52 protein-coding genes and 1 pseudogene (1 of these 53 cut by a window edge) are annotated in these 56,932 nt (G+C 72.8%); 37 read left to right on the top strand and 16 right to left on the bottom strand.

Annotated features, from left to right (window positions below):
• The 6 genes from KUM03_RS33485 to KUM03_RS33460 all read left to right on the top strand — a co-directional run.
• Nucleotides 1–63: the final stretch of a hypothetical protein gene (locus tag KUM03_RS33485; RefSeq protein WP_217254335.1), read on the top strand. Its footprint begins 234 nt before the window's first position; 63 of the gene's 297 nt are visible here — the last part of the coding sequence; the start codon falls outside the window, past its left edge; it ends in the stop codon at nucleotides 61–63.
• Nucleotides 64–70: 7 nt separating this feature from the next.
• Nucleotides 71–886 carry a hemolysin gene (locus KUM03_RS33480; RefSeq protein ID WP_217254334.1) on the top strand — a complete coding sequence of 272 codons (816 nt, stop codon included), beginning with the start codon at nucleotides 71–73 and terminating at the stop codon, nucleotides 884–886.
• Nucleotides 883–1,788, top strand: coding sequence for an NAD kinase (locus KUM03_RS33475; protein WP_217254333.1), 906 nt, complete (start codon nucleotides 883–885; stop codon nucleotides 1,786–1,788). Before KUM03_RS33480 ends, KUM03_RS33475 begins: the two co-directional genes overlap by 4 nt.
• A gap of 140 nt (nucleotides 1,789–1,928) precedes the next feature.
• Entirely contained in the window at nucleotides 1,929–3,671 is a 1,743-nt protein-coding gene (gene recN / locus KUM03_RS33470; protein ID WP_217254332.1) for a DNA repair protein RecN, read from the top strand.
• A gap of 328 nt (nucleotides 3,672–3,999) precedes the next feature.
• Nucleotides 4,000–4,761, top strand: coding sequence for a hypothetical protein (locus KUM03_RS33465; protein WP_217254331.1), 762 nt, complete (start codon nucleotides 4,000–4,002; stop codon nucleotides 4,759–4,761).
• A 186-nt stretch (nucleotides 4,762–4,947) separates the two neighbouring features.
• Entirely contained in the window at nucleotides 4,948–6,093 is a 1,146-nt protein-coding gene (locus KUM03_RS33460; protein ID WP_217254330.1) for a glycosyltransferase family 4 protein, read from the top strand.
• 12 nt (nucleotides 6,094–6,105) lie between these two features.
• Here the strand turns inward: KUM03_RS33460 and KUM03_RS33455 are convergent, their stop codons facing one another.
• Together KUM03_RS33455 and KUM03_RS33450 are read right to left on the bottom strand one after the other, a co-directional pair.
• The gene (locus tag KUM03_RS33455; RefSeq protein WP_217254329.1) at nucleotides 6,106–7,779 is read right to left on the bottom strand and encodes a PucR family transcriptional regulator; all 1,674 of its coding nucleotides are present in this window, start codon (nucleotides 7,777–7,779) and stop codon (nucleotides 6,106–6,108) included.
• A gap of 165 nt (nucleotides 7,780–7,944) precedes the next feature.
• Nucleotides 7,945–9,216 (bottom strand): multidrug effflux MFS transporter, encoded by a 1,272-nt coding sequence (locus KUM03_RS33450; protein ID WP_217254328.1) that lies wholly within the window; start codon nucleotides 9,214–9,216, stop codon nucleotides 7,945–7,947.
• 77 nt (nucleotides 9,217–9,293) lie between these two features.
• On the opposite strand from KUM03_RS33450, the gene KUM03_RS33445 reads away from it, so the two are divergent.
• The gene (locus KUM03_RS33445; protein WP_217254327.1) at nucleotides 9,294–9,785 is read left to right on the top strand and encodes a MarR family winged helix-turn-helix transcriptional regulator; all 492 of its coding nucleotides are present in this window, start codon (nucleotides 9,294–9,296) and stop codon (nucleotides 9,783–9,785) included.
• Nucleotides 9,786–9,891: 106 nt separating this feature from the next.
• On the opposite strand, the gene KUM03_RS33440 is transcribed toward KUM03_RS33445, so the two are convergent.
• Nucleotides 9,892–11,694, bottom strand: coding sequence for a glycoside hydrolase family 15 protein (locus tag KUM03_RS33440; protein WP_217254344.1), 1,803 nt, complete (start codon nucleotides 11,692–11,694; stop codon nucleotides 9,892–9,894).
• A gap of 554 nt (nucleotides 11,695–12,248) precedes the next feature.
• Between KUM03_RS33440 and KUM03_RS33435 the strand changes: the two genes are divergently transcribed.
• The 12 genes and pseudogenes from KUM03_RS33435 to KUM03_RS33380 all read left to right on the top strand — a co-directional run.
• Nucleotides 12,249–13,898: a CTP synthase gene (locus KUM03_RS33435; protein ID WP_073731055.1), complete on the top strand. Its 1,650-nt coding sequence runs from the start codon at nucleotides 12,249–12,251 to the stop codon at nucleotides 13,896–13,898.
• Between the two features lie 86 nt (nucleotides 13,899–13,984).
• A complete protein-coding gene (locus tag KUM03_RS33430) occupies nucleotides 13,985–14,620 on the top strand; it encodes an NUDIX hydrolase (protein WP_217254326.1) in 636 nt (211 codons plus the stop codon).
• A 164-nt stretch (nucleotides 14,621–14,784) separates the two neighbouring features.
• Nucleotides 14,785–16,812, top strand: a complete 2,028-nt coding sequence (locus KUM03_RS33425; protein WP_217254325.1) for a tetratricopeptide repeat protein — start codon at nucleotides 14,785–14,787, stop codon at nucleotides 16,810–16,812.
• A gap of 141 nt (nucleotides 16,813–16,953) precedes the next feature.
• Nucleotides 16,954–18,069, top strand: a complete 1,116-nt coding sequence (gene ald, locus KUM03_RS33420; RefSeq protein WP_217254343.1) for an alanine dehydrogenase — start codon at nucleotides 16,954–16,956, stop codon at nucleotides 18,067–18,069.
• A 399-nt stretch (nucleotides 18,070–18,468) separates the two neighbouring features.
• A complete protein-coding gene (locus KUM03_RS33415) occupies nucleotides 18,469–19,599 on the top strand; it encodes a ParA family protein (RefSeq protein WP_198941482.1) in 1,131 nt (376 codons plus the stop codon).
• Complete coding sequence (locus KUM03_RS33410) at nucleotides 19,584–20,162, top strand: hypothetical protein (protein ID WP_217254324.1); 579 nt, start codon at nucleotides 19,584–19,586, stop codon at nucleotides 20,160–20,162. Before KUM03_RS33415 ends, KUM03_RS33410 begins: the two co-directional genes overlap by 16 nt.
• A gap of 648 nt (nucleotides 20,163–20,810) precedes the next feature.
• Nucleotides 20,811–21,893, top strand: a complete 1,083-nt coding sequence (locus KUM03_RS33405) for a segregation/condensation protein A (RefSeq protein ID WP_374225412.1) — start codon at nucleotides 20,811–20,813, stop codon at nucleotides 21,891–21,893.
• On the top strand, nucleotides 21,890–22,588 hold the full coding sequence (gene scpB, locus KUM03_RS33400) for an SMC-Scp complex subunit ScpB (RefSeq protein ID WP_308406471.1): 699 nt from the start codon (nucleotides 21,890–21,892) through the stop codon (nucleotides 22,586–22,588). The genes KUM03_RS33405 and scpB overlap by 4 nt, the downstream gene beginning before the upstream one ends.
• Nucleotides 22,588–23,703 (top strand): pseudouridine synthase, encoded by a 1,116-nt coding sequence (locus tag KUM03_RS33395; protein ID WP_217254322.1) that lies wholly within the window; start codon nucleotides 22,588–22,590, stop codon nucleotides 23,701–23,703. Before scpB ends, KUM03_RS33395 begins: the two co-directional genes overlap by 1 nt.
• Nucleotides 23,704–23,785: 82 nt before the next feature.
• Entirely contained in the window at nucleotides 23,786–24,505 is a 720-nt protein-coding gene (locus tag KUM03_RS33390; RefSeq protein WP_217254321.1) for an NUDIX domain-containing protein, read from the top strand.
• A complete protein-coding gene (locus KUM03_RS33385) occupies nucleotides 24,502–25,524 on the top strand; it encodes an ADP-ribosylglycohydrolase family protein (protein WP_217254320.1) in 1,023 nt (340 codons plus the stop codon). The genes KUM03_RS33390 and KUM03_RS33385 overlap by 4 nt, the downstream gene beginning before the upstream one ends.
• Nucleotides 25,517–25,699: pseudogene (locus KUM03_RS33380) on the top strand (nucleotidyltransferase domain-containing protein); the annotation flags it as partial. The gene KUM03_RS33385 and the pseudogene KUM03_RS33380, both read left to right, overlap by 8 nt.
• On the opposite strand, the gene KUM03_RS33375 reads toward KUM03_RS33380, so the two are convergent.
• Both KUM03_RS33375 and KUM03_RS33370 read right to left on the bottom strand, forming a co-directional pair.
• Entirely contained in the window at nucleotides 25,625–26,368 is a 744-nt protein-coding gene (locus tag KUM03_RS33375; protein ID WP_217254319.1) for a DNA polymerase beta superfamily protein, read from the bottom strand. The pseudogene KUM03_RS33380 and the gene KUM03_RS33375 sit on opposite strands and share 75 nt — an antisense overlap.
• 22 nt (nucleotides 26,369–26,390) lie before the next feature.
• Entirely contained in the window at nucleotides 26,391–26,792 is a 402-nt protein-coding gene (locus tag KUM03_RS33370) for a Rieske (2Fe-2S) protein (RefSeq protein ID WP_217254318.1), read from the bottom strand.
• 135 nt (nucleotides 26,793–26,927) lie between these two features.
• On the opposite strand from KUM03_RS33370, the gene aroH reads away from it, so the two are divergent.
• The 5 genes from aroH (at nucleotide 26,928) to der (ending at nucleotide 31,552) form a co-directional block, all read left to right on the top strand.
• Entirely contained in the window at nucleotides 26,928–27,290 is a 363-nt protein-coding gene (aroH, locus tag KUM03_RS33365) for a chorismate mutase (protein ID WP_217254317.1), read from the top strand.
• Nucleotides 27,287–28,372, top strand: coding sequence for a prephenate dehydrogenase (locus KUM03_RS33360; protein WP_217254316.1), 1,086 nt, complete (start codon nucleotides 27,287–27,289; stop codon nucleotides 28,370–28,372). The genes aroH and KUM03_RS33360 overlap by 4 nt, the downstream gene beginning before the upstream one ends.
• A gap of 287 nt (nucleotides 28,373–28,659) precedes the next feature.
• Nucleotides 28,660–29,355: a (d)CMP kinase gene (cmk, locus tag KUM03_RS33355; protein ID WP_217254315.1), complete on the top strand. Its 696-nt coding sequence runs from the start codon at nucleotides 28,660–28,662 to the stop codon at nucleotides 29,353–29,355.
• Nucleotides 29,352–29,999 (top strand): 1-acyl-sn-glycerol-3-phosphate acyltransferase, encoded by a 648-nt coding sequence (locus tag KUM03_RS33350; RefSeq protein ID WP_217254314.1) that lies wholly within the window; start codon nucleotides 29,352–29,354, stop codon nucleotides 29,997–29,999. The genes cmk and KUM03_RS33350 overlap by 4 nt, the downstream gene beginning before the upstream one ends.
• A gap of 74 nt (nucleotides 30,000–30,073) precedes the next feature.
• Nucleotides 30,074–31,552 (top strand): ribosome biogenesis GTPase Der, encoded by a 1,479-nt coding sequence (der, locus tag KUM03_RS33345; protein WP_217254313.1) that lies wholly within the window; start codon nucleotides 30,074–30,076, stop codon nucleotides 31,550–31,552.
• Between the two features lie 77 nt (nucleotides 31,553–31,629).
• On the opposite strand, the gene KUM03_RS33340 is transcribed toward der, so the two are convergent.
• On the bottom strand, nucleotides 31,630–31,920 hold the full coding sequence (locus KUM03_RS33340) for a hypothetical protein (RefSeq protein ID WP_217254312.1): 291 nt from the start codon (nucleotides 31,918–31,920) through the stop codon (nucleotides 31,630–31,632).
• 75 nt (nucleotides 31,921–31,995) lie between these two features.
• Nucleotides 31,996–32,814: a hypothetical protein gene (locus tag KUM03_RS33335; RefSeq protein WP_217254311.1), complete on the bottom strand. Its 819-nt coding sequence runs from the start codon at nucleotides 32,812–32,814 to the stop codon at nucleotides 31,996–31,998.
• 391 nt (nucleotides 32,815–33,205) lie between these two features.
• Here KUM03_RS33335 and KUM03_RS33330 point away from each other — a divergent pair, with 391 nt between their 5' ends.
• Nucleotides 33,206–34,024 carry a hypothetical protein gene (locus KUM03_RS33330; protein WP_217254310.1) on the top strand — a complete coding sequence of 273 codons (819 nt, stop codon included), beginning with the start codon at nucleotides 33,206–33,208 and terminating at the stop codon, nucleotides 34,022–34,024.
• 321 nt (nucleotides 34,025–34,345) lie between these two features.
• A complete protein-coding gene (locus KUM03_RS33325; protein ID WP_217254309.1) occupies nucleotides 34,346–34,561 on the top strand; it encodes an I78 family peptidase inhibitor in 216 nt (71 codons plus the stop codon).
• 6 nt (nucleotides 34,562–34,567) lie between these two features.
• On the opposite strand, the gene KUM03_RS33320 is transcribed toward KUM03_RS33325, so the two are convergent.
• Together KUM03_RS33320 and KUM03_RS33315 are read right to left on the bottom strand one after the other, a co-directional pair.
• On the bottom strand, nucleotides 34,568–35,584 hold the full coding sequence (locus KUM03_RS33320) for a phosphatase PAP2 family protein (protein ID WP_217254308.1): 1,017 nt from the start codon (nucleotides 35,582–35,584) through the stop codon (nucleotides 34,568–34,570).
• Between the two features lie 237 nt (nucleotides 35,585–35,821).
• Nucleotides 35,822–37,009, bottom strand: coding sequence for a glycosyltransferase family 39 protein (locus tag KUM03_RS33315; RefSeq protein WP_217254307.1), 1,188 nt, complete (start codon nucleotides 37,007–37,009; stop codon nucleotides 35,822–35,824).
• Between the two features lie 258 nt (nucleotides 37,010–37,267).
• Between KUM03_RS33315 and KUM03_RS33310 the strand changes: the two genes are divergently transcribed.
• Nucleotides 37,268–38,866, top strand: coding sequence for an MFS transporter (locus KUM03_RS33310; RefSeq protein WP_217254306.1), 1,599 nt, complete (start codon nucleotides 37,268–37,270; stop codon nucleotides 38,864–38,866).
• Between the two features lie 489 nt (nucleotides 38,867–39,355).
• A complete protein-coding gene (locus tag KUM03_RS33305; RefSeq protein ID WP_217254305.1) occupies nucleotides 39,356–40,549 on the top strand; it encodes an acyl-CoA dehydrogenase family protein in 1,194 nt (397 codons plus the stop codon).
• A 40-nt stretch (nucleotides 40,550–40,589) separates the two neighbouring features.
• Here KUM03_RS33305 and KUM03_RS33300 read toward each other — a convergent pair whose 3' ends face one another.
• Nucleotides 40,590–41,027: a cell division protein SepF gene (locus tag KUM03_RS33300; protein ID WP_043374667.1), complete on the bottom strand. Its 438-nt coding sequence runs from the start codon at nucleotides 41,025–41,027 to the stop codon at nucleotides 40,590–40,592.
• Nucleotides 41,028–41,316: 289 nt separating this feature from the next.
• Between KUM03_RS33300 and KUM03_RS33295 the strand changes: the two genes are divergently transcribed.
• The 3 genes from KUM03_RS33295 to KUM03_RS33285 all read left to right on the top strand — a co-directional run bounded on the left by KUM03_RS33295 (nucleotide 41,317) and on the right by KUM03_RS33285 (nucleotide 45,060).
• Nucleotides 41,317–42,507, top strand: a complete 1,191-nt coding sequence (locus tag KUM03_RS33295; protein ID WP_217254304.1) for a DUF5685 family protein — start codon at nucleotides 41,317–41,319, stop codon at nucleotides 42,505–42,507.
• A 205-nt stretch (nucleotides 42,508–42,712) separates the two neighbouring features.
• Entirely contained in the window at nucleotides 42,713–43,621 is a 909-nt protein-coding gene (locus KUM03_RS33290; protein ID WP_217254303.1) for a S1 family peptidase, read from the top strand.
• Between the two features lie 356 nt (nucleotides 43,622–43,977).
• Complete coding sequence (locus KUM03_RS33285) at nucleotides 43,978–45,060, top strand: S1 family peptidase (protein WP_217254302.1); 1,083 nt, start codon at nucleotides 43,978–43,980, stop codon at nucleotides 45,058–45,060.
• 90 nt (nucleotides 45,061–45,150) lie between these two features.
• On the opposite strand, the gene KUM03_RS33280 is transcribed toward KUM03_RS33285, so the two are convergent.
• On the bottom strand, nucleotides 45,151–46,209 hold the full coding sequence (locus KUM03_RS33280; RefSeq protein ID WP_217254301.1) for a DUF3533 domain-containing protein: 1,059 nt from the start codon (nucleotides 46,207–46,209) through the stop codon (nucleotides 45,151–45,153).
• 163 nt (nucleotides 46,210–46,372) lie between these two features.
• On the opposite strand from KUM03_RS33280, the gene KUM03_RS33275 reads away from it, so the two are divergent.
• Both KUM03_RS33275 and KUM03_RS33270 read left to right on the top strand, forming a co-directional pair.
• On the top strand, nucleotides 46,373–49,900 hold the full coding sequence (locus KUM03_RS33275; protein WP_217254300.1) for a DNA polymerase III subunit alpha: 3,528 nt from the start codon (nucleotides 46,373–46,375) through the stop codon (nucleotides 49,898–49,900).
• Nucleotides 49,897–50,865, top strand: a complete 969-nt coding sequence (locus tag KUM03_RS33270; RefSeq protein WP_217254299.1) for a hypothetical protein — start codon at nucleotides 49,897–49,899, stop codon at nucleotides 50,863–50,865. Before KUM03_RS33275 ends, KUM03_RS33270 begins: the two co-directional genes overlap by 4 nt.
• A gap of 15 nt (nucleotides 50,866–50,880) precedes the next feature.
• Here KUM03_RS33270 and KUM03_RS33265 read toward each other — a convergent pair whose 3' ends face one another.
• Nucleotides 50,881–51,255: a cupin domain-containing protein gene (locus KUM03_RS33265; RefSeq protein WP_217254298.1), complete on the bottom strand. Its 375-nt coding sequence runs from the start codon at nucleotides 51,253–51,255 to the stop codon at nucleotides 50,881–50,883.
• Nucleotides 51,256–51,353: 98 nt separating this feature from the next.
• Between KUM03_RS33265 and KUM03_RS33260 the strand changes: the two genes are divergently transcribed.
• Nucleotides 51,354–51,800 carry a MarR family winged helix-turn-helix transcriptional regulator gene (locus KUM03_RS33260; RefSeq protein WP_217254297.1) on the top strand — a complete coding sequence of 149 codons (447 nt, stop codon included), beginning with the start codon at nucleotides 51,354–51,356 and terminating at the stop codon, nucleotides 51,798–51,800.
• Nucleotides 51,801–51,947: 147 nt separating this feature from the next.
• Nucleotides 51,948–52,811: a triacylglycerol lipase gene (locus KUM03_RS33255; protein WP_217254296.1), complete on the top strand. Its 864-nt coding sequence runs from the start codon at nucleotides 51,948–51,950 to the stop codon at nucleotides 52,809–52,811.
• A gap of 77 nt (nucleotides 52,812–52,888) precedes the next feature.
• On the opposite strand, the gene KUM03_RS33250 is transcribed toward KUM03_RS33255, so the two are convergent.
• On the bottom strand, nucleotides 52,889–53,971 hold the full coding sequence (locus tag KUM03_RS33250; RefSeq protein WP_217254295.1) for a lytic polysaccharide monooxygenase: 1,083 nt from the start codon (nucleotides 53,969–53,971) through the stop codon (nucleotides 52,889–52,891).
• 177 nt (nucleotides 53,972–54,148) lie between these two features.
• On the opposite strand from KUM03_RS33250, the gene KUM03_RS33245 reads away from it, so the two are divergent.
• Nucleotides 54,149–54,610, top strand: a complete 462-nt coding sequence (locus KUM03_RS33245) for a GNAT family N-acetyltransferase (RefSeq protein WP_217254294.1) — start codon at nucleotides 54,149–54,151, stop codon at nucleotides 54,608–54,610.
• A 24-nt stretch (nucleotides 54,611–54,634) separates the two neighbouring features.
• Here KUM03_RS33245 and KUM03_RS38950 read toward each other — a convergent pair whose 3' ends face one another.
• The 3 genes from KUM03_RS38950 to KUM03_RS33235 all read right to left on the bottom strand — a co-directional run bounded on the left by KUM03_RS38950 (nucleotide 54,635) and on the right by KUM03_RS33235 (nucleotide 56,325).
• Nucleotides 54,635–54,769 (bottom strand): hypothetical protein, encoded by a 135-nt coding sequence (locus tag KUM03_RS38950; RefSeq protein ID WP_302185921.1) that lies wholly within the window; start codon nucleotides 54,767–54,769, stop codon nucleotides 54,635–54,637.
• Nucleotides 54,770–54,854: 85 nt separating this feature from the next.
• On the bottom strand, nucleotides 54,855–55,415 hold the full coding sequence (locus tag KUM03_RS33240) for a DUF402 domain-containing protein (RefSeq protein ID WP_217254293.1): 561 nt from the start codon (nucleotides 55,413–55,415) through the stop codon (nucleotides 54,855–54,857).
• Nucleotides 55,396–56,325 carry a GNAT family N-acetyltransferase gene (locus KUM03_RS33235; protein ID WP_217254292.1) on the bottom strand — a complete coding sequence of 310 codons (930 nt, stop codon included), beginning with the start codon at nucleotides 56,323–56,325 and terminating at the stop codon, nucleotides 55,396–55,398. Before KUM03_RS33235 ends, KUM03_RS33240 begins: the two co-directional genes overlap by 20 nt.
• Before the next feature lie 71 nt (nucleotides 56,326–56,396).
• On the opposite strand from KUM03_RS33235, the gene KUM03_RS33230 reads away from it, so the two are divergent.
• Entirely contained in the window at nucleotides 56,397–56,765 is a 369-nt protein-coding gene (locus tag KUM03_RS33230) for a GntR family transcriptional regulator (RefSeq protein ID WP_217254291.1), read from the top strand.
• Nucleotides 56,766–56,932 lie beyond the last annotated feature (167 nt).

The raw sequence follows: 56,932 nt of genomic DNA, 5'->3' as shown, positions 1-56,932 counted from the left end.
ACCGCGCTCGACGCCCGCCCGGGGCCTCCGGTCCCGCCATCGCCGTACGAAAACAGGAGCTGAACCGAACGTGGCAGGAGTCGCACGCCGCCGTCTCGACGCGGAGCTGGTCCGCCGCAAGCTGGCGCGCTCGCGCGAGCACGCGAGCCAGCTGATCGCCGCCGGGCGGGTCTCCGTCGGCAAGACCGTCGCGACCAAGCCGGCCACGCAGGTGGAGACCGCCGCCGCGATCGTGGTGACCGCCGACGACAGCGACCCCGACTACGTCTCGCGCGGCGGCCACAAGCTGGCCGGCGCCCTCGCGGCCTTCGTGCCGCGGGGGCTCGTCGTCGAGGGCCGGCGGGCACTGGACGCCGGCGCGTCCACCGGCGGCTTCACCGACGTACTGCTGCGCGCGGGCGCCGCGCACGTCGTCGCCGTCGACGTCGGCTACGGTCAGCTCGCCTGGTCCCTCCAGCAAGATGAACGCGTCACCGTCAAGGACCGTACGAACGTACGCGAGTTGACGCCGGAAGCGATCGATGGGGAGCCCGTGGACCTTGTCGTGGGGGATCTGTCCTTCATCCCGCTCGGACTGGTACTGCCCGCCCTGGTGCGGTGCACCCGGCCGGACGCCGACCTGGTGATGATGGTGAAGCCGCAGTTCGAGGTGGGCAAGGAGCGGCTGGGCAGCGGGGGAGTGGTACGCAGTGCGCAGCTGCGCGCAGAGGCCGTGACGGGGGTCGCCCGCAGGGCCTGGGAACTGGGGCTCGGTGTGAAGGGGGTCACCGCCAGTCCGCTGCCCGGTCCCTCCGGGAACGTCGAGTACTTTCTGTGGCTGCGGGCCGGGGCCGGTGAACTGGACCCGGCCGACGTTGACCGTGCAGTGGCGGAGGGGCCGCGTTGACACAGAACCGAGCTCGTACTGTTTTCCTGCTCGCCCACACCGGGCGTCCCGCGGCCATTCGCAGCGCCGAGCTCGTGGTCAAGGGGCTGCTGAACGCCGGGCTCGGGGTGCGGGTGCTGGAGGCGGAGGCGTGCGACCTGCCGCTGCCGGACGAGGTGGACCTGGTCGGGGAGGCCACCCCGCAGTGCCTCGACGGGTGCGAGCTGCTGATCGTGCTCGGCGGTGACGGGACGCTGCTGCGCGGCGCCGAGTTCGCCCGCGCGTCCGGGGTGCCGATGCTCGGCGTCAACCTGGGCCGGGTCGGGTTCCTCGCGGAGGCCGAGCGGGACGACCTCGACAAGGTCGTCGACCGGGTGGTGAACCGGGCGTACGAGGTCGAGGAGCGGATGACGGTCGACGTCGTCGTGCACCGCAACGGCGACATCGTGCACACCGACTGGGCGCTGAACGAGGCGGCGGTGCAGAAGGCCGGCGCCGAGAAGCTGCTCGAGGTCGTGCTGGAGATCGACGGGCGGCCGGTGACCGGCTTCGGCTGCGACGGCATCGTGCTGTCGACGCCGACCGGGTCGACGGCGTACGCCTTCTCGGCGGGTGGGCCGGTGGTGTGGCCCGAGGTGGAGGCGCTGCTGATGGTGCCGATCAGCGCGCACGCGCTGTTCGCGAAGCCGTTGGTGACGTCGCCGGATTCCGTGCTGGCGGTGGAGGTGCTGCCTCATATCCCGCCGGGCGTTCTGTGGTGTGACGGGCGGCGGACGGTTGAGTTGCCGCCGGGGGCGCGGGTGGAGGTTCGGCGGGGGGCGGTGCCGGTGCGGTTGGCTCGGTTGCACCACGCGTCCTTTACCGACCGGCTGGTGGCGAAGTTCGCGTTGCCGGTTTCCGGGTGGCGGGGGGCGCCGCATTAGCGGACTCGATGGGGTGGTTCGGTGCGTTGCGGGCCGCGGGTGCGTCGTGGCTGGTCGCGCAGTTCCCCGCGCCCCTCGGCGGCATGCACTCCCCGGGGTGACATGAGTGGCCTGTGTGCGCTCGCCCGCCCGGACCTCGTATGGTCGTGTCCGTGCTTGAGGAGATGCGGATACGGTCGCTGGGAGTCATCGACGACGCCGTGGTCGAGCTGTCGCCCGGGTTCACCGCTGTCACCGGTGAGACGGGTGCGGGCAAGACCATGGTGGTCACCAGCCTCGGGCTGCTCCTGGGCGGACGCGCGGACGCGGCGCTGGTGCGGATCGGGGCCAAGAACGCGGTCGTCGAGGGGCGCATCGCCGTGCCCGACGACGCGGCGGCCGCCGTGCGGGCCGAGGAGGCCGGGGCCGAGCTGGACGACGGGGCGCTGCTGATCAGCCGTACCGTTTCCGCCGAGGGGCGCTCGCGGGCGCACCTGGGCGGGCGGTCGGTGCCGGTAGGGATGCTCGCCGAGCTGGCCGACGAACTGGTGGCCGTGCACGGACAGACCGACCAGCAGGGGCTGCTCAAGCTGACCCGGCAGCGGCAGGCGCTGGACCGGTACGCGGGTGACGCGGTCGCCGGGCCGCTGGCCAAGTACGCCGAGGCCTACCGGCGGCTGCGGGCCGTCGCCCGTGAGCTGGAGGACATCACCACGCGTGCGCGTGAGCGCGCCCAGGAGGCCGATCTCCTGCGCTACGGCCTCGACGAGGTCGCGGCGGTCGAGCCGCGCGCCGGCGAGGACGTGGAACTGGCGGAGGAGGCGGAGCGGCTGGGGCACGCCGAGGCGCTCGCGTCGGCGGCCACCGTCGCGCACGCCGCGCTGGCCGGCAACCCGGAGGATCCCGAGGGCGTCGACGCCTCCACGCTGGTCGCGGGCGCGCAGCGGGCCCTGGACGCCGTACGGGCGCACGATCCGGCGCTGGCCGCGCTCGCCGAGCGGATCGGCGAGGTCGGCATCCTGCTGCGGGACGTGGCCGGGGAGCTCGCCGGGTACGCCGACGACCTGGACGCCGACCCGCTGCGGCTGGCGGCGGTCGAGGAGCGGCGGGCCGCGCTCACCGCGCTGACCCGGAAGTACGGCGAGGACGTGGCCGCCGTGCTGACCTGGGCCGAGCAGGGCGCCGCGCGGCTGACGGAGCTGGACGGCGACGACGAGCGGATCGGCGAGCTGACCGCCGAACGGGACGCGCTCAGGGCGGAGCTGGGCGGGCTGGCGCAGGCGCTGACGGACGCGCGGACGGAGGCCGCCGAACGGTTCGCCGCCGCGGTCACCGCCGAGCTGGCCTCGCTCGCCATGCCCCACGCGCGCGTGTCGTTCGCGATCCGGCAGACGGAGGACCCGGAGGGCGTCGAGGTGGGCGGGCGCACGGTCGCCTACGGGCCGTCGGGCGCCGACGAGGTCGAGCTGCTGCTCGCCCCGCACCCGGGCGCGCCGCCCCGGCCGATCGCCAAGGGGGCGTCCGGGGGTGAGCTGTCGCGCGTGATGCTGGCGGTGGAGGTCGTGTTCGCGGGCACGGACCCGGTGCCGACCTACCTCTTCGACGAGGTCGACGCCGGTGTCGGCGGCAAGGCGGCGGTCGAGATCGGGCGGCGCCTGGCGCGGCTCGCGAAGAACGCGCAGGTCGTGGTCGTCACGCACCTGCCGCAGGTGGCCGCGTTCGCCGACCGGCAGCTGCTGGTGGAGAAGACGAACGACGGGTCGGTGACCCGCTCCGGCGTGAAGGTCCTGGAGGGCGAGGAGCGGATCCGCGAGCTGTCCCGGATGCTGGCGGGGCAGGAGGACTCGGAGACGGCCCGCGCGCACGCGGAGGAGCTGCTGGAGACGGCGCGGTCGGACGCGTAGGCGGTCTGGGGGCGGGCTTGCGGGTCGCGGTCGTGGCAGTGAGGGCCCGACAGACCGTCGGTCACCGGGTAGGCGCCCGGAGCGCAGCGTCCGACGCCGGGACGCATGCCCCGGCTGGGCTTGGCGGCATGTCCGCACGGCGCGGCCGGACGCACAGGTGGTCCGGGCGGGCTTCCGTGGCGTAGGCCTCTGGTCTTCGGCTACGCGGGCGGGGCGCTGCGTCTGACGTCTGGATGCGTGTCCCGGCGGGCTCGGCGGCACCTCTGCTGTCGCGGACCGGGCGGGCGTCCGGCGGAAGGGCGGAGGGCGGGTCCCGTAGGGTGGCCCGATGATCGACCGTGTCCGTCGGAACGGCTCCTCCTTCGTCCTCGCCGCCGCCCTCGCGCGGACCGGCCTGACCGCGCTGCGTGCCGTGGCGCCGGGCGGCCGGGAGCGGTGGGAGCGGAAGAACCACGCCGGGCGGACCGTGGACCTGTACGCCGGGCCCGCGTCCGCCGTGGCGGCCGCCGCGGGAACGGCGCGGGTGCGGTCCGCCGTCGGCCTCGCGGTGCTCGCCGCGGGGGCCTGCGGGGCCTACGACGATGTGGCGGGCGCCGGTGACCCCCGGCGGGGCTTCCGGGCGCATCTGGCGGCGCTCAGGGACGGTGAGGTCACCAGCGGGGCGGTGAAGCTGTTCGGGATCTCCGCGGCCGGGCTCGCCGCCGGCGCCGTGCTGAAGGAACGGCCGCTGGACAAGGTGCTCGCGGGCGTCGTCGTCGCCGGGGCCGCGCACTTCGTCAACCTCGTGGACGTACGCCCGGGACGGGCTGCGGCGGCGGTGCTCGCGCTCGGGGCGCCGGGGCTGCTGCGGGAGGGCCCCGGGGCGGAGACGGCCGCCGTCGCCATGGGTGCCGCCGCGGCCGTGCTGCCCGACGATCTCGCTGAGCGCACCATGCTCGGTGACACGGGCGCACACGCGCTGGGCGCGGCCCTGGGCGCCGCGGTGGTGGCCGGGAACGGCCGGGCGGGGCTGGCCGCGCACGCCGTCGCCCTCGTGGCCGCGGCCGCGTGCGGGGAGCGGGTGAGCGAGGCGGCACGTTCACTCGGGTGAGTGAACCGGTCCCGTCCCGTTGCCCGGACGGTCGCCCACGCGCGGCGGCCGTCGTTCCCGGAACACCCGTACGGCCTGGCATCCTTGACAGAGTGACGCCCGGGCAAGCACGCGGCGCACCCTCTCCGACCCATCGTTCTGTACGTTCTTCGTGACCGTCCCCGCCGAACCAGGAGCCCCGGCCAGGTGACCCCCGTGAGCAGCCCCGTACCGCACGGCCAGTCGCAGTTGCGCACCGTGCAGGTGCTGGGCGGCGGCAACGCCGGCAGCAGCGCGCACGTGCGCTCCCTGGCCGCGGGGCTCGTCGCACGGGGCGTGAACGTGACGGTGTGCGCCCCCGACGATGCGGAACGCACCTACGACTTCACCGGCACCGGAGCCGACCACGTGCACGTACCGCGCAGCAGCGATCCGGTCTCCGTGGCCGCGCTGCGGGCGGTGTGCGCGGACGCCGACCTGGTGCACGCGCACGGGTTGCACGCCTCCTTCCGCGCCGCGCTCGCCCTCGGCGGGCGGCGGGTGCGCACACCGTTCGTCGTGACCTGGCACGACCGCGTCCATGCCGAAGGAGCCCGCGCCCACCTGCTGCGCGTGCTGGAACGGCGGGTGATGAAGTCCGCCACCGTGGTGCTCGGCGCCACCTCGGAACTGGTCGACGGCGCCCGCCGGACGGGCGCGCGGGACGCCCGGCTCGGCCCCGTCGCCTTCCCCGCCCGGCCCTGCCGGCCGGGCGAGTCCGACGACCCGGACGGGAAGCGTCCGAAGATCCGCGCCGAACTCGGCGCCGTCGACCGCCCGTTGCTCATCGCCGTCGGCTCCCTGGAGACGCACCGGGGCTACGACGTCCTGCTCGACGCCGCGCGCGCGTGGCGCGGCCTCGACCCGGTCCCGCTGGTCGTCGTCGCCGGAGAGGGACCGCTGCGCGCCGAGCTGCAGCGCAGGATCGAGGACGAGAGGCTGCCGGTGGTGCTCATCGGCAGCCGCGACGACGTCACCGACCTGCTGGCCGCGGCCGACCTCGCGCTGCTGCCGAGCCGCCGCGAGGCACGCTCCGTCCTCGCCCAGGAAGCCCTGCACGCGCGCGTGCCGCTCGTCGCCGGCGCCGTGGGCGGCGTGCCCGAACTCGTCGGCGAGGCCGCCGAACTCGTCCCGGACGGGGACGCGGAGGCACTCGCCGAAGCCGTCGTGCGCCTGCTCGGCGATCCCGGGCGGTGCGAGGAACTGCGCGACGAGGGCGTACGGCAGGCGGCCACCTGGCCGACGGAGGACGAGACCGTCGCCCAGGTGCTCAGCGTCTACGACGAGTTGACCCGGCCCACGCCGCTGCTGTGAGGGGGACCGCGGTCACGGCACGTGCCGGCGGGCGCGCAGGGCCAGGCTCAGCGCCAGGACGGTCTGCGGGTCGTCGAGGTCCGTGCCGAGCAACTCCCCGATCCGCGCCAGCCGGTTGTAGAGGGTCTGCCGGTTGAGGTGCAGCTCGCGCGCCGTCTCCGCCTTGCGGCCCGCGTGCGCCAGGTACGTCTGGAGCGTGGGCAGCAGGGGCGGCTTGGAACGGTCGTCGTGGTCGCGCAGTGGGCCGATCGCCCGGTCCACGAACGCCGCGAGGTCCGGATGGTCGCGCAGCCGCCACAGCAGCAGGTCGATGTCGAGGCGCCGGGCGTCGTACCAGGGCCGGTCGGTGAGCCCCTGCGCGGCGGTCGCCGTCTCCGCCGCGTGCCTGAGGCCCGCCGACGCCGCCGCCCAGCCGCCGGCCACGCCGACGACCACGACGGGTGGCTGCGCTCCCGGCCGCTGCATCCCGGCCCGCTCCGCGCCCGCCCGCAGGGCCGCCGCGACCCGGTCCGCGACCGCCGCCCGCTCCGACTCCGAACGCAGGCCCAGCAGCAGCGGGACCCGGCCCTCCACCGGACGCACGCCCAGCAGCACCGGCACCCCGACGGACGCCAGCTCCTCGGCGACCGCCCGCGCCAGCACCGCCCAGCCACCCCCGGCGGGGGACAGGGCGTCACCCAGGCGCATCACCACGGGGAGCAGGGGACTGGTGCCGGGCTTGAAACCCAGGACGCGGGCCTGCGCCGGGGCGTCCTCCGCGGTGATCCGGCCCTCGGCGAGGTCGGTGAGGAAGTCGCCGCGCCCGCGCGCCGCCAGCTCCTCCTCCTGCCGCGCCTGCATCAGCACCACGGCGAGGATGCCGGCCGCCCGCTCCGCCGCCATCCGGTGCACCTGCGCCAGCGGGGACCGTACGGGGAGCATGACGAGCCGGGCACGCACCGAGCCGGGGCCGGGGCCCGCACCGGTGCCCGGGCTGGTCGCGGTGCCCGGACCGGGCCCCCCGCCGGGCACGTCGACCAGGACCGAGCCCGCCGGAGGCGGGGCGTCCTTGTGCGGACCGCGCAGGCCCTCCCACACCTGGAGCGGGTCGGCGCCCTCCGGGCCGGAGCCGGCGGCGTACAGCAGGCGGCCGTCGGCGGTCTCCAGGAAGACCGGGTTGTCGCCGAAGTCGGCGAGGATGCCGAGCACCTGGGGGACTCCGCCGCCGCCCAGCAGGGCGTCGGTGCAGCGGCGGTGCACCTCCTCGGCGCGCTGGAGCAGTGCGTAGTGGCCGTTGACGATCTCGGTGTGGATCTCCTCGGTGACCGTCACGAACGGCACCTCCCGGTGCAGCTGCACCAACGGCAGGCCCGTCGTGCGGGCGGTGTCCACGAGGGCCGCGGGGAGGCGCGCGAAGCGCGGGCCGAGTTCCACGACGAGGGCGGCGATGCCGCGTTCCGCGAGGGTGCGGACGAAGGCGCGCTGCTCGGCGGGGCGGGTGCCGAGGCCGTAGCCGGTGGTGAGGAGGAGTTCGCCGCCCTTGAGGAGGGAGGCGATGTTGGGCACCTCGCCGGCGTGCACCCAGCGGACGGTGCGGTGCAGGCGGTCGGCGCCGGCGAGGATCTCAGGGAGGCCGCTGCGGAGGCCGGGGAGTTCCAGGGCGCGCTGCACGGTGATGCCCGTGGGCGGGGGTGCGGCGGTGTTCATGGAGCGGACGGTACCCGGGGGTGTGTGCCGGGCACATCTCCGGGAGCGGGTGGTCGGAGGGGCTTGGTGGCGAGGATGTCGCTCTGACCGGCACGGCGAGGGTCGGCTGCTCGCGTGGCTCGCTCATGTGCCGGCTGCTCGCGTGGCTCGCTCATGTGCCGGCTGTCAGTCGTGTTGCGCGGCCATGGCCTCCCTCGTGCCGGATTCGCGGTCCTGCCTGGTCAGCCGCAGCGCGAGCGTGGCGATCAGGGCGCAGCCGGTCATGCCGAGGAACAGCGGCATGACGGTGTGTCCGCCCGCGATACCCATCAGGGGCGCGACGGCCGCGCCGAGGGCGCTCTGCAGGGTGCCCAGCACTGCCGAACCGGTGCCTGCCGCGTGCGGCACACGTTCGAGGGCGAGCGCGGTGGCGGTGGCGAAGACCTGCCCGAGACCGAGGAAGCCGATGCCGACCAGGCACAGGGCCCACACCCGGTCGAGATTTCCGGTGGCGGTGACGAGGAGGGCTGCGGCGCTCGAGACCAGCAGCACGGCCAGGCCGGAGTTCAGCAGGTTCCGGGGGCGGTAGCGGCCCACGAGACGGGTCGCGGCCACGCTGGAGACGGTGGCGGTGAGGGCGCCGACGGAGAAGGCGATGGATGCCTGGTTGACGCTGAAACCGAGAACGTTCTGCAGGAGGAAGGGGGAGGCGGAGATGTAGCAGAACAGGGTGGCGCTGGCGAAGCAGAAGGCGAGGGTGTACCCGAGATAGGAGCGGTCGGTCAGGACCGAGACGGCGGCCTTCAGCGTGCCGCCCATGCCGTTGGCGTGCCGGTGTTCGGCCGGCAGGCTCTCCGGGACGAGGAACAGCGCGGCCAGGAACATGAGTGCGGACGCGCCGGCCAGCACCCAGAACACCGCACGCCAGCCGCCGGGGCCGTTCACTACCGCCCCGCCGGCCAGCGGCGCCACGATGGGGGCGATGCCGCCCAGGGCCATCAGCATTCCGAAGATCCTCGTGGCGGCTGTGCCGGACGCGACATCCGAGACCACGGCGCGGCCGACGACGACGCCGGCGGCGCCGCTGAATCCCATGAGGAACCGCAGGCCGGTCAGGAGCCCGAGCGAGGGAGCGACGGCGCAGAGCGCCGTGACCAGCGTGCAGATGCCGGTTCCGACGAGGATCGGCTTCCGGCGTCCGTACCGGTCGGAGAGGGGCCCGAGTAAGAGCTGACCGGACGCGAGCCCGACGAGGAAGGCGGTGAGGGTGAGTTGGACGCCGGCGGCGTCCGTGGACAGATCCCGGGCCATGGCCGGAAAGCCCGGGAGGTACATGTCCGTGGACAGCGGGACCGCGAACGACAGCAGCGCGAGGGTCGCGGTGAGGCGGCCCGGCGGGGACGGGGGCGCCGGCTTGGGCACCACCCGGCCGACGTGGGTGGAGGCATGGGAGGTCATCGCGGCTCCGTAGGTGGAAGGAACTGCAGGCGCACTGACTATAACTATATAGTTATAGGGAAAGCTAGTATGGGGGAGTGACCAAGGGTGATGCTGAACTTCAGGACCAGGCGCTGCTGCGCGAAGCCAGGCGGCTGACCCCGGCGATCCACGCCCTCGCGCGCATCCTGCGGCTGCGAGGGGTCGCCGAGGCGGGACTTCTTCCGCTACCGCCGTCGGACCTGGAGGTCCTGCGTTACGTGCTGGACTCCCCAGGCACGGGAACGAGCACACTCGCCCGCGAGCTCGGGCTGCACGGGAGCAACGCCAGCACGACCGTGCGGGGCCTGGTCGCTCAGGGCTTGATCCGCCGCGAGACCGATCCGCAGGACCGCCGAGCCGTACGGCTGTATCCCACGCAGGACGCCCAGCACGGAATGGCGCGGATCGAAGACGCCTGGGCAGGCCTGTTCGCCGACGCGCTGGCCGCACTGTCCGCCGACGACCGCGCCGCACTCGTCGCCGCGACGCCTGCGCTGCGTACGCTCGGCACCACCTTGCGAGACCTCCACAACGCAGCTCGCGACTGACCGCGTCGGCGTCCACGCCGACCGCTGAACAACGACGCCCACCCACCTCCCGACCGAGTCGGGTGGTGGGTGGGCGAAGACCCGTGGGCCAGGGGCGGGCCCCTCGTCAGCCCCCGTACGCCCCGCTCGCCGTCAGCCGCAGGGCCGTGTCGATCAGGGGGACGTGGCTGAAGGCCTGGGGGAAGTTGCCGACCTGACGCTGGAGTCGGGGGTCCCACTCCTCGGCCAGGAGGCCCAGGTCGTTGCGGAGCGAGAGGAGCTTCTCGAAGAGCTTGCGCGCCTCGTCCACGCGGCCGATCATCGCCAGGTCGTCGGCCATCCAGAACGAGCAGGCCAGGAAGGCCCCCTCGTCGCCGGGCAGGCCGTCCACGCCCTCGTCGCCGCCCTCCGTCGGGTAGCGCAGGATGAAGCCGTCCGAGGTGGACAGCTCCCGCTGGATGGCCTCGATGGTGCCGATGACCCGCTTGTCGTCCGGAGGCAGGAAGCCCATCTGCGGGATCAGCAGCAGCGAGGCGTCCAGCTCCCGGGAGCCGTAGGACTGCGTGAAGGTGTTGCGTTCCTTGTCGTAGCCCTTCTCGCACACGTCCCGGTGGATGTCGTCGCGCAGCTGCTTCCAGCGCTCCAGCGGGCCGTCGGCGTCGCCGGACTCGATCAGCTTGATGGTGCGGTCGACGGCGACCCAGGCCATCACCTTGGAGTGCACGAAGTGGCGGCGCGGGCCGCGCACCTCCCAGATGCCCTCGTCCGGCTCCTGCCAGTGGTCCTCCAGGTAGCGGATCAGCTTGAGCTGGAGCACCGAGGCGTAGTCGTTGCGGGCCAGGCCCGTCATGTGGCCCAGGTGCAGGGCCTCGGTGACCTCGCCGTAGACGTCGAGCTGGAGCTGGTGGGCCGCGCCGTTGCCGACCCGGACCGGGGTGGAGTTCTCGTAGCCCGGCAGCCAGTCCAGCTCCGCCTCGCCGAGTTCGCGCTCGCCGGCGATGCCGTACATGATCTGCAGGTTCTCCGGGTCGCCGGCGACCGCGCGCAGCAGCCACTCGCGCCAGGCGCGGGCCTCCTCGCGGTAGCCGGTGCGCAGCAGCGAGGACAGGGTGATCGCCGCGTCGCGCAGCCAGGTGTAGCGGTAGTCCCAGTTGCGGACGCCGCCGATGTCCTCCGGCAGGGAGGTGGTGGGCGCGGCGACGATGCCGCCGGTGGGGGCGTACGTCAGGGCCTTCAGCGTGATCAGGGAGCGGACCACGGCTTCCCGGTAGGGCCCGTGGTACGTGCAGTGCTCGACCCAGTCGCGCCAGAAGTCCTCGGTCGCCTCCAGCGACTGCTCCGGCTCGGGCAGCGGCGGCGGCTCCTTGTGCGAGGGCTCCCAGGAGATGGTGAAGGCGATCCGCTCACCCGGTGAGACCGTGAAGTCCGCGTACGTGGTGAGCGCCTTGCCGTAGGTCTCGGCCTCCGTGTCGAACCACACGGAGTCGGGGCCCGCCACGGCCACCGTACGGCCCTCGTGCTTGTGCACCCACGGGACGACGCGGCCGTAGCTGAACCGCATCCTCAGCTCCGAGCGCATCGGCACCCGGCCGGAGACGCCCTCCACGATCCGGATCAGCTGCGGCGCGCCGTCGCGCGGCGGCATGAAATCGGTCACCCTGACCGTGCCGCGCGGGGTGTCCCACTCGGACTCCAGGATCAGCGAGTCGCCGCGGTAGGTCCGCCGGGCGGCGGTCGGGGGCTCGGCGCCGGGGGCGTAGGCGGGGCCCATCCGCCAGAAGCCGTGTTCCCCGGTGCCCAGCAGGCCGGCGAAGACGGCATGCGAGTCGAAGCGGGGCAGGCACAGCCAGTCGACTGTGCCGTCCCGGCAGACCAGTGCGGCGGTCTGCATGTCTCCGATGAGTGCGTAGTCTTCGATGCGCCCGGCCACGTGCAACTCCAGTCGAACGGCCACGTCACCCCGCATGGGGGCGGTCGCTAGTGCGGTCAAGGGGGGTCAGGGGTGAGTCATGCGTCGTTGAGTCATGTGTCGTTGAGCCATGAAGCAAAGCAGCCGTCCGGCCGTGAAGCCAAACGCTGCGCCGCGAAAGACAATTGTTGCTCAACGGACTGACGAGCTCTCGTTGTTCCGGGACTGACGGGCGGGGGGTGGTGCCGTGTCGCCGGGCGGGCTCGGCAGCGAACGTCCGAGCAGGATACGACGCACGTAGATGATCTGTGTGCCGCTCCGGACAACGCGCATCCGCCGAACGGGTGACCACCGGGTGAGGAAACGGTGAGCCGCGCACCAGGGTGACGGGATGTGCGCGGAGGGTGGCCGGAAGCCATCGCCCCGCGGCGCTGATACGCTGGTAGCCCGTGGACCGGTGGGAGAAAAACCCCGGAACCGCAGCGACGGCGCCGCCGACGGCAACCCGGCTCGACCGGGTCGGACGACGAACGCACCGCACCCCAGACCGCGACCACGGGAGCCCCCTCTTGGCCATGCCGCCCAAATCTTCGACGACCAAGCACATCTTCGTCACCGGGGGTGTCGCCTCCTCGCTCGGCAAGGGGCTGACCGCCTCCAGCCTCGGCATGCTGCTCAAGGCACGGGGTCTGCGCGTGGTGATGCAGAAGCTCGACCCGTACCTCAATGTCGACCCTGGCACGATGAACCCCTTCCAGCACGGTGAGGTCTTCGTCACCAACGACGGTGCCGAGACCGACCTGGACATCGGCCACTACGAGCGCTTCCTCGACCGCGACCTCGACGGCTCGGCGAACGTCACCACCGGCCAGGTGTACTCCACGGTGATCGCCAAGGAGCGGCGCGGCGAGTACCTGGGCGACACGGTCCAGGTCATCCCGCACATCACCAACGAGATCAAGCACCGCATCCGCCGCATGGCGACCGACGAGGTCGACGTCGTGATCACCGAGGTCGGCGGCACGGTCGGCGACATCGAGTCGCTGCCGTTCCTGGAGACCGTCCGCCAGGTCCGGCACGAGGTCGGCCGGGACAACGTCTTCGTGGTGCACATCTCGCTCCTGCCCTACATCGGCCCCTCGGGCGAGCTGAAGACCAAGCCCACCCAGCACAGCGTCGCCGCGCTGCGCAACATCGGCATCCAGCCGGACGCCATCGTCCTGCGCTGCGACCGTGAGGTACCCACGGCGATCAAGCGCAAGATCTCCCTGATGTGCGACGTCGACGAGGCCGCCGTGGTGGCCTGCCCCGACGCCCGCTCGATCTACGACATCCCGAAGGTCGTGCACGCCGAGGGCCTGGACGCCTACGTGGTCCGCAAAATGGACCTGCCGTTCCGCGACGTGGACTGGACGACCTGGGACGACCTGCTCGACCGCGTCCACAAGCCCGCGCACGAGATCACCATGGCGCTGGTCGGCAAGTACATCGACCTGCCCGACGCCTACCTCTCGGTCACCGAGGCGCTGCGCGCCGGCGGCTTCGCCAACCGGGCCCGCGTGAAGATCAAGTGGGTCACGTCCGACGACTGCAAGACCCCGGCCGGTGCCAAGGCCCAGCTCGGCGACGTCGACGCGATCTGCATCCCGGGCGGCTTCGGCGAGCGCGGCGTGACCGGCAAGGTCGGCGCGATCAAGTACGCCCGTGAGAACAAGATCCCGCTGCTGGGGCTCTGCCTGGGCCTGCAGTGCATCGTGGTCGAGGCCGCGCGCAACCTGGCCGGTGTCGAGGACGCCAACTCCACCGAGTTCGACCCCGCCACCGCCCACCCGGTCGTCTCCACCATGGCCGAGCAGCTGGACATCGTGGCCGGCGAGGGCGACATGGGCGGCACCATGCGGCTCGGCATGTACCCGGCCAAGCTGGCCGAGGGCTCGATCGTGCGCGAGGTGTACGACGGCAAGGAGTACGTCGAGGAGCGGCACCGCCACCGCTACGAGGTGAACAACGCCTACCGCGCGGAGCTGGAGAAGAAGGCCGGCATTCTCTTCTCGGGCACCTCCCCGGACGGCAAGCTCGTCGAATACGTCGAGTACCCGCGTGACGTCCACCCCTACCTGGTCGCCACGCAGGCGCACCCGGAGCTGCGCTCGCGCCCGACCCGCCCGCACCCGCTCTTCGCCGGGCTGGTCAAGGCCGCGGTCGAGCGGAAGACGTCGAAGTAACACACCAGTTGTACGGTGGCCGGGGCACGCGCATTCAAACGCGCGGGCCCCGGCTTTTCGCGTACGTCTGGAAGGGCAGGTCAGGCATGACGGGCAGCACGATCAAGGATGTCCCCGAGGAGTGGGAGGTCCGGGGCAGCGAGACCCCCTTCCGGGGCAAGAAGACCTCCGTGCGCACGGACGAGGTCGTCATGCCCGACGGCTCCGTCGCCTCCCGCGACTACCAGGTCCACCCCGGCTCCGTCGCCGTCCTCGCCCTGGACGACGAGGGACGGGTCATCGTCATCCGGCAGTACCGGCACCCCGTCCGCGAGAAGCTGTGGGAGATCCCGGCCGGCCTGCTCGACGTCCCCGGCGAGAACCCGCTGCACGCCGCCCAGCGCGAGCTGTACGAGGAGGCGCACGTCAAGGCCGAGGACTGGCGGGTGCTGACCGACGTCTACACCACCCCCGGCGGCTGCGACGAGGCCGTACGGATCTTCCTCGCCCGCAACCTCTCCGAGGCCGAGGGTGAGCGCTTCGAGGTCGAGGACGAAGAGGCCGACATGGAGCTGGCGCGGGTGCCGGTCGCGGACCTGGTCCGGGGCGTACTCGCGGGCGACCTGCACAACAACTGCCTGGTCGTGGGCGTGCTCTCGCTGGTCGCCGCGGAGCGGGGCGACGGCCTCGACGCGCTCCGTCCGGCCGGGGCGCCGTGGCCGGCGCGTCCGTTCGAGGCCTGAGAGCACCCTCCGGGCCGTGTTGGTGTGACCATCGGCTGATCCGATCGGGGGACGTGCCCGCGCTGCTCCACCGGGAACGTCGCAGAGCGTGAACTAGGCTCGGGAAACGCCCGAACCGGGGTTCCGGCGGGCGCCGGTGCGCGGTGGGATCGGGAGTGTGGCCCGTGACGGATCAGGCGGTGGACACGGACGGCGTACGGCTGTCGCAGGACCCTGCTGAGGAGAATCGGTTCCTGGGCCGCACCCGGGAGTTGAAGGAGCTGCGCGCCGACATCGAGCGCGCCGGCCTGGACACCCTCGCCGGCCGCAAGGCCCCCCGCGCGCGCGTACTGCTCATCGCGGGCCGGCCCGGCTCCGGCCGCACCGCGCTCGCCGGGGAACTGGCCGCGCAGGTCGCGGACGCCTATCCCGACGGTGTGCTGCGCGCCCGGCTGAGCGAGCCGGACGGCACCCGCGTGCCGGTGGGACGCCTGGCCCGGGAACTGCTCACCGAGCTCGAGTGCGCCGCCCCGCCCGGGGCCGACGAGGACGACCTCACCGAGTCCCTGCGCACCGCCCTCGCCGACCGCAAGGTGCTGCTCCTGCTCGACGACGCCGCCGACGCCGAGCAGGTCGACGCCCTGCTGCCGGACACCCCGGACTGCCTGGCCGTCGCCGTCGCACGGGGCCCGCTCACCGGCATCGCGGACGTCCGCCCGTGCACGCTGGGCGGCCTGGACACCAAGTCGGCGGTGGAGCTGCTGTCCCGGCACACCGGGTCGGTGCGCATCACCGTCGATCCCCGGGCCGCCGAGCAGCTGGTCGAGGCGTGCCAGGCGCAGCCCGCCGCGCTGACCCTGGCCGGCGGCTGGCTCGCCGCCCGGCCCCAGGCGGCCGTCGCCGACCTCGCCAAGCACGTGCGCGCGGAGGACGGCGAGGGCACACCGCTCAGCCGCGTCTTCCGCGTCGCCTACACGTCGCTGCCGAGCCCGGCCGCCCGGATACTGCGCCTGCTCTCCCTCGCCCCCGCCGGGATGGTCGACCCGCACACCGCCTCCGCGCTCGCCGGCTGCTCGGTGAACGGCGCCCGCACCACCCTCGACGACTTCGTGGCCCTCGGCCTGCTGCACGCGGTCGACTCAACGCAGCCCGAGTACGAGGTGCCCGGGTGCCTGCACGACCGGCTGCGGGCCCTCGCCGAGAGCCACGACCGGCCCGCCGAGCTCCAGCTCGCCCGCGCCCGCATGCTGGAGCGGACGGTTCGGCTGCTCCAGTCCTGCCGGGCGGTCACCGAGACCGACAGCCCGCAGGCCCGCGAGAAGCTCGTCGGCATGCCCCGGGCCCTGCGCTTCCCCACCCCCAGGGCCGCCGCCGACTGGTTGCGCGCCCGCCGGCCCGCCCTGTTGGCCGCGGCCCGGCTCGCGGTCGCCGACGGGGAGCTGGACACTCTCGCCCGGCGGCTGATGTCCCAGCTGGTGCGCGCCATGGTCGCCCACTTCGGTACGCAGGCCGCCGCCCCCGACCTGTACGGCATCCACCGTCTCGTCCTCGACGTGGCCGAGCGGCGCGAGCTGCCCCGCGAGAAGGCCGCGGCCCTGCTCAACCTCGCCGACCTGGACGCCCGCACCGGCCGCACCGCCGAGGCCCTGGTGCGCTACCGGGCCGCGCTGGACGCCGGACGCGAGGCGGACGACCCGTACGCGACCGCCCGCGCGATGGAATCCGTAGGCGGCGCCCACCTGGAACTGGGTGACTACGACCGGGCCGCCGACTGGTTCGGCCGGGCCCTCGCCCAGCGGCTCGCCCGCAACGAGCGCGCCGACGCCGCCCGCGTCTACGGCCGCCTCGCCACCGCCCACACCTACGCCGGCCGCTACGGCGAGGCGCTGCGGGGCTGGCGCGCCGCGGTCGCCGGGTACCGGCGGATCGGCGATGTGGCCGCACAGGCGCGGGCATTGAGCGAACTGGCCCGCGTCCAGGAGTACGCCGGACGCCCCGAGGAGTCGCTGCGCACCTGCCAGGAGGCCGTCGAGTGGGCCCGCCGCGCCGACGACGTCCGGCTCCAGGCGGCGCTGCATCTGCGGCTGGCCGACACGCTCGACCGGCTCGGCGACCCCGCGGCGGCCGGACTGCAGCGCGGCGCAGCCGATCGGATGCTGAGGGAAGATCCCGCAGAAGCCTGCGAAATCCGCAGCGCTTCGACTGAAGATTGATGCTTTGAAAGGCTGGACAGCGGGAACACCTTCATTAGACTGGCTCTGCCGCACGTTCTTGCGGTCTCTCCCGTTGTGCCCACGTGTGCGCGGGTATGTGTAGTAATAGCCCCATCCTCTGAGCCAAGGACCGTGATCGACGTGAAGGTCGGTATCCCCCGCGAGGTCAAGAACAACGAGTTCCGGGTGGCCATCACACCCGCCGGCGTGCACGAGCTGGTGCGCCACGGTCACCAGGTCGTCATCGAGCGTGACGCCGGTGTGGGCTCCTCGATCCCCAACGACGAGTACGTCGCCGCCGGCGCGCGGATACTCGACACCGCCGACGAGGTCTGGGCCACCGCCGACCTGGTGCTCAAGGTCAAGGAGCCCATCGCGGAGGAGTACCACCGCCTCCGCAAGGACCAGACGCTCTTCACCTACCTGCACCTGGCCGCCTCCAAGGAGTGCACGGACGCCCTCGTCGAGTCCGGCACCACCGCCATCGCCTACGAGACGGTCGAGCTGGCGAACCGCGCGCTGCCGCTGCTGGCCCCGATGTCCGAGGTCGCGGGCCGGATCGCCCCGCAGGTCGGCGCGTACCACCTGATGGCCCCCAACGGCGGGCGCGGTGTGCTGCCGGGCGGCGTGCCGGGCGTGACCCCCGCCAAGGCCGTCGTCATCGGCGGCGGCGTCTCCGGCTGGAACGCAACCCAGATCGCCGTCGGCATGGGCTTCGACGTGACCCTGCTCGACCGCGACATCAGCAAGCTGCGCGAGGCCGACAAGATCTTCGGCACCAAGGTCAAGGCCGTCATGTCCAACTCCTTCGAGCTGGAGAAGGCCGTCCTCGACGCCGACCTGGTCATCGGCGCGGTGCTCATTCCGGGCGCCAAGGCCCCGAAGCTGGTCACCAACGAGCTGGTCTCCCGGATGAAGCCGGGAAGTGTTCTTGTCGACATCGCGATCGACCAGGGCGGCTGCTTCGAGGACTCCCACCCGACCACGCACGCCGAGCCGACCTTCAAGGTCCACAACTCGGTCTTCTACTGCGTCGCCAACATGCCGGGCGCGGTGCCCAACACCTCCACCAACGCCCTCACCAACGCCACGCTGCCGTACATCGTGGAGCTGGCCGACCGCGGCTGGGCCGAGGCGCTGCGCCGCGACCCCGCGCTGGCCAAGGGCCTCAACACGCACGACGGCAAGGTGACTTACCGCGAGGTCGCCGAGGCGCACGGCCTGGAGTACGTCGACCCGGCCACCCTGCTCGCCTGAGGCCTGTCCTAAGTCACCAAACGGTAAAGGCGATACGTCAACAGTCGCCGTCAACCCCGCACGCCCGGCCGGACCTTGCCCGACAAGGTCCGGCCAGGTGTGTGTATGGTCACTTTGCGATTCTCGGTCAACTCGCCTCGAACGTAACGCTTCAACCGATTCGCGCACCGGTGAAACCTGCTGTGCGACGGCCGTACGCCCTTGACAGAGGGTTGTTTCGTTGCCGACACATCGGGCCGGGTCCGGCGGATTGTGTTGCTGCGGACGCCCGACACGCCATAGAGTCGCCGAACGTCGGCATGGTGCCACGCTGACCTGTCTAGAAGTTTCCTGGTCACCAAGGAGGTAAGACGACTTGTGAATGAGTCGACATTTACTCCCGGGGGTGGTCAACCAGGAATGCCTGCACGGGCCGAGAGCCCCGGGCGTCTCGAGGCTGTCGGCTCCGTCGCTGTACGCACCTTCGCAGCCGCCCACCAGAGTCCGCAGGCAACTCAGACAGCACACATGAGTATGGATGGCCAACACGTGAACGCCATGGCCGGCGACGGAAGTGGCGCGCCCCGCAACCACTTCGCCGACTACGACGAACTGCCCGAGGGGCACTTCTACGATCCGGACGCGGAGTACGAGCCCGATCCCGAGTACGCGGCGACGCTCGCGCCCGACGCGGCCCGCCAGCGCCGGGAGCGCATCGGCCCCACGGGCCGCCCGCTGCCGTACTTCCCGATCCCGGGCCCGCTGACCGATCACGGCCCCGCGAAGATCATCGCGATGTGCAACCAGAAGGGCGGCGTGGGCAAGACCACGTCGACCATCAACCTGGGTGCCGCGCTCGCCGAGTACGGGCGCCGGGTGCTGCTCGTCGACTTCGACCCGCAGGGCGCGCTGTCGGTCGGTCTCGGCGTCAACCCGATGGAGCTCGACCTCACCGTCTACAACCTGCTCATGGAGCGGGGCATGGCGGCCGACGAGGTGCTGCTGAAGACGGCGGTCCCCAACATGGACCTGCTGCCCAGCAACATCGACCTGTCGGCGGCCGAGGTGCAGCTCGTCAGCGAGGTCGCCCGCGAGTCGACGCTCCAGCGGGCGCTGAAGCCGCTGATGGACGACTACGACTTCATCGTCATCGACTGCCAGCCCTCGCTCGGCCTGCTCACGGTCAACGCGCTGACCGCCGCGCACAAGGTGATCGTGCCGCTGGAGTGCGAGTTCTTCGCGCTGCGCGGTGTGGCCCTGCTGACCGAGACGATCGAGAAGGTCCAGGAGCGGCTCAACCCCGACCTGGAGCTCGACGGCATCCTCGCCACCATGTACGACTCGCGCACGGTGCACAGCCGTGAGGTGCTCGCGCGGGTGGTCGAGGCGTTCGACGATCACGTCTACCACACGGTCATCGGGCGCACGGTCCGCTTCCCGGAGACCACGGTCGCCGGTGAGCCGATCACCACCTACGCATCCAACTCCGTCGGTGCCGCCGCCTACCGCCAGCTCGCCAGGGAGGTGCTCGCCCGGTGTCACGCCGAGTGAGTCTGCCGGGGGCCGACGAACTCTTCCGTACGACAGGGGGAACGGCGCTGCAGGCGTCCTCCCCGCGGCGACCGGCCAACGGGGAAGCCCGGGTGCCGGCACCGGCGGGGGAGAGCGACCAGGCCGCAGCCGAGGACGCACCGCAGTCGGTGCCCGCGCAGGGCGGTGACGGCGAGGGCGCGGAGCACGCCGCGGCGGACTCGGAACAGGGCTCGGCGGGCGAGTCCCGCAGCCGCGGCGCCGAGCGCTCCGCGCGGGGCGCGGGTGCGGGCGCGGCCACGCAGGAAGGTTCTGCCGCCCAGGCCCAGCCCCAGTCCCGCAAGCGCGGCCGGGCCGCCGCACGCCGGCCCAGCGGCCGGGAGCGCCACGACGAGAAGATCACCGTGTACGTCTCCGCGGAGGAGCTGATGGACCTCGAGCACGCCCGCCTGGTGCTCCGGGGCGAGCACGGACTGGCCGTCGACCGCGGCCGCATCGTCCGCGAGGCCGTCGCCGTCGTCCTCGCCGACCTGGAGACCCGCGGGGACGCCAGCATCCTCGTACGACGGCTGCGCGGGCGGTAGCGGTAGCCTGCGGGGGCCATGACCTCGAACGACGCCTCCCGCCCCGGCCCCCGCGCCGGCCGTCGGCGCGCACTGGGCCCAGGGCCCGGCGAGCGGACGGCTCCGCCGGTGGCGCGGGAGCCGGACGCGTCCGGTGCCTCCGGTGCGCCTGAGACGGCCGAGGCCGCCGACGCGCCCGAGGCACCCGCCGGACCCGGGCCGTCCGGGCTCACCGCCCCGGAGGCGGGTTCCGACGCTGCCGGCCTCCGGCCCTCCGGACCGGCCGGCCCCGAGAGCGGTCGTCGGTCGTCCGGGCCGCCGGAGTCCGGGGTCGGCCCGGCAGTGTCCGGGTCCGCCGGTCGTGGAGCCGGTCCCGCCGGTGCTGCCGGCCCCGAGGCTGGTCGCGAAGCCGGTGCTGCCGGTCCGGAGGATGGTCGCGAAGCCGGTCCTGCCGGTCCGGAGGGTGGTCCGCGATCGTCCCGGCCGGCGTGGGCCGAGAGCGGTCCCGAGTGGTTCGGGTCGGTCGGTCTGGGCTCCGGCCCCGCTGCTGACGCCGGTCCGTCCGGGTCCGGCGGTTCCGGGAGCCGTCCCGCACCGTCCGCGGCGTTCGGTGCCGGAACGGATACCGAAGCGTCCGGGCTCGCCGATTCCACGGCCGGTCACCGGTCCATCGGCGCCGAATCACGGGAGGCCCCCGCATCCGGCGCCGCCGAGGTGTCGCCGCGCGGCACGGTGACGCCCCCGTGGGCTCCTCGCCCGGCGCCTGGGCCCCAGTCGGAGGGTGCCGAACGCCGCCAGAGGCCTCCGCGGGACGCTGCGGCGCCCGGGGACGCGGAGACGCCGGAGAGGCCGCCTCCGGGGCCCGCGGACGTCCCCCGCACGCCGCCGCCCGCGGACGCCGACGCACCGTCCGCCCTCCCACAGGGCACGCCCGGCGAGGGCGACGGCGTTTTCAAGGTGCGGCTCGCCAACTTCGAGGGGCCCTTCGACCTGCTCCTCCAGTTGATCTCCAGGCACAAGATGGACGTCACCGAGGTCGCCCTGTCCAAGGTGACCGACGAGTTCATGGCGCACATCCGTGCGATGGGTCCGGACTGGGACCTGGACGAGACGACCGAGTTCCTGGTGGTCGCGGCCACCCTGCTCGACCTGAAGGCGGCCCGGCTGCTGCCCGCCGCCGAGGTCGAGGACGAGGGCGACCTCGCGCTGCTGGAGGCCCGCGACCTGCTCTTCGCCCGACTGCTCCAGTACCGCGCGTACAAGCAGATCGCCGAGATCTTCAACGACCGGCTCGAAGCCGAGGCCCGCCGCTACCCCCGCACCGTCGGCCTGGAACCCCACCACGCGGAGTTGCTGCCCGAGGTCGTCATCAGCATCGGCCCCGAGGGCTTCGCCAAGCTCGCCGTGAAGGCGATGCAGCCCAAGCCCAAGCCGCAGGTGTACGTCGAGCACATCCACGCGCCGCTGGTGAGCGTGCAGGAGCAGGCCGGGATCGTCGTCGCCCGGCTCAAGGAGCTGGGGGAGACCAGCTTCAGCGTCCTGGTCGAGGACACCGAGGACACCCTGACCGTCGTGGCCCGCTTCCTGGCGCTGCTGGAGCTGTACCGGGAGAAGGCCGTCGCCCTGGACCAGGAGACCGCCCTCGGCGACCTGCTGGTGCGCTGGACCGGCGGGGACGGGGACACCGAACCGGTGGTGACCGACGAGTTCGACCGGCCGCCCGAGGCGCCGAAGGAGGAGCAGAAGGCGTGAGTGAAGAGACCACCGAGGCCACCGAGGCCACCGAGGCCATCGGGGCCACCGAGATCACCGAGCCTCCGGCCGGGCCCGCCGCCGTCGCCGCCCTCGACCTCAAGCCCGCCCTCGAAGCCGTCCTCATGGTCGTCGACGAGCCCGCCACCGAGGAGCACCTCGCGAAGATACTCCAGCGGCCCCGGCGGCAGATCGCGGACGCCCTGCGCGAGCTGGCCGACGAGTACACCGTGCAGGGGCGCGGCTTCGAGCTGCGCCTGATCGCGGGCGGCTGGCGCTTCTACAGCCGGCCCGAGTACGCCGCGGCCGTCGAGGGTTTCGTCCTGGACGGCCAGCACGCCCGCCTCACCCAGGCCGCCCTGGAGACCCTCGCCGTCGTCGCCTACCGCCAGCCGGTCAGCCGCAGCCGCGTGTCCGCCGTGCGCGGCGTGAACTGCGACGGTGTGATGCGCACCCTCCTCCAGCGGGGCCTGGTGGAGGAGGCGGGCACGGAACCCGAAACAGGTGCGATCCTGTACGTGACGACGAACTACTTCCTGGAGCGGATGGGCCTGCGCGGCCTGGACGAGCTCCCGGAGCTCGCGCCCTTCCTCCCGGAGGCGGCGGCGATCGAGGCCGAGACACTGGAAGCGGTCCCGTCGTTCGATCCGGACGCCCCGGATTCCGAGGACGCAGACGACAAGACGGAACTTTGATGCGAAGCAGCAGCGGCAGGAACAGCAGCGGAAACAACGGCGGGAGCCGTGGTGGCAACAGCGGCGGCCGCGGCGGGAGCAGCGGGGGCCGCGGCAACTACCGCGGCGCCGGCAACAACCGCGACGACAAGCAGGGCGGTCGTCCGAAGAAGCCGCGCCCGGAGGAGCGGCGTTACGACGTGGGCCCCGGCGCCACGAAGGACGGTCCCAAGGCGGGGCGCGGCGGCGCGGCCCGAGGCGGCGCCAAGGGCGGCCCGAAGCGCCCCCAGCAGCGCGGGCGCAGCGCCCCGGCCACGTCCCGCGAGTACGAGACCCGGGCCGAGGAGCGCAACCGCGAGCGGTACGCGGGCAAGAAGGACGTCAAGCTGCCCAAGACCTTCCCGGGCGCCGAGCAGGAGGGCGAGCGGCTGCAGAAGGTCCTCGCCCGCGCGGGCTACGGCTCCCGGCGTGCCTGCGAGGAGCTGATCGAGCAGGCGCGCGTCGAGATCAACGGCGAGATCGTGCTGGAGCAGGGCCGCCGCGTCGACCCCGAGAAGGACGAGGTCAAGGTCGACGGCCTGACCGTCGCCACGCAGTCGTACCAGTTCTTCTCGCTGAACAAGCCCGCCGGGGTCGTCTCCACCATGGAGGACCCGGAGGGCCGCCAGTGCCTCGGTGACTACGTCACCAACCGCGAGACCCGCCTCTTCCACGTCGGCCGGCTCGACACCGAGACCGAGGGCGTCATCCTGCTCACCAACCACGGCGAGCTGGCGCACCGCCTGACCCACCCCCGGTACGGCGTGAAGAAGACCTACCTCGCGCACATCGTCGGCCCCATCCCGCGCGACCTGGGCAAGCGCCTGAAGGACGGCATCCAGCTGGAGGACGGGTACGCGCGCGCGGACCACTTCCGGGTCGTCGAGCAGACCGGCAAGAACTACCTGGTCGAGGTCACCCTCCACGAGGGCCGCAAGCACATCGTCCGCCGGATGCTGGCCGAGGCCGGCTTCCCGGTCGACAAGCTGGTGCGCACCGCCTTCGGCCCGATCACGCTGGGCGACCAGAAGTCGGGGTGGCTGCGCCGGCTGTCCAACACGGAGGTCGGGATGCTGATGCAGGAGGTCGACCTCTAGGCCTCCGTAGACCTCCGTACGGGCTTGTGCGCCTGAGCCACCCTCTTTATAGTCGTAGTGACTATTAAGGGGGTGGCCGGTCGTGCACAGCTACGACAAGCACGCCTACGAGCCGTTCGCCGTCACCGTCGACCTCGCCGTCCTCACGCTTCGCGCGGGCGTGCTGCACGTGCTGCTCGTCGAGCGGGGGCAGGAGCCGTACGCCGGCCGCTGGGCGCTGCCCGGCGGCTTCCTGCTGCCCGAGGAGTCGGCGGAGGAGGCGGCCCGGCGCGAGCTGGCCGAGGAGACCGGCCTGTCCGACGTGACCGGGCTGCACCTGGAGCAGCTGCGCACCTACAGCGAACCCGGCCGCGACCCCCGCATGCGGGTCGTGTCCGTGGCCTTCGCCGCGCTGCTGCCGGACGCTCCCGAACCGCACGGCGGAGGTGACGCCGCCGAGGCCCGCTGGACGCCGTACGACACGGCTCGCGACCTCGCCTTCGACCACGGCCGGATCCTCGCCGACGCCCGGCAGCGCGTCGGCGCCAAGCTGGAGTACACGTGCCTGGCCACCGCCTTCTGCCCGGCCGAGTTCACCCTCGGCGAGCTGCAACAGGTCTACGAGACGGTCTGGGGCACGGCCCTGGACCGGCCGAACTTCCGCCGCAAGGTACTCGCCACCCCGGGCTTCGTCGAGGCCGTCCCCGGCGCCGCCCGCCTCACCGGCGGCCGCGGCAAACCGGCCGCGCTCTACCGCGCGGGCCCCGCCACCACCCTGCACCCGCCCCTGCTCCGCACCCCTAGGGAAGGACGCCCCGCATGACCACGACCACCGTCACCAAGCGCGCCGCCACCGGCGCGCTCACTGGACTCGCCCTCGGCGACGCGCTGGGCTTCCCCACCGAGTTCAACGACGTCCCGTCGATCCTCGCCAAGTTCGGCCCGTGGCGGGGGATGGAACTGCCCCGGCCCGCCATCGTCACCGACGACACGCAGATGACGCTGGCGCTGGGGAAGGGGATGCGGACGGCGATGGAGCGGGGGCTTCTCGGCCCGAAGCGCATGGAACGCCCGGTGCGCGAGGAGTTCGTCGACTGGTACCAGTCGCCGGAGAACAACCGGGCGCCGGGGAACACCTGCCTCCGCGCCTGCGACCTGCTGAAGACGCCCGACCGCCCCTGGCAGGACGCCTCCCAGATCCACTCCAAGGGCTGCGGCGCCAACATGCGCGTCGCCCCCGTCGGGCTCGCCCCCGGCCTCAGCGACGAACAGCGCGCGGGCGCCGCCCAGCTGCAGTCCGCGCTCACCCACGGCCACCCCACCGCGCTCGCCGCTTCCGACCTGACCGCGCACGCCGTACGGCTGCTCGCCGCGGGCGCCGAGCCGACCGGGCTGGTCGGGCTGTTGCGCTCGTACGCCTACGACAACCGCACCCGCTACCACGAGCGCTGGCTCGGCGACCTGTGGACCCGCGCCCAGGACCCGACGCCCGAGCACTTCATCGCCCGCGGCTGGGACGAGTGCCTGGCGATACTCGACCGGCTCCAGGAGGCGGTGCGCACCGTCTCGCCCGAGACCGACCCGTGCCTCGCGGTGGGCGAGGGCTGGATCGCCGAGGAGGCCATGGCCGCCGGGCTGCTCTGCTTCCTGCTCTTCGTCGACGAGCCGCTGACCGCCCTGCGCCGCGGCGCCTGCACCTCCGGCGACTCCGACTCCATCGCCTGCCTCGCCGGCGCCTTCGCCGGCGCGTACCTGGGCGCCGACGCCTGGCCCGCCGAGTGGGCCGACCGCATCGAGTACCGGGCCGACCTCCTGGCCCTCGGAGCGCTCTGGGACGCTTGAGCGCATGATCGACGCCGCCCCGGACTACCTGGCCGAGCTGATCGCCGCCAAGGTCGAGCGCGAGCCCGGGGACGGCGTGCTGGATGAGGCGCAGGCGGCGTCAGCGCTGCCCGACGCCGCCACCGCGTACGACGCCCTGCACGACTTCGTCGTACGGACGCGACTGGAGCGCTGAGGTCCGGCGGACGCGGACGAGGAAGTCCTCGACGCGCCGCCGGTCCGGTTCGGCGGGCAGCGGGCTGCGCGCGGCGGCCTCGTCGCCCTCCGCCACCAGGCGGTTCATCCGCGACTCCACCTCCGGCCAGGGCACCTCGCCGCGCTTCACGGCGAGCAGCGGCTCGCGGCGGGCGCCGACGTCGATCGTCAGGACGCCGGTGCGCAGCAGGTCGCGGGCGGACGTCAGCAGCCGGAGCAAGTGCATCGCGTGCTTCCAGCGCGGGGCGCCGTGGGAGCGTACGTCGGCGTCGAGCTTGCGGCGCTGGCCGTGGGCGTAGCGGGTGAAGGTCTGGTGGACGCGGCGGGAGAGGAACGCCTCGCGCAGGGAGAGCAGTTCGCGGCCCGTGTCGTCCACGGACTCCACGAGCGGGGAGTGCAGGCACTCCAGGATGTTCGGGTTGGCGCGCAGGGCCAGTTCGCAGAAGCGCTCCAGTTCCCAGCTGAACTGCTCCTGGGCCGGGCCCTCCGCGTGCGTCGGCGGTTTCTCGAAGCGCCAGAACAAGGGCGTCGGGGCGAGGAAGACGCCCCGGCGGTCCGTGTCGCTGTCCTCCGTCGCCAGGCCGAAGGCGCGTGAACCCATGACACAGGCGTAGATCGTGTGGTCGCGCACCAGGGTCTCGGGTTCCATGCCCGGAGCGTACGCGGGCGGCTCACGCCAGGCGGACCGAATTTCCGTCCACCGCGATCCGCTCCTCGGGCAGCGGCCTCGTGGCCGGGCCCTGCTCCACCGAGCCGTCGGCGATGCTGAACCGGCTGCCGTGGCAGGCGCAGTCGATGGTGCCGTCCCGCACGTCCGACACCAGGCAGTTCTGGTGGGTGCAGACCGCCGAGAACGCCTTGAACTCGCCCTGCTGCGGCTGGGTCACGACGATCTTCTCGTCCGCGAAGACCTTGCCGCCGCCGACCGGGATGTCACTGGCCGGCGCCAGCTCCTGTCCCGGCGAGGCGGCCGAGGAGTCGCCGTCGCCGCCCCCGCCGCCGCCGCAACCGACGGACAGCGCGGCCGCTCCCGTGCAGAGGAGGACCGTACGGCGGGTCGGGATGTGGGTCATGTCGCAGCTCCGGGGGAGGGGAGGTTCCGGCCGCGGCCAGCGTCTCAGGAGACGGGCGCCCCGGGCCGGTACGCGGCGGGCTGACTAGGCTGGACGGACCAACAACCGATACGCACGTCAGCAAGGAGCATCGCCGTGGCGGTACGAGCGGTCCGGGGCGCCGTCCAACTGGAGCGGGACGAGGCCGGGCACATGGACGAGCAGGTCGCGGCCCTGCTGACCGCCGTGCTCGAACGGAACGGGCTGACCGGCGACGACCTGATCAGCGTCTGGTTCACGGCCACCCCCGACCTGCACAGCGACTTCCCGGCCGCGGCCGCCCGCAAGCTCGGCATCACCGACGTCCCGCTGATCTGCGCCCAGGAGCTGGACATCGAGGGCGCCATGCCGCGCGTCGTCCGCGTCCTCGCCCACATCGAGTCCGACCGGCCCCGCGCCGAGATCGCCCACGTCTACCTCGGCGCCGCCGCGGCCCTGCGCAAGGACATCGCCCAGTGAGAACCGCACTCGTCATCGGCACCGGCCTCATCGGCACCTCCGCCGCCCTCGCGCTGACCCAGCGGGGCGTCACCGTCCACCTCGCCGACCACGACCCCGAGCAGGCCCGTACGGCCGCCGCGCTGGGCGCCGGCACCGCCGAGGCACCGGACGGACCCGTCGACCTCGCGATCGTCGCCGCCCCGCCCGCCCTGGTCGCCGACGTGCTCGCGGACGCCATGGCACGCGGCGCCGCCCGCGGCTACATCGACGTCGCCAGCGTCAAGGGCGGCCCCCGGCGCGAGCTGGAGGCGCGGGGCCTCGACCTCTCCGCCTACATCGGCACGCACCCCATGTCCGGCCGCGAGAAGTCCGGGCCGCTGGCCGCCACCGGCGACCTCTTCGAGGGCCGCCCGTGGGTGCTGACCCCGACCCGGGACACCGACACCGAGGTGCTGAACCTCGCCCTGGAGCTGGTCTCGCACTGCCGCGCGGTGCCGGTGGTGATGGACGCGGACGCCCACGACCGTGCCGTGGCCCTCGTCTCCCACATGCCCCACCTGGTCTCCAGCATGGTCGCCGCCCGCCTGGAGCACGCCGAGGAAGCCGCCGTACGGCTGTGCGGGCAGGGCATCCGCGACGTGACGAGGATCGCGGCCTCCGACCCGCGGATGTGGATCGACATCCTCTCCGCCAACCCCGGACCGGTCGCCGACCTGCTCGGGGACGTCGCGGCCGACCTCGACGAGACCGTGCGGGCCCTGCGCGCCCTGCAGTCCTCCGACGACGTCAAGCGCCGCGAGGGCGGCGCCGGCATCGAGGCGGTGCTGCGGCGCGGCAACGCGGGGCAGGTGCGCGTGCCCGGCAAGCACGGCAGCGCGCCCCGCGTCTACGAGACCGTGGCCGTCCTCATCGACGACCAGCCCGGCCAGCTGGCCCGCATCTTCGCCGACGCGGGACGGGCCGGGGTCAACATCGAGGACGTGCGGATCGAGCACGCGACCGGGCAGCAGGCCGGTCTGGTGCAGCTCATGGTCGAGCCGAGGGCCGCCGCCGTGCTGACGGCGGCACTCAAGGAGCGGGGCTGGGCGATCCGGCAGTGACCGCGGGCGCCGGACGCCTGTCGGAGGGGTCTCCTGGGCCCGGTAACCTAGGGCGTGTCTGATGATTCCCGCCTGCCCGGCGACGCCTGGCACGCACGCTCGCCGCGTTGCCGAAACGCCCGCGTGGCTCCGCCACGAGGGCGCTCCGGCGCCTTGCGATCGCACGCACCAGACGCCGCCGGGCCCGCCCTCCGGGCGGACGACGGGAATCATCAGACACGCCCTGTCCGGGACGCGCTCGCGTCCCGCACACCACCCACCGCACCGCACCAGGAAGGTGTCCCCCCGTGGAAAACGGCGCCGCCCCGACCGCCCCGGCCGTGATTGTCGCCATCGACGGCCCCTCCGGCACGGGCAAGTCGAGCACGTCGAAGGCCGTCGCCGCCCAGCTCGGCCTGAGCTACCTGGACACCGGCGCCCAGTACCGGGCGATCACCTGGTGGATGGTGACCAACGGCATCGACACCGACGACCCGCACGCGATCGCCGCCGCGGCCGGCAAGCCCGAGATCGTCTCCGGCACCGACCCGGCGGGCCCCACCATCACGGTCGACGGCACGGACGTGGCCGGCCCGATCCGCACCCAGGAGGTCACCTCCAAGGTCAGCGCGGTCAGCGCCGTCCCCGAGGTGCGGACCCGGATCACCGAGCTGCAGCGCACCATCGCCGCCGCCGCCCCGCTCGGCATCGTCGTCGAGGGCCGGGACATCGGCACGACCGTGCTGCCGGACGCCGACCTGAAGATCTTCCTCACCGCCTCCGCCGAGGCCCGCGCCGCCCGGCGCAGCGGCGAGCTCAAGGGCGCCGACGTCAACGTCACCCGTGAGGCCCTGATCAAGCGGGACGCGGCGGACTCCAGCCGCAAGACGTCGCCGCTGGCCAAGGCGGACGACGCGGTCGAGGTGGACACCACCGAGCTCACCCTCCAGCAGGTCATCGAGTGCGTCGTCACCCTCGTCGAGGAGAAGCGGGCGGGGAAGTGACCGAGGTTCCGTCGGCGCGGGGCGCCGAGGTCGGCCGGCGCATCGGCGTCGGCCTGATGTACGGGCTGTGGAAACCGCGCGTGCTGGGCGCCTGGCGGGTGCCCGCCACCGGCCCGGTGATCTACGCCGTCAACCACGCGCACAACATCGACGGCCCGATGGTCATGGGGGTGGCACCCCGGCCGACGCACTTCCTGATCAAGAAGGAGGCGTTCGTCGGCCCGCTCGGGCGTTTCCTGACCGGCATCGGCCAGGTCGAGGTGGACCGCCACTCCACCGACCGCACGGCCATCGCCCGCGCGCTCGGCGTGCTGGACGACGGCGGCGTGCTGGGCATCTTCCCGGAGGGCACGCGGGGTGAGGGTGACTTCGCCTCGCTGCGCGCCGGGCTCGCCTACTTCGCGGTGCGCGGCGGCGCGCCGATCGTCCCGGTCGCGGTGCTGGGAAGCACGGACCGCCCCGGACGGTTGATAAAGGCGCTGCCTCCCCTGCGCTCCCGGGTCGACGTCGTCTTCGGCGACCCCTTCGACGCGGGCGACGGCAGCGGACGGCGCACCCGCAAGGTCCTGGACGAGGCCACCGAACGCATTCAGAAGCAGCTCACCGCCCACCTGGAAAACGCCAGGCGCCTCACCGGGCGCTGAGTGACACTTGAGTAGTGGATCACCCGTGAACAGGGGTTTCCACCGATCACCACGATGAACGAGGTACGGACTTCATGAACGACCACATCCACCCCGAGGGCTCGGGCGAGGAGCACGACCACGGGGCGCTCGGTGACACCGAGTACGCGCAGTTCATGGAGCTGGCCGCCGAAGAGGGCTTCGACATCGAGGAGGTCGAGGGCGCGATCGAGGAGGCCGGGCACGGCCCGCTGCCCGTCCTCGCCGTCGTCGGCCGCCCCAATGTCGGCAAGTCGACCCTGGTGAACCGGATCATCGGCCGCCGCGAGGCCGTCGTCGAGGACAAGCCCGGCGTCACCCGCGACCGCGTCACCTACGAGGCCGAGTGGGCCGGCCGCCGCTTCAAGGTCGTCGACACCGGCGGCTGGGAGCAGGACGTCCTCGGCATCGACGCCTCCGTCGCCGCGCAGGCCGAGTACGCCATCGAGGCCGCCGACGCGGTCATCTTCGTCGTGGACGCCAAGGTCGGCGCCACCGACACCGACGAGGCCGTCGTACGGCTGCTGCGCAAGGCCGGCAAGCCCGTCGTGCTGTGCGCCAACAAGGTGGACGGCCCGAGCGGCGAGGCCGACGCCGCCTACCTGTGGTCGCTGGGCCTCGGCGAGCCGCACCCGGTCTCCGCGCTGCACGGCCGCGGCACCGGCGACATGCTGGACCAGGTGCTGGAGGCCCTGCCCGAGGCCCCGGCGCAGACCTTCGGCGCCGGCGTCGGCGGCCCGCGCCGCATCGCCCTGATCGGCCGCCCCAACGTCGGCAAGTCCTCGCTGCTCAACAAGGTGGCCGGCGAGGAGCGCGTCGTCGTCAACGAGCTGGCCGGCACCACCCGCGACCCGGTCGACGAGCTGATCGAGCTGGGCGGCGTCACCTGGAAGTTCGTCGACACGGCGGGCATCCGCAAGCGCGTCCACCTCCAGCAGGGCGCCGACTACTACGCCTCGCTGCGCACCGCCGCCGCCGTCGAGAAGGCCGAGGTCGCCGTCGTCCTCATCGACGCCTCCGAGTCGATCTCGGTGCAGGACCAGCGGATCGTCACCATGGCCGTCGAGGCGGGACGCGCCATCGTCGTCGCCTACAACAAGTGGGACACCCTCGACGAGGAGCGCCGCTACTACCTGGAGCGGGAGATCGAGACCGAGCTCGGCCAGGTGGCCTGGGCCCCGCGGGTCAACGTCTCGGCGCAGACCGGCCGGCACATGGAGAAGCTGGTCCCGGCGATCGAGACGGCCCTGGCCGGCTGGGAGACCCGGGTCCCGACGGGCCGGCTCAACGCCTTCCTCGGCGAACTGGTCGCCGCCCACCCGCACCCCGTGCGGGGCGGTAAGCAGCCCCGCATCCTCTTCGGCACCCAGGCGGGCACCAAGCCGCCGCGGTTCGTGCTCTTCGCCTCCGGCTTCATCGAGGCGGGCTACCGGCGCTTCATCGAGCGCCGGCTGCGCGAGGAGTTCGGCTTCGAGGGGACGCCGATCCACATCTCCGTGCGGGTGCGCGAGAAGCGCGGCGCCAAGAAGAAGTAGCTGCCACGACAGCGACAGCGACGAGAGAGGGCGCCCCCGGCCGGGGGCGCCCTCTCTCGTCGCTGCGGCGGCGGCCGTCAGGCACCCGCGCGCGGGGCCGGCGGCAGCGCGGCCGGGACGTGGTGCGTGCCGACCCGCTGCCACACCGACTGCTGGCCGACGCGGGCGCTCTGCGCTCCCGCGCTGTAGGCGCTGTAGGAGCTCCTGCCGCGCGGGATGCTCCTGAAGGACGTGAATCCCAGGTCCTCCTCGCCGCTGCGGTCACCCGGGAGCGATCGGAAGGACCTGACGTACTCGGCGTAGAGCGCGTCGTAGATCGGCGTGGCCGAGGGGCCGCCCTGGCGGTGGAAGGCGTCGTATGCGTACACGTATGTCCAAACGACACCGCGCTGGAAGGGATGCGGCCGGACGGTGACCGCCTGGCGCCACCGCGCGGACGGCGCTCAGGTCCCGGCCAGCGGCAGGGCCGCCGCGACCAGCTGGCCGTTGGCTGCCGCCTTGTCCAGCGCGTCCCGCAGCAGGTCCTCCCGCGGCTGCCGTCCGATCGAACCGACGGGCGCCGCGAACATCAGCACCTGCTGGTGCTTGTTGGCCGCCGTGCGCCAGCCCTCGGTGACCTGGAGCGGCTGGTGCGCCTGCCACCAGGCCACCGGCCGGCCGCCGTTCGTGCCCGGCTGGAGCACCGCGTGCAGCTGGCCCATCGCGAGCAGCACCGACCAGCCGTGCAGCACGGTCGGCGTGGTGGACAGCTCGGTGACCGGCAGGAAGCCCTGCTCGATGAGGAGCGGCAGGAAGTCGTCGCCGGCGCCGGCCGTGCCGGGGCGCGCGATGGGGGCGGTGGGCTCCACCACGAGGGCCGGGTGCAGCTCACCGGCGATCAGGATCAGTCCGCTGGTGACGCCGAGCACCGCCTGCTCGGGGGCGACCTTGTCGGGGGCCGCCTGCTCGGGCCGATGACCGCCCTGCTCGGGCTGGGGGCGGGCCTGGTCGGCGTTGATGGACCGCACGGCCCCCTGGAGCTGCTCCTCGGTGACCTTGACGACCTGCGAGGGCAGGCAGCCGGCGTGGGCGAAGGCGAGGACGGCCGTCTCCTCGCCGATGAAGAGAACGGTGCTGGTGCGCTCCTGTTCGCAGTCGCCCGGGGTGCGGCAGGACGTGCAGTCGTAGCTGCCCGGGGCCGACTCCCCGGCGAGCAGGCGGTCGGCTTCTTCGTCGCCGATCTCGGCGCGTACGTCGTCGCTGACGTCGAGCATGCGCGGCACGGGTGGCTCCCTCGGGATGCGGTGCGTGGCCGGACCGGGTGGCTCCCGGGCCGTGATCCGGGCGGTCCCCGGCTCATGCAGAAGACAACGGGCGACCGGTGGCGGGAGTCACGCCCCATGGCCAACGGAATCGGAGCGAGCGACACACGTGCCCGTCCGCCGGCCCGGAACACGGGCGGTGCCCAAGTGGCCTGCCCCGTATTGGTGTTGGAGCGGCCGGACGAGTTCCGGTTGTCGTGCTCGACAGTCGACAAATCGGGAAATCAGCGAATGAACCGGATGACTGAAAAGCACGCCGGTCGTGACCACATCGCAATCGGACACGGACAACCAGAAGGCGGGGTTCCGGGTCTAACCGGACGATGGGACACCCAGGGAGGAACCTCGCCGCATGACGCCGCAGACCCCACCGGCCGCCCCGCTGCGCGCCGACTGCATAGGCGACTCCGCGGGCGGTCTGACCTTCGACGTCGCCGCGCACGGGGACTTCGGGACGCCTCTTCTGATCCTGCGCCGCCGCGACACCGAGACCGAGGACGCGGTGAGCCTCCCGCTCGCCCCGGCCACCGAGGGCCGGCTGCGCGCCGCGCTGCCCAGCAGCGTCGCCCTGCCCGAGGGCCGCTGGGACGCCTACGCGCGGGTGTCCGACCACGAGGAGCCGCGTCGCCTGGTGCCCGGCGTCACCGACCTGCGCTCCCTGGCCGACCGCACCCCCAGCGGACTGCTCGGCCACGTCGCCGTCCGCATCCCGTACGCCACCCGGCAGGGCAACCTCACCGTCCGCAGCTGGCTGCGCGCCCCGCACGCCGAGTCCGGGGAGCTGCGCCTCGCGGACGACGGGCTGACCGTGCGCGGGCGGGTGTACGGCACTCAGCTCGCCCACGGAGCCCACGCCGAGGCACGGGCCCGGCCCGGCACCGGTGAGGGCGGCGTACGCCGGCTGGAGCTCACGGCCGACCGGACGGAGTTCGGCTTCACCGTGCCCTACGGCGCACTCGTGCCGGGCGACTGGGATCTGTGGCTGCGGCCCGCCGGCGCCCTCGGCCCCGCCGTCCGGCTCGCGCGGCTCCTGGACGACGTCGCCGACAAGCACCCCGTCCTCACCTATCCACGCACGCGCGTGCGGACGCGGTGCGGCCCCGCGGAAGCGGGGCCGTACTACACCCGGGACAACGACCTCTCGGTGTCCGTCACCGTCCTGGAGCCCTGAACCTGTGAGCGGACGATGTGTCCGCTGTGCGGATACCTGATATCCGCAAGCCAGTTCGGTGAGGCTCGAACGCGGATTACGCAGAGCCTGCCGGGGGCTCCTCGCGCACCTTTTCCGGCCCTCTATTCGAAGGGTCGGCGGGCATGCGGCAATTCACCTGGCGTGCCCACGAAAATCACAGAAATCCGCCCGTCCGTGTGACTGAGTCCAACCAAAACGCGGCCCAAGATCCTGTGACAGAAATGTGACCGTACGGGCATCCGTGAGTCCGGTTACCGGCCTGGGCTTCCCCGCTCGGGGAGCAGGGCATAGCGTGACGGCATGGCACCGATTCCGACACCCCCGGCCGAACCCAAGGACAGCCCGGACACCTACGTGGGCCTCGAATCCGGGGCGGCCGAACGGCTCGCCCGGGAACGCGGCTGGTCGACGGTGCGGTCACTGGCGCCGGGGACGGTCATCACCATGGAGTACCGCGTGGGACGCCTCAACTTCGAGGTGAAGGACGGCCGCGTCGCCCGCGCCTGGAAGGGCTGACGCCCGTCAGCTCCCCGACAGGGGGCGCGCGGCCGGGGCCGTGTTGCGCGGGTGGCGGTCGGCGTGCGGTGGCCGGCGGCTGCCGGCCGGCGTCACCGGCGTACGGTCCGAGCGGGTGGTGTGCGGGCCCGGGGCCAGGTGGGCGGGCGTCCGGGTCCGGTGGGCGGCGACCGGCTCGCGCACCGGGGTCTCCTCCGCTCCGGAGGGGGTCGGAGCGGGAGTCACGGGCACACTGACCGGCTCCTTCGCCGGTACCGGGCGGCGGAGGCGGGCGTACCAGCGGTCGCGCAGGCCGAGGATCCAGGCCTCGGTACGGGTGATCAGCGGCTCGAACCACGGCAGCGCCAGCAGGATCAGCAGTCCCGCCGCCCAGCCGAGCAGCACGTCGCTGAGCCAGTGCGTGCCGAGGTAGACGGTGGACATGCCCACCCCGAGGGAGACGACCGCCGACAGGGCCGACAGCCATCGCCGTGCCCTCGGAGTCGAGGCCAGGTAGGCCAGGATGCCCCAGGTCACGACGGCGTTCGCGGTGTGACCGCTCGGAAATATATCGCCGCCGGCCCACATCTCGTTCGAGCCGATCGTGGTCGCGTAGTGCGGTCCGAGCCGGCCCATGCCGATCTTCGCGGCACCGACCGTGACGTTCAGCAGGAGCAGGGACACCCCGAGCGCGAGCAGGGGGCGCAGGGTGTGCTGCCGCCAGGAGCGCCAGCCGAGCCAGGCCGCCACCATCACCGCGGTGGGGCCGCGCTGGCCCAGGACCACGTAGTAGTCGACGAACGCGTGGATCTCCGGCCACTGCTGGTACGGCCGGAAGAACATGACCTGCCAGTCGAGCCGGACCAGCCATGAGGTGATGAGCACCGCCCACACGATCGCGAGGTAGAACGCGAGGGTTCCGGCGAACAGCGCAATCCGGTGCCGGCTCATCTCCGGCACAGCAAGGAGGACCGGCCGTTCCGGCTCCCGGTCTAGTCTCGCGAACACCCGGTCCAGACGGGTGTGGCTCTGTTCGGTACGCACCCAATCGACGTTACAGCGAGTGAGGAGTGATCCCCGCCGAATCAACGGCTTTGTGATGACGATGTGATGTGGGATTCCTCTCAGGCGGCGTCCTATTCCCGAGGAATCCGCAATCCGGTCCGGCTGTGGACTTCAATTCCTTTGATCGGTCCGGTCGGCGGTTTTATCGTGCTTATGAATTCGTTCACCGAATGCTGGTGCGGAATTGTCCCGGTGGTCACCGCGCGTTCCGGCCGGTCAGGGCGGTCCGGAACCGTTCAGCCAGAATGCCCCGTACACCGCGGACGCCACCGCCGCACCGCCCACGACCAGCGCCGACCTGGAGGTTCGCAGCCGGGCCAGGGCCAGGGCGAGCGGCAGCAGCAGCGGGAAGGCGGGCAGCAGCAGCCGCGGCTTCGAGCCGAAGTAGCTCGACGCGCACAGGGCGAGGGCCACGACGATCCCCGCGTACACCAGCAGCGGGAGCGGCTGGCGCTGCCGTACGCAGACGACGTACAGCCAGAGCAGGAGCGCGACCCCGGCCACCAGGGCGACGCCCGCCAGGGCCGCCGGGAACGACGTGAACTTGTCGCCGACGAAGCGGGCGAAGGCCACGCCTCCGTCGAAGCCGTTGCGCCAGCCGGCCTGGACGTCGAGATAGCCGAGGGGACCCTTGCCCGTGCGGTGGCCGACCCACAGCACGTAACCGGCGGCGCCCAGGGGCGCGAGGATCATGCCGAGCACGCGCCGCGCGCCGTCGCCGAGGGCGCGTTCCGCACCGCGGGCGCCGTCCGGGACGCCGTCGCTCCGGCTCCGCGCGAACGCCACGACCGCGGCCGCCCACACCGCCGCCGCCACTGCGAGCCCCACCGGCCGGGTCAGCCCGGCCAGCGAGGCCAGCAGCCCCGCCGTCACCCAGCGCCCGGTCAGCACCGCGTACAGCGACCAGGCGGCCAGCGCCGTGAACAGCGACTCGCTGTACGCCATCGACTGCACGACCCCGACCGGCAGCACGGCCCACAGCAGCACCGCGCACACCCCCGCCCGGCGCCCGTACACATGCTCGGCGACCGCGAAGATCCCCCAGGCCGCGGCGAGCGAGGCGAGAAGGCTCACCACGAAGCCGGCGTCCGCGTACGACAGCGGCGACACGGCCGCGCCGAGCCGCTCCAGCCAGGGCAGCAGCGGGAAGAACGCCAGGTTGGAGTGCACGTCGCCGTTGGGCAGGCGCACCTCGTACCCGTAGCCCAGCTCGGCGACCCTGGTGTACCAGAGGGAGTCCCAGCGGGCGGTCAGCAGCGTGTACGCGCTCTTGTCGCGCGCGGCGCTCCACAGGGCCAGGGCGAGCAGGCCCAGGGCGCGTACGGCCGCGTAGCCGAGGAGCGCCGGGGCGGCCCGGCGCAGGGCACCGGTACGGCCCTCCGTACGCGTTTCAAGATCGATCACGGGCTCGATTATCCGCCGGGCGGGGGAGCGGCCGGACGACCGGGGCGGACGGGGCCGCGGGTGCGGTGGCGCATGCCACACGGGTCACGCGGGATGTGTGAGGCCCACCACGTGTGCGGTGCTCGCTCTCGCGTACCCTGACGAGTCACTCGCGTTCCGTTGCGCGGCCCGGAGACCCCGCTCCTCTCCGGCCGAGCCGCCGGGGAGTCCCCACCCCGCAGCCCGCCGGACGCGAGGGAAAATCTTGGAGGTACGTACATGTCCGGGACGACCACGGCTGCCGCCACGCTGCGCCGTCGGGCGGCCGGGGCCGGTGCCAACCGCTGGGTGGTCCTGGTCGTCCTCTGCGTCAGCCTGCTGCTCGTCGCCGTCGACGCCACCGTGCTGCACGTGGCGGTCCCCGCCGTCACCGAGGACCTCAGGCCCGGCGCGATCGAACTGCTCTGGATCGTCGACGTCTACCCGCTCGTCTGCGCCTCGCTGCTGATCCTCTTCGGCACGCTGGGCGACCGGGTGGGCCGCAGACGGGTCCTGCTCCTCGGCTACGCCCTCTTCGGCGTCGCCTCCGCGCTCGCCGCCCTCGCGGACAGCGCCCAGGTCCTCATCCTGGCCCGTGCGCTGCTCGGCGTCGGCGGCGCGATGATCATGCCGGCCACGCTGTCGATCCTGCGGCAGGTCTTCCCCGACCGGCGGGAGCGGGCGCTGGCCATCGGCGTCTGGAGCGCCGTGGCCGCGGTCGGCGCGGCGGTCGGGCCGCTGCTCGGCGGCTTCCTGCTGGAGCACTTCTGGTGGGGCTCGGTCTTCCTCGTCAACATCCCGCTGATGCTGGTCAGCCTTCCGGTGGGGCGGCTGCTGCTGCCCGAGTCGAAGGGCGACGGCGCCGGCCCCTGGGACGTGGTCGGCGCGCTGATGGCGGCGGCCGGGCTCTTCGGGCTGGTCCTGGGCGTGAAGCGGCTGGGCGGCGGTGAGCCGGTGGCCAGCGCGTTCACCGTGCTGCCGCTGGTGGCGGGCGCGGGCCTGCTGGCCGCGTTCGTACGGCGGCAGCGGCGGCGCGCGCATCCGCTGGTGGACCTCGCGATGTTCCGGCGGCCGGCGTTCAGCACGTCGGTGGGGTGCATCGTGCTGGCCATGCTGGCGCTGGTCGGGCTGGAGCTGATCGCGGCGCAGTACCTGCAGCTGGTGCTCGGACTGTCCCCGCTTCAGACCGGGCTGCGGCTGCTGCCGCTGACCTTCGCGGCGATGGCGGCGGGGCTGGCGGGCGCGCGGATGCTGCGGCGGTTCGGGCCGCGGCGGATGGTGTGCGCGGGGTTCTGCCTGACGGCCTTCGCGGTGCTGCTGCTGACCGCGATGGGCCGGGCCGACAACTGCGCGCTGCTGGTCTCCGGGTTCGTGTTGCTGGGGTTCGGACTGGAGACCACTCTCTTCGGGGCGTACGAGTCGATGCTGAGCGAGTCGCCGCAGGAGCAGGCCGGCGGGGCGGCGGCGATCGGCGAGACGTCGTACCAGCTGGGCGCCGGGATCGGGATCGCGCTGCTGGGCAGCGTGATGAACGCGGCGTACGCGCCCGGGCTGACCGGGGGTGTCCCCGGGGTGCCGGCGTCGGCGTCGGCGTCGGCGGGACATTCGCTGGGGGAGGCGTACGAGGTTGCCGCGCAGCTTGGCGGGCCTGCGGGGGTTGCGCTGCGGCGGGCTGCGGGGGATGCGTTCGTGCACGGGCTGCATGTGACGTTGGTGGTGAGTGCGGGGTTGTTGCTGCTGGGGGCGGTGATGGCGTTGCGGTTGCCGCGGGTGATGCAGTGCGAGGCGGTTGCCGTGCCGGCGCCGCGGGACGCGGTGGAGTCACGCGTGTCGGTGTGACCGCCGGGTGTCTCCCACCCACGCACCACCCGTTCACCGCCGGCCGGGAGGTGGACGTCGCCCGTGGGCGGCGGGGCGCCGTCGGCGGCTGCGGGTGATTCCCGACGGGAGCGGCATCGTCGCCCCCCACTCACCGCAAGCCGCCGGCGGTGGAGTCACGTGTGTCGGTGTGACCGCCGAGTGTCTCCCACCCACGCACCACCCGTTCACCGCCGGCCGGGAGGTGGACGTCGCCCGTGGGCGGTGGGGCGCCGTCGGCGGCTGCGGGTGGTTCCCGACGGGGAGCGGCATGGTCGACCCCTCACTCACCGCAAGCCGCCGGCGGTGGATCACGCCCACTGGCGACGTCCACCTCGCTCCTGACGGTGAACGGGTGGTGCGTGGGTGGGAGACGGGCATGGTGGACGTGCGGTGCCGCGCATCGTAACGTCGGCACCAGAACCACGACTAGCACCGCTAGTTTTCACAGTCAGCCCCGGAGGGTGTTCCATGGCCGCGTCCCCCAAGTTGCCCGCCTTCGACCCCGCCGACCCCCTCGGCGTCGACGACCTCCTGGAGCCGGAGGACCTGGCCGTCCGGGACACCGTGCGGGACTGGGCCGCCGACCGCGTGCTGCCGCACATCGCGGACTGGTACGAGAAGGGCGAGCTGCCCGGCATCAGGGAGCTCGCGCGCGAACTCGGCTCCATCGGCGCCCTCGGCATGTCGCTCGACGGCTACGGCTGCGCCGGCGCGAGCGCCGTCCAGTACGGACTGGCCTGCCTGGAGCTGGAGGCGGCCGACTCCGGCATCCGCTCCCTCGTCTCCGTGCAGGGCTCCCTCGCCATGTACGCCATCCACCGCTTCGGCAGCGAGGAACAGAAGCAGACGTGGCTGCCGCGGATGGCCGCCGGCGAGGTCATCGGCTGCTTCGGTCTGACCGAGCCCGACCACGGCTCCGACCCCGCCAACATGCGCACCCGCGCCAAGCGCGACGCCGGCGGGGACTGGGTGCTGGGCGGGCGCAAGATGTGGATCACCAACGGGTCGGTCGCCGGGGTCGCCGTCGTCTGGGCGCAGACCGAGGAGGGGATCCGCGGATTCGTCGTGCCGACCGACAGTCCCGGGTTCTCCGCCCCCGAGATCAAGCACAAGTGGTCGCTGCGGGCCAGCGTCACCAGCGAGCTGGTCCTGGACGACGTACGGCTGCCCGCCGACGCCGTACTGCCGGAGGTCACCGGACTGCGCGGACCGCTCAGCTGCCTCACCCACGCCCGCTACGGCATCGTGTGGGGGTCCATGGGCGCGGCCCGCAGCTCCTTCGAGGCGGCCGTCGAGTACGCGAAGTCGCGGGAGCAGTTCGGGCGGCCCATCGGCGGCTTCCAGCTCACCCAGGCCAAGCTCGCCGACATGGCGGTCGAACTGCACAAGGGGATTCTGCTCGCCCACCACCTGGGGCGGCGCATGGACGCGGGCCGCCTGCGTCCCGAGCAGGTCAGCTTCGGCAAGCTCAACAACGTGCGCGAGGCCATCGACATCTGCCGGACGGCGCGGACGATCCTCGGCGCCAACGGGATCTCCCTGGAGTACCCCGTGATGCGGCACGCGACGAACCTGGAGTCGGTGCTCACCTACGAGGGCACCGTCGAGATGCACCAGCTGGTGCTGGGCAAGGCGCTCACCGGACTCGACGCCTTCAGGTAGGAGTCCGGCGGGGGGCGGGGCCGTGGTGTGCGGCCCCGCCTCAGCTCTGGTTGAAGAAGCCGTCGGAACGGTGCGCGGCGGGCTCGCCGCTGATGACCTGGGTGTCGGCCGGGCTCAGCAGGAACACCCGGGTGGAGACCCGCTCGATCGAACCGCGCAGGCCGAAGATCAGCCCGGCCGCGAAGTCGACCACGCGCTTGGCGTCGGCCCCCTCCATGGCCGTCAGGTTCATGATGACCGGGACCCCGTCCCGGAACAGCTCGCCGATCGACCGCGCGTCCCGGAAGCTGTCCGGGGTGACGGTCGCGATGCGGCGGCCCCTCTCCTCGGCCACGTCCGAGGCCACCTTGACCCGCGGGTCGGTGACCCAGGCGTCGCCGGGCTCGTTGCCCTCGGAGTAGTCGTCGTCGTAGTAGCGCTCGTCATCGTTGTCGTCGACGAGGCCGAGCCACGCACTCGCCTTGCGTACCGATCCCATGGACGCCTCCTCTCACAGCGGTCTTTCGTGCTTCCGCATCCCTATGGTCATCCATGATGCGGACGTCGCGCCAAGTGGATAGACGCCGCGCGGGGGGTTTGTGACGGTACTGGTGCACAGCGATTCCGTCGAGAGTCCTTGTGTCCCAAGGGTCGTTTCCCAAACGGATGCTGACTGTGAGTGAAATATGATTCTTCTCGGCGGACGGGTGAGAGGGGGTGCGTACGGGTGAACGCGGCAGTCGGTACGATGCCGCAGCTCAGCGTCGTACGCACCACGGGGGAATGTCGTGTTCGGAATCGTCAGGCCGTGCAGGCACCGGCTCGGAGAGAGCCTCACGAGTCAGTGGATGGCGCATTTGTGCGGGCTGTGTCTCGCCCTGCGCAAGGACCACGGGCAGTTCGCGCGGATAGTGACGAACTATGACGGGCTGCTCATATCGGTTTTGACGGAGGCTCAGGCCGAGCGGGGCGGCGCGGGCGCCGGCCGGCGTACGGCGGGTCCCTGCCCGTTGCGCGGGATGCGTACCGCTTCCGTCGCGCACGGCGAGGGCGCCCGGCTCGCGGCGGCCGTCTCCCTGGTGCTGGCCTCGGCCAAGGTCCGCGACCACGTCGCCGACCGGGACGGGATGCTGGCGCGGCGGCCGGTGGCCCTCGCCGCCCGCCGGATCGCCACCGGCTGGGACGCGGCCGGAGCGCGCGGCGGCAGCGCCGTCGGGTTCGACACCGCCGTACTGGTCGACGCCGTGGACCGGCAGGGCGGCATCGAGGCGCTCGCCGGGCCCGGCACGCCGCTGCTCACCGTCACCGAGCCGACCGAGACCGCGACCGCCGCCGCGTTCGCGCACACCGCGCACCTCGCCGGGCGCCCGCACAACGCCGAGCCGCTCGCCGAGGCCGGGCGCCTCTTCGGCCGGCTCGCCCACCTCCTGGACGCCGTGGAGGACAAGGAGGCTGACGTCGCGTCGGGTGCCTGGAACCCGCTCACCGCCACCGGGACGCCGATCGACGAGGCCCGGCGGCTCGCGGACGACGCCGTGCACGGCGTGCGGCTCGCGCTGCGCGAGGCCGAGTTCACCGACGGGCGGCTGGTGCACCGGCTGCTCGTGCACGAGCTGGGCAACTCCGTCGACCGAGCCTTCGGCACCGCCTCCTGCGCGCACGGCAGTCACCCGTACGCCCCTCCCGGGACTCCGGGCGCCCCCCAGGGCCCCGGTGCGCCGGTGCCCCCGGAGCCGCCGCGCGGCAACCGGCGCGGACTGCTCGCGGGGTGCGCGGTGTGGGCGGGGCTGGCCTGTACATGCCAGCTGTGCTGCGGCACGTACCACGACCCCTGGAGCGGGGAGCGCAAGGAAGGCACGTGCGCCAACTGCGACTGCAGTGGGTGCGGCGACTGCTGCAGTTGCTGCGAGTGCTGCGGCAACTGCTGCGGCGACGACGGGTGCGGCTGCGACGGCTGCGACTGCGGCTGCAGTTGCTGAGGCGCCCGGGGAGGCCGAAGTTCGTTCAAAGATTGACGGCCGAAAGTGCACTCTTGCGCCGACCGGTCGTTCGGCCGAATACTCCAACCTCAGCGCTTGTCAGGGGCACGACGCATTCGGAACCCGGACGTCCGTCCCTGACTGCGCCTCACGGGCCCCCAACCCCACGAGAGGGCCCCCGACTTCCTTTGTGGAGGAACGAAAAGTGAGGATCAAGCGCACCACCCCCCGCAGCGGCATCACGAGACGGACTCGGCTGATCGCCGTATCCACCGGCATCGTGGCCGCAGCCGCGATCGCGATCCCCAGCGCGAACGCGTCCGAGGCTCCCGTCGCCTTCAGCGCCGCCGAACTGGGCAGCGCCAGTGCCGCGGTGCTCGAGGCCGACGTCCCGGGCACCGCCTGGGCCGTCGACAGCAAGACCGGCCAGGTGCTGCTCACGGTCGACAGCACGGTCTCCCAGGCCGAGATCGCGAAGATCAAGAAGGAGGCCGGCGACAAGGCCGGCGCCCTGAAGATCGAGCGCACCCCCGGCACGTTCAACAAGCTCATCCAGGGCGGCGACGCCATCTACGCGAGCAGCTGGCGCTGCTCCCTCGGCTTCAACGTCCGCAGCAGCAGTGGTGCCGAGTACTTCCTGACCGCCGGCCACTGCACCGACGGTGCCGGCACCTGGTACTCCAACTCCGGGCGCTCCACGGTCCTCGGCTCGACGGCCGGGTCCAGCTTCCCGGGCAACGACTACGGCATCGTCCGGTACACCAACAGTTCCGTCAGCAAGCCCGGTACCGCGAACGGCGTGGACATCACCCGCGCGGCCACCCCGAGCGTGGGCACCACCGTCATCCGCGACGGTTCCACCACCGGCACCCACAGCGGCCGGGTCACCGCCCTGAACGCGACCGTCAACTACGGCGGCGGCGACATCGTCCGCGGGCTGATCCAGACCACGGTCTGCGCCGAGCCCGGCGACTCCGGTGGCCCGCTCTACGGCAGCAACGGCACCGCGTACGGTCTGACCTCCGGCGGCAGCGGCAACTGCCGTACCGGCGGTACGACGTTCTTCCAGCCGGTCACGGAGGCCCTGAACGCCTACGGCGTCAGCGTCTACTAGACCGTCGGCCCGTCCGCAGAAACGCAGCCAGCAGCACGGCGAGTCCCCGCACACCGGCCGGTGTGCGGGGACTCGGCCTTTGTGCAAGAGGTGAATTCCGGCCAGACGTCGGCCTGTTCGGCCGGTCGCCGGTTACTGGCTCGTAGCGTTTGCTGGAGCGTTCGTCGCGCGAATCCTGCTGGAAGGGACATGAATGGTGAAGGTCGTGTGTGCGCACTGAAGTTGTCGTGCGCACGTCCTGAAGTCGACCTTGTGTGCCCACTGTGGGGTTGGAAGAGTTAGCGCTCGTCAACCAGCCTTCCGGCCCGTGAGGTCCCCACAACCTCCCGGGCCGACCCCCCACAGGAGGACGTGAGTTGAAGCACCGACGCATACCCAGGCGGCGGGCCGCCGTGGTTGGTGCGGGTATCACCGCACTGGTCGCCGCGGGAGTCACCTTCCAGAGTGCGAACGCCAGCGAGGCCCCGAAGGCTTCCGCGCCCGAGACCCTGTCGGTCACGGCGGCCGGAAAGCTCGCCTCCACGCTGCTCGGCGACCTCGGCACCGACGCGGCGGGCACGTACTACGACGCGCAGGCGAAGAGCCTCGTCGTCAACGTGCTCGACGAGGGCGCCGCGCAGACCGTCGAGGAGGCCGGCGCCAAGGCGAGAATCGTCGAGAACTCGCTCGCCGAACTGAAGAGCGCGCGCACCACCCTCGCCGAGGACGCCACCATCCCGGGCACCTCCTGGGCGACCGACCCGACCACCAACAAGGTCGTCGTCACCGCCGACCGCACGGTCTCGAAGGCCGAGTGGGCCAAGCTGACCAAGGTCGTCGACGGGCTGGGCGCCAAGGCGGAGCTCAAGCGGACGAAGGGCGAGTACAAGCCCTTCGTCGCGGGCGGCGACGCCATCACCGGCAACGGTGGGCGCTGCTCCCTCGGCTTCAACGTGACCAAGGGCGGGGAGCCGTACTTCCTCACCGCGGGTCACTGCACCGAGGGCATCACCACGTGGTCGGACTCCTCCGGGAACGTCATCGGCGAGAACGAGGCGTCCAGCTTCCCGGACGACGACTACGGCCTGGTCAAGTACACCGCCGAGGTGGACCACCCGAGCGAGGTGAACCTCTACGACGGCTCCTCCCAGGCCATCTCCGGCGCCGCCGAGGCCACCGTCGGCATGGAGGTGACCCGCAGCGGCTCCACCACCCAGGTGCACTCGGGCACGGTCACCGGCCTGGACGCCACCGTGAACTACGGCAACGGCGACATCGTCAACGGCCTGATCCAGACCGACGTCTGCGCCGAGCCCGGCGACAGCGGCGGCTCGCTCTTCTCGGGCGACCAGGCCATCGGCCTCACCTCCGGCGGCAGCGGCGACTGCACCTCGGGCGGCGAGACCTTCTTCCAGCCGGTGACGGAGGCCCTGTCGGCCACCGGTACGCAGATCGGCTGAGCACCACCCGCACCTGTGAAGTACCTCCGAGGTACCGCTGAAGTCCCGTCCCGCGCGCGAGGGGCGGGACTTCCGCGTGCGTACGGGTGGTCAGCCGGCCTGCGTGGGAAGTTCCGTCTCCTGTCGCCGGACGCGCAGCACGGCGGCCAGCAGCGTGATCAGCGTCCCCGCGACCGCCCACGCCCACAGCACCAGCAGGGGCACGGTCTCGGCGTTGCCCTTGAAGTAGGCGATCGAGCGGGCCGTCCAGGTTCCCGCGCCCGGCGGCAGCCAGGGACCGATCTCCTTCCAGAACGGCGGCAGCATCGGCAGCGGGAAGGCGCCGCCCGCGCTCGGGTTGCCCGCGATCACCACCAGCAGGATCGCCAGCCCGATCCCGACGATCCCGAAGACGCCCTGGAGGGCGAGGGTGGCGGCGCCCACCGCGAAGGTGATCAGCGCGCCGAGTCCCCACAGATCCACCACGCTGCCGGGCAGCGCGCCCAGGATCGGCCCCACGATCACCGCACCGCCCAGCCCGCCGACGATCGCGACCAGCGCCATCACGATCAGCCGGATCGCCGCGCGCAGCGGGTTGGCGGGCCGGGCCCCGGTGCTGATCGCCAGGATCGAGGCGCACAGGTAGCCGCCGACGCACCAGCCGACGACCAGGTAGAAGGACGACAGCCCGTCGAAGTCCCGGGGCGAGGCCGGGGCCACGTCGACGGTCCGCACCGTGCGTCCCTCGGCCCGCTCCACCTCGGTGACGATCCTCTCCAGGGTGGTGGCGAGGACGGTGCCGCCGCCGGAGGCGACCAGCAGGGTGTCCCTGGTGCCGTCCGGGTTCACGATCAGGGCGCCGTCGATCTCCCGGTCCATGATCTGCCGCCGGGCGCTCTCCTCGTCGGCCACCGTGCGCGGGTCCAGCGGCGACCCGGGCAGCCGCTCCAGCCTGTCCACCGTCCGCTCGGCCACCGCCCCGGTCGCGACCACCCCGAAGGGCACGTCCTTCGGCTTCGGGTTGTGCAGCGCCCCCACGTAGGAGGCGATGAACAGGAGCTGGAGCGCGAGCACGCCGAGCACGAGCAGGGTGGCCCGCGGGGTGACGGCGTCCTTCACCTCGCCGAGGAAGGAGCCTCTGCGGCGGTCGGTGACCGGGGTGTGCGACATGCCCCCACGGTCCGGGCCGACGGGCGTTTGCGCAGGTGGGGCGGGGCCGAACGGATGTCGCACACGCATTCGAAAATTGGTCTATGGTGGGGGTGAGGTAGTTGGAACAGGTGTTCGACGAGGTGTTCGGCAGGACATCGGTTCATGAGTTCGGGAGGTGCGTGTGCCGGGTTTCACGCATCTGCACACCGTCTCCGGGTTCTCCGCCCGCTACGGCGCCTCCCACCCGGAGCGGCTGGCCGAGCGGGCCTTCGAACGGGGCATGGACGCCCTCGCCCTCACCGACCGCGACACCCTCGCGGGCACGGTCCGCTTCGCCAAGGCCTGCGCGAAGGCGGGCGTCCGTCCACTGTTCGGCGCGGAGCTGGCGGTGGCCGCCCCCGCGTCCGGGGCCGCCGACCGCACGGAGACCTCCGTACGCCGGGACCGGCGCCGCGCCCCCGTGCGCGGAGGTGCCTTCGTCGACGAGTCGACCCCGCGGGTGACCTTCCTCGCCCGCGACGGCGCCCGCGGCTGGGCCGGCCTGTGCCGCCTGGTCTCCGCCGCCCACACGGCCGAGGGCATCCCCCTGCTGTCCTGGCCCGACAACCACGCCGACGGTCTGACCGTGCTGCTCGGCCCCGACTCGGACGTGGGCCGCGCCCTCGCCGCCGGCCGTCCGGACCGCGCGGCGAGGCTCCTCGCCCCCTGGCGGGAGGTGTACGGCGACGCCCTGCGCCTGGAGGCCGTCTGGCACGGCCGCAAGGGCACCGGCCCCGGCTCCCTGCGCCTGGCCGCCCGCACCGTCGGTTTCGCCGCCGAGCAGGGCGTCCGGCCGGTGCTCTCCAACGCCGTCCGCTACGCCGACCCCGGCCAGGGACAGGTCGCCGACGTCCTGGACGCCGCCCGCCGCCTGGTCCCCATCGACGCCACCAAGGAACTGGACTCCGGCGAGGCCTGGCTCAAGGACGCCGGTGCCATGCGGCACGCCGCCGAGCGGATCGTCGAGGCGGCCGGCTTCCGGCGCGACACCGCCCACCGCCTGCTGGAGCAGACGCAGGCGACGGCCGCCGAGTGCCTGGTCGACCCCGAGGACGACCTCGGCATGGGCGCCGTCCACTTCCCCGAGCCGCACCTCGTGGGCGCCGGCCGCCGCACCGCCCAGCGGGCGCTCGCCTCCCGGGCGGCGGCGGGCATGGTGCTGCGCGGCTACGACCGGCGGCGCGATCACCGGACTTACTGGGAGCGGATGCACCACGAGCTGGACATCATCGCCCACCACGGCTTCGCCTCGTACTTCCTCACCGTCGCCCAGGTCGTGGACGACGTGCGCCACATGGGCATCCGGGTCGCCGCGCGCGGCTCCGGCGCGGGCTCGCTCGTCAACCACCTGCTCGGCATCGCGCACGCCGACCCGGTCGAGCACGGGCTGCTGATGGAGCGCTTCCTGTCCAAGGAGCGGGTCGTGCTGCCCGACATCGACATCGACGTGGAGTCCGCCCGCCGCCTGGAGGTCTACCGCGCGATCATCGGCCGGTTCGGCACCGAGCGGGTCGCCACGGTCGCCATGCCGGAGACGTACCGGGTGCGCCACGCCATCCGCGACGTGGGCGCCGCGCTGTCCATGGACCCGGCCGAGATCGACCGCGTCGCCAAGTCCTTCCCGCACATCCGCGCCCGCGACGCCCGCGCGGCACTGGATGAACTGCCCGAGCTGAAGGAACTGGCGGGGGAGCAGGAGCGGTACGGCAGGCTCTGGGAGCTGGTCGAGGGCCTGGACGCCCTCCCGCGCGGTGTCGCCATGCACCCCTGCGGCGTCCTCCTGTCCGACGCCTCCCTGCTCTCCCGTACGCCGGTCATGCCGACCAGCGGCGAGGGCTTCCCCATGGCCCAGTTCGACAAGGACGACGTGGAGGACCTCGGGCTGCTCAAGCTGGACGTGCTCGGGGTGCGGATGCAGTCGGCGATGGCGCACGCGGTCGCCGAGGTGAAGCGGGCCACCGGCACCGAGGTCGACCTGGACGCCGTACCCGAGGGCGACCCGGCGACGTACCGGATGATCCGCTCCGCCGAGACGCTGGGCTGCTTCCAGATCGAGTCGCCGGGCCAGCGGGACCTGGTCGGACGGCTCCAGCCGTCGACCTTCCACGACCTCGTGGTCGACATCTCGCTCTTCCGGCCGGGGCCGGTCGCCGCCGACATGGTGCGGCCGTTCATCGAGGCCCGGCACGGGCGGGCGCCGGTGCGCCACCCGCACGAGGACCTGGCGGAGCCGCTGGAGGGCACCTACGGGGTCGTCGTCTTCCACGAGCAGATCATCGACATCGTCGACATCATGACCGGCTGCGGGCGCGGCGAGGCGGACCGGGTGCGGCGCGGGCTGTCCGACCCGGAGTCGCAGGGGCGGATCAAGGTGTGGTTCGCCCAGCACGCGACGGCGAACGGCTACGACGCGGAAACGATTCAGCGGACCTGGGAGATCGTCGAGGCCTTCGGGTCGTACGGCTTCTGCAAGGCGCACGCGGTCGCGTTCGCCGTGCCGACCTACCAGTCGGCGTGGCTGAAGGCCCATCACCCGGCCGCCTTCTACGCCGGGTTGCTCACGCACGACCCCGGCATGTACCCGAAGCGGCTGCTGCTGGCGGACGCGCGGCGGCGCGGGGTACCGATCCTGCCGTTGGACGTCAACAAGTCGGGGGTCGCACACAGGATCGAACTGGTGTCTGAATCGCGACAGTGGGGGCTGCGTCTTGCCCTCTCCGACGTGCACGGCATCAGCGAGGCCGAGGCGGAGCGCGTCGCCGAGGGGCAGCCGTACGCCTCCCTGCTCGACTTCTGGGAACGGGCCCGCCCCAGCAGGCCGCTGGCCGGACGGCTCGCCCAGGTCGGCGCGCTGGACGCGTTCGGCGCCAACCGCCGCGACCTGCAACTGCACCTGACCGAGCTGCACCGAGGCGCCCGCGCCGGACGCGGCGACCAGCTCCCCCTGTCCGGCGGCCGCAGGACCGCCTCCGCCGGGCTGCCCGACCTCACCTCGGCGGAGAAGCTCAGCGCCGAACTGGGCGTGCTCTCCATGGATGCCTCGCGCAACCTGATGGACGACCACCGCACCTTCCTGCGCGAGCTGGGCGTGGTGTCGGCCAAGCGGCTGCGCGAGGCCCGGCACGGGGAGACGGTGCTGGTCGCGGGCGCCAAGGCGGCCACCCAGACACCGCCGGTCCGGTCCGGCCGCCGCGTCATCTTCTCCACCCTCGACGACGGCTCCGGCCTGGTCGACCTCGCCTTCTTCGACGACTCGCACGACGCCTGCGCGCACACCGTCTTCCACTCCTGGCTGCTGCTGGTGCGCGGGGTGGTGCAGCGGCGCGGCCCGCGCAGCCTCAGCGTGGTCGGCTCCGCCGCCTGGAACCTCGCCGACCTGCTGGAGACCCGCCGGGAGGAGGGACTGGAAGGCGTCGCGGCCCGGCTGGCCGGAGCGGACGGAAGCCGGGAGGGCGACGACCCCGGGGACGGCCCGGCGCGCCGTCGTCTCGCCGGTTCGGACGGACGGCCCGCGCCGGCCGGCTCCGCGGCCCAGGACCCGATGGAGCAGCGGAAGATCCGCATGTCCACCGGGTATGAGATGCACCCCTGGGCCGATCTGCGCCCCGCGGGCGAGGGGCCCGCGGTCGGAAGGAAGTTGTGGCACCAGAGTCCGGGGAGTGCGGGATGACCATCCTCTGCGTACGTTTCCAGCTGCCGCCGATGTACGAGGCGGCCCTGCCCCAGCTGCTCGGGTTGCTGGAGGAGTTCACGCCGGTCGTCGAGGCGCTGCCCCCCGACGGCGCGCTGGCCGACCTGCGGGGCGCCGAGCGGTACTTCGGGCGGGACGCCGTGGAACTGGCCTCGGTGATCCGCGTCCGCGCCCTCGCGCTGTACGGCGTCGACTGCGTGACCGGCGCCGGTCCGGGCCCGATGCTGGCCCGCATGGCGCTGCGGGACGCCCGGCAGGGGCTGACCGGCGTGGTGCCGGAGGGGGAGGAGCGGGAGTTCCTCGCCGGCAAGCCGGTCGCCGCGCTGCCCGGCGTCGGCACCGCGACCGCCCGCACCCTGTGCGAGTACGGCCTCGACACCCTCGGCCGGGTCGCCACCGCGCCCCTGTCCACGCTCCAGCGCCTGGTCGGCGTCAGGGCGGGCCGCGAGCTGCACGAGAAGGCGCAGGGCGTCGACCGGGGCCGGGTGGTCCCCAACGGCGTCTCCCGGTCGCTGGCCGCGGACCGCCCCTTCGACCGCGACGAACTCGACCCCGGCCGCCACCGGCGTGCCCTGCTGTCGGCCGCCGAGGAACTGGGCACCCGGCTGCGCGCCGTGGACAAGGTCTGCCGCACCCTGACCCTCACCGTGCGCTACGCCGACCGGTCGGCCACCACGCGCAGCCGCACCCTGTCCGAACCGACCGCGCACTCGGCGGCCCTGACCCGGACCGCGTACGACATGTACGAGGCGCTCGGCCTCCAGCGCGCCCGGGTCCGCTCGATCGCCCTGCGCGCCGAGGGCCTGGCCCCCGCCGAACAGGCCTCCCACCAGCTCACCTTCGACCCCGTGGACGAGAAGGTCCGCCGGATCGAGGAGGTCGCGGACCGCGCGCGGGCGAAGTTCGGACCGAGGGCGGTGATGCCGGGGTCGCTGGCGGCGTGATCCCCGCGCGGGGACTCAGTTGGCCCACGGGGGAGTGAGCACCGTGCCGTCGGCCAGCTCCGCCGTCAGGCCGACGGATGTGGTGACCCAGGAGGTCGCGGTCCGGTCGGTGGGGTTCTCGACGGCGAAGGCGGCACCGGCGTTGATGATCACCGTGTCCCCGGCGGTGACGCGCTCGGTGCGGCCGTCGAGGGTGATCAGCAGCTCGCCGGTGAGCAGGTGGAACACCTCCTCCCGGCTGACGGTGTGCGCGGGGGCCTTCGTCCCCGCCGGGATCTCGCCCTGCCAGGCGCAGAGCTCCTTGCTGCCGGTGCGGGGAGCGGCGTACGAGACGAAGCGGGTGCCGTGGATCTCGTGGGTGGCGCCTTCGGACGAGCGGACGACGGGCATGACTGTCCCCCAATGCCTATGGTCAAGCAGCTTGACTAAGTTTCCCGACCTATGGTCAAGCTGTTTGACCAAAACGTCAAGGGTGTTTCAATGCCACCGTGCAGAACTCCGACGCCATGGCCCTGACCGCCGGCCTGCTCGCCGCGGCCGGCGGTCTCACGCAGCGCATCCACGAGGGTGTCGTCGCCCGCGGCTTCGAGGGGGTGCGCCCGGCGCACGGTTTCGCCTTCACCCGGCTCGCCCCGGACGGCGCGACGGTCACCGACCTCGCCGCGCACCTCGGGATGACCAAGCAGGCCGCGAGCCAGCTGGTCGAGGAGCTGCACCGCAAGGGATACGTCGAGCGCCGGCCGCATCCCGCCGACGCGCGCGCCCGGCTGGTCGTGCTGACCGAGGCGGGGTGGGCCTGTACGCGAGCCGCGGAGGAGGCGGCGGCGGAGGCCGTGAGCGCCTGGGTCGACGTGCTCGGCGAGGACGGGGTGCGTGCGCTGGCCGACGGTCTGCTGCGGGTGGCGCCGGGCGGGCCGATCCGGCCCGCATGGTGACGCCGGTTAGCGCTGGAAGTTTTTACTGACGCGTAACTTCACACTTGCACTACTCGCTCGTAACTTGACGAGTGAACAGCATCCCGTGATCCGGATCACAGGGCGTCCTGCCATCGAAACTCCCCTGCCCCGCAAGGAGATCACCCGATGCTGCCCTGGAGACGCGCGCTCAGACCCCTGACCGCCCTGCTGCTGACCGCCGCGGCCGCCCTGGTCCCCGCCACCACCGCCCACGCCACCGACACACGCCCCACTTCCGGCTGGAACGACTACACCTGCCGGCCGTCCGCCGCGCACCCCCGCCCCGTCGTCTTGGTCCACGGCACCTTCGGGAACTCCGTCGACAACTGGCTGGGCCTCGCGCCCTACCTGAAGAACCGCGGCTACTGCGTCTTCTCCCTCGACTACGGCCAACTGCCCGGCGTCCCGTTCTTCCACGGACTCGGCCCGGTCGACAAGTCGGCGCAGCAGCTCGCCGCCCACGTCGACAAGGTGCTCGCCGCGACCGGCGCGGCCGAGACCGACATCGTCGGCCACTCGCAGGGCGGCATGATGCCCCGGTACTACCTCAAGTTCCTCGGCGGCGCCGCCGAGGTGAACGCCCTGGTGGGGATCGCGCCCAGCAACCACGGCACCACACTGTCCGGCCTCACCAACCTGCTGCCGTACTTCCCCGGCGTCGGGGACCTGCTGAACGAGCACACCCCCGCCCTCGCCGACCAGGTCGCCGGCTCCGACCTCCTCACCAAGCTCAACGAGGGCGGCGACACCGTCCCCGGCGTCCGCTACACGGTCCTCGCCACCCGGTACGACCAGGTGGTCACGCCGTACCGCAGCCAGTTCCTGGACGAGCCCGGGGTGCGCAACGTCCTGCTGCAGGACCTGTGTCCCGTCGACCTGTCCGAGCACCTGGCGATCGGGCTCTTCGACCGGATCGCCTTCCACGAAGTGACGAACGCCCTGGACCCGGCGCACGCCACGCCCACCACCTGCGCCTCGGTCTTCGACTGACGGCACACCCGGCACGCCACGCGGGGCTCGTCCGGCCTGAGCCGCCGGACGAGCCCCGCGTCCCCGTTGCCCCGGGGTCAGCCGCTGTGCCTGCCCCCGGCGGCCCGCCGGCGCACGGACGCGAACATCACGGCCGCGCCGACGGCCAGGGCGGCGGCGCCACCGACCGCGATGTAGGGCGTGGTGCTGTCCCCGCCGGTCTCGGCGAGGTTCTCGGTGCCCGCGCCGGCGGCCTTGACCTCGTTGGGCTCACCGGCCGCGGCGGAGGCCTCGTCCCCGGAGGCCGGGGCGGCCGGGGCGGCCGGGTCGGTCGGGTCCGTCGTCGTCTCGGCGTCCTGGTCGCCGTGGCCGTGGTGCTCGATCGTCGACTTGTCGGCGGCGGCCGCGATCTGCTCCTCGGACGGAGCGGACGCCTCGGGGGCCGGAGCGGCGGCGTCCGAAGAGTCACCAGACGCGGAGTCACCGGCCGCGGAGTCACCGGCCGCCGTGCCGTTGTCGCCGCCGCTCCCGCCGGCGCCGCCGAAGGAGATGTCGGAGCAGGAGTAGAACGCCTCCGGGCTGTCCGAGCGCTGCCACACCGCGTACAGCAGGTGCTTGCCGGAACGCTCGGGCAGCTTGCCGGCGAAGGTGTAGAAGCCGCCCGAGGCCGCCGGGTCGGTGGCCGTCGCCACCGGGGCGGACAGGTCCAGGTCGCCCCAGCCCAGCGGCTGGGACGGGTCGTAGCCGGGCTTGGTGATGTACACCTTGAAGGTGCCCTTGTGGGGGGCCGTCACGCGGTACTTGAAGGTGTACGAGCCGCTGCTCACGCTGGTCGCGGGCCAGTCGGCGCGGGCCAGGTCCATGCCCTTGAACGCCGGGTCGTTGGCGCTGCACAGCTTGCCGTCCGGGATCAGTTCCTGGTGCTTGCCGGCGGCGTTGCCGATGCGGATGCCGTTCCAGTCGTACAGCGCCTGGGTGCCGCCGGCCGCGACGGCCGCCTTGCACGCGGCCGACTTCGGGTTCTCGGGTCCCTCGGCGTGGCACTGCGACACCCGGCTGACCGGGTCGCCCATCGAACCGTGCGCCGACGCCGGAGCGGCGGCCAGGGTGGTCAGGGCGAGCGGGGCGAGGCCGGCGACGGCGACGGCGGCGACCCTGCGGGGCGCGGACGGTGCGGGCATGGGGAACTCCTCGAAACGGTCACTGGGGATGCGGAACTCGGGCCGGAACCCGTGGGGTTGATCAGCAAGCTAGCCCCAAGAAACCGTGAAATCGCCTGCTGGAGGCGGGTGATGGAGATCCTTATGGTCGCGTTAAGGGAGTGCTCAGGCTGGGCTGAGGTAGCTACCGTTCGCGGCATGGAACGAGAGCAGATCCGGCCGGCGGTCGCCGCCGACGTACCGGCCGTGAAGGCCGTCACCGACGCCGCCTACCGCCCCTACGTCGAGCGCATCGGCGTGGTGCCGCAGCCCATGGAGGCGGACCACGCGGCGAACGTGGCCGCGGGCAAGGTGTTCGTCACGGGCGGGCCCGGCACGGGCGTCGCGGGCCTCGTCGTCGTCGTGGAGGCGTACGCGGACCACCTGTTCCTCGACAGCATCGCCGTCCACCCCGACGCGCACGGCACGGGCGTGGGGCGGCGGCTGCTGCGGTTCGTGGACGCGCACGCGCGTGCGCTGGGCCTGCCCGAGATCAGGCTCTACACCAACGCCATGATGTGGGAGAACCAGGAGATCTACCCGAAGTACGGGTACGAGATCGTGGAGCGCCGGGTGGACGGGCCCTACGACCGCGTCCACTACCGCAAGCGGCTGCTCTGACGCGTCTCACCGCGACCGGCCCGGTCAGCTCTCCGGCCACCAGGTGCGCGCGATGTCCTCGCGGACCTCCGGGCGTCCCGAGGGGCGCTGGTCGGCCTCCTCGCGGACACGGCGGGCGTCGGTCTTCTTCAGGGGCTTCTGCACGGTCAGACGGCGCATGGCTGCCTCCTTACGGATCCACCGGGTTCCGCGTTCTCACGGAGGTAGACCCTTTCCCCGAGACTTGCTCATCGATGCGTCCCTGTCAGTGGCGGTTGTCACGTTCCCGCGCCCCGACCGCGTTGTCAGTGCCGGGTGTCACCCTGGGTGCATGGGCAACGACAGTCAGGTCGGTGAAGTTCTTCCCGCGGGCCAGCCGCTCCAGTTCGTCCAGTGCGGCCACGGCGGCGGCAGCGGACTCGGGGTCGCGCTCCGGCAGGCCGCTCTGAGCGAACTCGTCCTCGTCGAGGCGCCGTACGTCCGTGCCGTCCGCGGAGCGCCACAGGTCCAGGTCGAGGTCCTCGACGACCAGTTCGGTGCCGTCGAACACGGCGGGGCGGGTGATGTCGCAGTACCAGCCTTTCAGAGCCCCGGTCGCCGTCCGGACCTCCTTCACCGCGTACCACCGGTCGCGCCAGTAGTACTCGGTGAAGACGTCGCCGGGCTCGAAGCGCACGAAGCCGAAGTCGCGGACGCCGGCACCGGCCCAGAGGGCGCGGACGGCGAGACGGGTGCCGTCGTCGTGGAGCAGCACGCCCGTGTACCGGATCTTCGTCCGGCCCGCCTTGACAAGCGCGATGCTCAACTCAGCCGAGTTCGCGGACATGGCGCACCTCCGTCCCGCAGACCTCGTATCCGAGCCACTTGTTGACGGCGAGCATCGGGCCGTTGTCCGTGTCGTTGCCGGTGAGCGCCTCCGTGTACCCGGCGGCGCGGGCGCGGCGCAGGGAGTCGGTCTTGGTGAGCTTGGCCAGGCCCCGGCCGCGGTGGGCGCGGACCGTGCCGGTCATGGCGGTGGCATACCGGGTGCCGCCGTCGGTGTGGGCCACGCTGAAGGCGACGGGGCGGCCGTCGGCGACCGCGACCGTGGTCAGCTCACGGTGCAGCAGCGGGTGCCGCCAGGTCTCCGCCAGCCATGCCTCGTACTCCGTGAACTCGACGGCGACATCGCTCGGTTCGTCCGCCACCAGCTCCGCGTCCAGTTCGAACAACGGGCGGGGATCGTCGGCGAAGTCGGCGGCGGTGCGGAGTTCGACGCCGGGCGGAGCGGCCGGTGCGTCCGGCAGGGCGGCGTCGGCCAGGTCCAGCCGGAGGAAGTGGGCCGAGCGCCGCCGCTCGTAGCCGTGCCGTTCGGCGAAGGCGAGGTTCGCGGGCTCGTCCAGCACCCACGCGAAGAGCTTCGTCGCCCCCTCCGTGGCGAGGTACTCCTCGGACGTGCGCACCAGCAGCCCGCCGGCGCCGCGGCGGACCCTGTCCGGGCGGACGTAGACGTTGAGGTACGCCTGACCCGGCTCCGGGCTGTCGTGGACCAGCCCGAGCTGCGCCGTGCCGATCGTCTCCCCGTCCTCCTCCGCGACGAGGGACCGGCTCCGGGCCTCCGGGTGCGTGTGGACGAGGCGGTGGACGACGGCCTCGGGCGTCCACAGGATGTACGGCAGGGCGAGGTGCCGGACATGCGCGAAGGCGGCGGCGTCGGCCGGATCGTCGGGACGCAGGTCGCGTACGAGTACGGTCATGTGGGCGCACGTTACGGCGGGAGGGCTGCCGGGTGCCTCTCATTTTCCCGGGGATACGCGACAATCGCCGGGTGACCTTGCAGATCCACATCGATGACGGCACCCCGCCCTACGAGCAGGTGCGGGCGCAGATCTCCGAACAGGCGCGGTCGGGGGCGCTGCCGGTCGGCTACCGGCTGCCGACCGTGCGCGGACTGGCCGAGTCCCTCGGGCTCGCCGCGAACACGGTCGCCAAGGCGTACCGGGCGCTGGAGGGGGACGGGGTGATCGAGACGCGGGGGCGCAACGGAACGTTCGTCGCTGCCGCGGGCTCGGCGGCGGAGCGGGAGTTGGCCTCCGCGGCCCAGGGGTACGCCGAGCGGGCTCGGCGGCTCGGGGTGGGGGAGGGGGACGCGGTGGCGGCGGTGCGGGACGCGGTGCGGGCGGCTTACGGGGATTGAGTGCCGTTTCGATGGGGGCCGGTGGGCGGCTGCGGGTTCGTTGTGGCTTGTCGCGCAGTTCCCCGCGCCCCTAGGTGTGCTGTCCCGGGACGTTGGTGACACGCGTGCTGGGTGCTTGAACAGGTGAGGGCCTTCTGGGTTCGGTGTGGATTGCGACATCTACGCCC

This window comes from Streptomyces sp. AC602_WCS936 (assembly GCF_019049125.1).
Classification (GTDB): domain Bacteria; phylum Actinomycetota; class Actinomycetes; order Streptomycetales; family Streptomycetaceae; genus Streptomyces.
Note: the sequence above shows the minus strand (reverse complement) of the source record. Positions and strands in the feature narration are given on the sequence as shown.

What these genes read in the sequence shown, in the direction of transcription:
- recN (WP_217254332.1), top strand. Translation starts at nt 1,929, where the DNA reads ATGGTCGTGTCCGTGCTTGAGGAGATGCGGATACGGTCGCTGGGAGTC.
- KUM03_RS33465 (WP_217254331.1), top strand. Translation starts at nt 4,000, where the DNA reads ATGATCGACCGTGTCCGTCGGAACGGCTCCTCCTTCGTCCTCGCCGCC.
- KUM03_RS33455 (WP_217254329.1), bottom strand. Translation starts at nt 7,779, where the DNA reads ATGAACACCGCCGCACCCCCGCCCACGGGCATCACCGTGCAGCGCGCC.
- KUM03_RS33450 (WP_217254328.1), bottom strand. Translation starts at nt 9,216, where the DNA reads ATGACCTCCCATGCCTCCACCCACGTCGGCCGGGTGGTGCCCAAGCCG.
- KUM03_RS33435 (WP_073731055.1), top strand. Translation starts at nt 12,249, where the DNA reads ATGCCGCCCAAATCTTCGACGACCAAGCACATCTTCGTCACCGGGGGT.
- KUM03_RS33430 (WP_217254326.1), top strand. Translation starts at nt 13,985, where the DNA reads ATGACGGGCAGCACGATCAAGGATGTCCCCGAGGAGTGGGAGGTCCGG.
- KUM03_RS33415 (WP_198941482.1), top strand. Translation starts at nt 18,469, where the DNA reads ATGCCTGCACGGGCCGAGAGCCCCGGGCGTCTCGAGGCTGTCGGCTCC.
- KUM03_RS33395 (WP_217254322.1), top strand. Translation starts at nt 22,588, where the DNA reads ATGCGAAGCAGCAGCGGCAGGAACAGCAGCGGAAACAACGGCGGGAGC.
- KUM03_RS33385 (WP_217254320.1), top strand. Translation starts at nt 24,502, where the DNA reads ATGACCACGACCACCGTCACCAAGCGCGCCGCCACCGGCGCGCTCACT.
- KUM03_RS33375 (WP_217254319.1), bottom strand. Translation starts at nt 26,368, where the DNA reads ATGGAACCCGAGACCCTGGTGCGCGACCACACGATCTACGCCTGTGTC.
- KUM03_RS33370 (WP_217254318.1), bottom strand. Translation starts at nt 26,792, where the DNA reads ATGACCCACATCCCGACCCGCCGTACGGTCCTCCTCTGCACGGGAGCG.
- der (WP_217254313.1), top strand. Translation starts at nt 30,074, where the DNA reads ATGAACGACCACATCCACCCCGAGGGCTCGGGCGAGGAGCACGACCAC.
- KUM03_RS33330 (WP_217254310.1), top strand. Translation starts at nt 33,206, where the DNA reads ATGACGCCGCAGACCCCACCGGCCGCCCCGCTGCGCGCCGACTGCATA.
- KUM03_RS33325 (WP_217254309.1), top strand. Translation starts at nt 34,346, where the DNA reads ATGGCACCGATTCCGACACCCCCGGCCGAACCCAAGGACAGCCCGGAC.
- KUM03_RS33310 (WP_217254306.1), top strand. Translation starts at nt 37,268, where the DNA reads ATGTCCGGGACGACCACGGCTGCCGCCACGCTGCGCCGTCGGGCGGCC.
- KUM03_RS33305 (WP_217254305.1), top strand. Translation starts at nt 39,356, where the DNA reads ATGGCCGCGTCCCCCAAGTTGCCCGCCTTCGACCCCGCCGACCCCCTC.
- KUM03_RS33300 (WP_043374667.1), bottom strand. Translation starts at nt 41,027, where the DNA reads ATGGGATCGGTACGCAAGGCGAGTGCGTGGCTCGGCCTCGTCGACGAC.
- KUM03_RS33280 (WP_217254301.1), bottom strand. Translation starts at nt 46,209, where the DNA reads ATGTCGCACACCCCGGTCACCGACCGCCGCAGAGGCTCCTTCCTCGGC.
- KUM03_RS33270 (WP_217254299.1), top strand. Translation starts at nt 49,897, where the DNA reads ATGACCATCCTCTGCGTACGTTTCCAGCTGCCGCCGATGTACGAGGCG.
- KUM03_RS33265 (WP_217254298.1), bottom strand. Translation starts at nt 51,255, where the DNA reads ATGCCCGTCGTCCGCTCGTCCGAAGGCGCCACCCACGAGATCCACGGC.
- KUM03_RS33255 (WP_217254296.1), top strand. Translation starts at nt 51,948, where the DNA reads ATGCTGCCCTGGAGACGCGCGCTCAGACCCCTGACCGCCCTGCTGCTG.
- KUM03_RS33250 (WP_217254295.1), bottom strand. Translation starts at nt 53,971, where the DNA reads ATGCCCGCACCGTCCGCGCCCCGCAGGGTCGCCGCCGTCGCCGTCGCC.
- KUM03_RS33245 (WP_217254294.1), top strand. Translation starts at nt 54,149, where the DNA reads ATGGAACGAGAGCAGATCCGGCCGGCGGTCGCCGCCGACGTACCGGCC.
- KUM03_RS38950 (WP_302185921.1), bottom strand. Translation starts at nt 54,769, where the DNA reads ATGCGCCGTCTGACCGTGCAGAAGCCCCTGAAGAAGACCGACGCCCGC.
- KUM03_RS33240 (WP_217254293.1), bottom strand. Translation starts at nt 55,415, where the DNA reads ATGTCCGCGAACTCGGCTGAGTTGAGCATCGCGCTTGTCAAGGCGGGC.
- KUM03_RS33235 (WP_217254292.1), bottom strand. Translation starts at nt 56,325, where the DNA reads ATGACCGTACTCGTACGCGACCTGCGTCCCGACGATCCGGCCGACGCC.